This window comes from Streptomyces sp. A18 (assembly GCF_059026065.1).
The window spans coordinates 227559-284603 of the sequence record NZ_JBWLKL010000009.1; the positions used below are offsets into that span (position 1 = coordinate 227559).

Below are 57045 nucleotides of genomic sequence, written 5' to 3' on the forward strand. Positions count from 1 at the left end.
TCGGCGCGGTCGCCGTCGGCGGCCAGCGGGACGGCACGCGGCGGGTCGTAGGCGGTGCCCGCCATGACCGTGTGGACACCCCACCAGGAGAGCGTGACCGCCGCGCCGGTGGCCAGCGACCAAGCTATCGCGTGTATGAGTCCTCTGCGCATCGCGAGCCATACTGCACCACCGGAGCCGCCGGTGTCCCCCGTCTCCCGGGAGGACCGGGGTCACTCATATGGCGTACGGTGCCGCCCATGGCAAGTGTGCTCGTCGTCGAGGATGACCAGTTCGTACGCTCCGCACTCATCCGGCATCTGACCGAGGCATCGCACACCGTGCGCAGCGTCGGCACCGCCCTGGAGGCGCTGCGCGAGGTGGCCCATTTCCGTTTCGACGTGGTGATCCTCGACCTCGGTCTGCCCGATCTCGACGGTTCCGAGGCGCTGAAGATGCTGCGAGGGATCACCGACGTACCCGTGATCATCGCCACCGCGCGTGACGACGAGACCGAGATCGTCAGGCTCCTGAACGACGGCGCCGACGACTACCTGACCAAGCCCTTCTCCGTCGAGCACCTCTCGGCCCGGATGGCCGCGGTCCTGCGCCGCTCGCGCGTCACGGCGGGCGAGGCACCGCCGAGCAGGGAGATACGGGTCGGGGGGCTAGCCATCGATCCGCTGCGCCGCCAGGCGGAACTGGACGGGGCGCGGCTGGACCTGACCCGGCGCGAGTTCGACCTCCTTGCCTTCCTCGCCGGGCGCCCCGGCGTCGTCGTACCGCGCAAGGAACTGCTCGCCGAGGTGTGGCAGCAGAGCTATGGGGACGACCAGACCATCGACGTACATCTGTCGTGGCTGCGCAGGAAACTGGGCGAAACCGCCGCGAGCCCGCGCTATCTGCACACGCTGCGGGGTGTCGGCGTCAAGCTGGAGCCACCGCTGTGAGGTGGGCACTCGTCAAGGTGTGCCTGGCCGTCACGACGATGGTCGTGGTGGCCTTCGCGGTTCCGCTCGGGCTCGTCATCCAGGAGATGGCCCGGGACCGCGCCTTCTCGAACGCCGAGCGGCACGCCGCCGGCATGGGCCCCACGCTCTCCATCACCACCGACCGCGACCAGCTGACGCGGGCCGTCGCCACGTCCGAGGCGGGCGGCGAGGGCCGGATGGCCGTGTATGTGCCGCCCATCGACCGGGCACCCGCCCTGGAGATCGGCGACCGGCGGGCGGACGCGCACGCGGTGGAGACCACACGCAAGGAGGGCCGCGCGCGCACGGCGACGGTCGAGGGCGGCTTCGCGCTGCTCCAGCCGACGGCGCTGAGCTCCGGCCAGATCGCCGTGGTCGAGATCTTCGTGCCCGAGGGCGCGGTGAGCAACGGCGTGACCACGGCGTGGCTGGTGCTCGCCGGGGTCGGCGTCGCGCTGATCATCGGGTCCGTGGCGGTGGCGGACCGCCTGGGCGTCCGCATGGTCCAGCCCGCCAAGCGGCTCGTGGGCGCGGCGCGGTCCCTCGGGGAGGGAACGCTGGGCGCGCGGGTCCCGGAGGAGGGGCCGACCGAACTGCGCCTGGCGGCGGTGGCGTTCAACTCCATGGCGGACCAGGTGGTCCAACTCCTCGCGAACGAGCGGGAGCTGGCGGCGGACCTGTCGCACCGCCTGCGCACTCCGCTGACGGTCCTTCGGCTCAACGCGGCGTCCCTGGGGGACGGCCCGGCGGCCGAGCAGACCCGTATCGCGGTGGAGAAACTGGAGCGCGAGGTCGATACGATCATCCGCACCGCCCGCGACGCCAAGCCGCAGACCGTCAACGTCGGCCCCGGCGCGGGCTGCGACGCGTCCGAGGTGATCCAGGAGCGCATGGCGTTCTGGTCGGCGCTCGCGGAGGACGAGGGGCGTGAGGTGCGGGTCGCGGGAGTGGAACGGCCGGTGTGGATCCCGGTGGCGCGCCCCGAACTGGTCGCCTCCCTGGACGCGTTGCTCGGCAACGTCTTCCGGCACACGCGGGAGGGGGCGGCGTTCGCGGTGGACGTGCACAGCGGCGAGGACGCGGTGATTGTTCTGGTGTCGGACGCGGGAGCGGGGATCGCCGATCCTGAGGCCGCGTTGGCGCGGGGCGCGGGATCGGGGGCCGATGGGTCCACTGGCCTGGGGCTTGACATCGTGCGGCAGCTGGCGGAGTCCACCGGTGGCGATGTCCGTATCGGGCGGTCCGTGCTGGGCGGCACGGAGGTGCGGATCTGGATTCAGCTGGACGGGCGCCGGCCTGTCGCCGGGGGCCGTGGTCACGGGGGTTCTGTACGTCGGCGTAAGCGCACCCCGAGCGTGCGCTAGGCCTTGCGGCCGGGGGCGGTTCAGGCCTGTGCCGCCCGCTTCGCGGCGGATCTTTCCCACCCACCGACCCACCCGATCACCCGGCAGCTCCCCGGCGACCTTTAACCACCCCCGATCGCTCCCTTAAGCCCGCCCTAAGATCCAGTGCAGAGACCGAATTGCCCGCTGTGTCGCGTCGCCGCGGGGCTAGGTTGCTGACGCACCCCCACCCCCACCCCCGCACAGCTAAGGCAGGCACGCGATGAGCAGCACGCATCGGCGCACGGTGAGCACCAAGTCCAAGGTCATAGGCGGGCTCGTGGCCGCCGGCCTCATCGGCGGCGGCGCTTTCCTCTTCTCCGGGACGGCCCTCGCGACCAAGGCCCCCGCGGAGAAGACCCCCGCCAAGGCGGCCACCCCGGCCAAGTTCGCCCCGTTCGTGGACACTTCACTCGCCCCCGCGTACGACCTCGTCGACACCGCGGCCAAGACCGGCGTGAAGGAGTTCACGCTCGCCTTCATCACCTCCGGCGGCAGCTGCGAGCCCCTGTGGGGCGGCACCACCGGGCTCGACGACGACAAGGTCGCCTCGCAGATCGGCGACCTGCGGGCCAAGGGCGGCGACGTACGCGTGTCCTTCGGCGGCGCCGCGGGATCCGAGCTCGGCCTCAAGTGCAACAGCGCCGACGAGCTGGCCAAGGCGTACGGCAAGGTCATCGACAAGTACAAGCTGACCAAGGTCGACTTCGACATCGAGGGCGCCGCCCTGCCCGACACCGCTGCCAACACCCGCCGCGCACAGGCCATCGCGCAGCTGCAGAAGGACCACGAGGGCCTGGACGTCTCGTTCACGCTGCCCGTCATGCCCGAGGGTCTGACCCAGCCGGGCGTCGACCTCGTCGCCGACGCCAAGAAGAACGGCGTGAAGGTTTCCGCCGTCAACATCATGGCGATGGACTACGGGCCGTCCTACAGCGGTGACATGGGCCAGTACGCCATCGACGCCGCGACCGCCACGCAGAAGCAGATCAAGGGCGCCCTGGACCTGTCCGACGAGGCGGCCTGGAAGACCGTCGCCGTCACGCCGATGATCGGCGTGAACGACGTCACCACCGAGATCTTCAAGGTCGACGACGCCACCGAGCTGGTGAAGTTCGCCGAGGAGAAGGGCATCGGCTGGCTGGCGATGTGGTCGTCCACCCGCGACAAGGCCTGCGAGGGCGGCGCCAACAACGGTGCGCAGCCGACCTGTTCGTCCATCGAGCAGGAGCCGCTCGCCTTCACGAAGGCGTTCGCCGCCTACAAGTAGTCCCACGGCAACAGAGCCACCACCCCCCCACGGCGCCTCGACCGGCATCCCCCCACCCGGTCGGGGCGCCCACCTCTGCGGGGTCAGCCCACGGCGCCCTCCAGCGGCAGCTCACCGGCGGCCGCGACCGCCGCGTACCAGTGGGCGCTGGACTTCGGGACGCGGGCCTGCGTCTCGTAGTCGACGTATACCGCGCCGAAGCGCTTGCCGTAGCCGTACGACCACTCGAAGTTGTCCATGAGGGACCAGAGGTAGTAGCCGCGGACGTCGGCGCCGTCCGTGATGGCCCCGCGGACGGCGGCCAAGTGGCCGTGGAGGTAGGCGATGCGCTCCGGGTCGTGGACGCGGCCGTCCGCGTCGGGCTTGTCGTCGTAGGCCGCGCCGTTCTCGGTGACGTACAGCGGGAGGCCCGGTGCCTCCCGGCTGTAGCGCATGATCAGCTCGTGCAGGCCCGTCGGGTCGATGGTCCAGCCCATCTCGGTGCGGTCGCCCGGCGTCTGGTGGAAGGCCACGTCGTCGGAGCCGGGCCACGGGGAGTGGTCGCTCGCGCCGTGCCCGTCGTTGCGTGCGTTCGCGGGGTCGCCCTGAGCGGCCGAGACCAGCGCGGGCGTGTAGTAGTTCAGGCCGAGCGCGTCCAGCGGCTGGTGCGCGGCGGCCAGGTCGCCCTCGTGCACGAAGGACCAGTCGGTGATGCGTGCCGTGTCGGTGAGCAGGTCCGCCGGGTAGGCGCCGTGCAGCATCGGGCCGTGGAAGATGCCGTTGGCGAGGTTGTCGATGCGGCGGCGTGCGTCCAGGTCCGCGGGGCTGTCCGAAAACGCCCTGACCACGGACGAGTTGAGGCTCACCGCGACCCGGGCGCGGGCCGGCAGGGCGGCGCGCAGCGCCTGTGTGCCCAGGCCGTGCGCGAGGTTGAGGTGGTGCGCGGCCTGCAGCGCGGCGGCCGGGTCGGTGCGGCCGGGTGCGTGCACGCCGGAGCCGTAGCCCAGGAAGGCGCTGCACCACGGCTCGTTGAGGGTGATCCACGACTCGACGCGGTCACCGAGCGCCTCGGCGACGAAGCCCGCGTACTCCGCGAACCGGTACGCGGTCTCGCGCGCCGGCCAGCCGCCCGCGTCCTCCAACTCCTGCGGCAGGTCCCAGTGGTAGAGGGTCAGGGCGGGTTTGATGCCCTTGCCGAGCAGCTCGTCCACCAGCCGCCGGTAGAAGTCGAGGCCGCGCTGCACGGCGGGACCGCGGCCGGTGGGCTGGACCCGGGACCAGGAGACGGAGAAGCGGTAGGCGTTCAGGCCGAGGTCCGCCATGAGCGCCACGTCGTCGCGGTAGCGGTGGTAGTGCTCGACGGCCACGTCACCGGTGTCGCCGTCGGCCGTCCTGCCGGGCGTGTGGCTGAAGGTGTCCCAGATGGAGGGGGTGCGGCCGTCTTCGCGTACGGCGCCCTCGATCTGGTACGCGGACGTGGCCGCGCCCCAGAGGAAATCGGTCGGAAAGGTGAGGGATTCAGGCATGGAAGCGCTCCCATGGAAGGGGGGAAGGACAAGGAAGAGAAAGGGGAGAAGGGGAGATGTGGTGACCAGGGCCGAGGTGGCGGCGGCTCGGCCCTGGCTGGAGGGATACGGCGGCCGGGGCGGGGCCTCAGCCCTTGACGGCGCCCTGCATGATGCCGCTCACGATCTGCTTGCCGAAGAGGATGAATGCCAGGAGCAGCGGCAGTGTGCCGAGCAGTGCGCCCGCCATGATCACCGCACGGTCCGGGATGTAGCCCGTACCGAGGGAGTTGAGCGCCACCTGCACGGTGGGGTTCGACTGGTTCAGGGCGATGATCGGCCAGAGGAAGTCGTTCCAGGCCATGACGAACGTCAGCAGACCCAGGACCGCCATCGCGGGCCGCGCCGCCGGGAACACCACGTGCCAGATGATCCGCAGGCTGCTCGCCCCGTCCATCCGGGCCGCCTCGATGAGCTCGCTCGGCAGCGCCTGAAGGAGGTACTGCCGCATGAAGAACACCCCGAAGGCGCTCACGAACGTCGGCAGGATCACCGCCTGCAGCTGATTGGTCCACTGCAGGTCGGCGACCCACAGATAGAGCGGTACGACACTCAGCTGCGGCGGCACCATCATCGTGCCGATCGTCAGGAGGAGCAGCAGACCGCTGAACCTGAACTTCAGCTTGGCGAAGGCGAATCCGGCGATCGTGGAGAACAGGACGGTGCCGATCGTGATGCTGCCCGCCACGATCGTGGTGTTGAGCATCGCGTCGCCCAGGCTCGCCTCGGTCCAGGCCCGCTCCAGGTTCTTGAAGAGGTTCCCGCCGAACCACACGGGCGGCGGGGTCTGGGCGAGCCGCCCGCTGGTCCGCGACGCCGCGATCGCCGTCCAGATCAGCGGGGCCAGTGAGACGGCGGTGAACAGCGTGAGCACGATGTAGGTCACGGGCCCCGCGTGCATCGTGCGCCCGGCCTTGAGCCCGAGTGGGCGGCCCGACTTCCGGGCGGGGGCACGGTCCGTCTTCGGGCTCGTGACCACATCGGCCGGCGCGTCGTCCGTGGCGAGGTCGGTCGTCGGGCCCGTGGTGCGGGACTTCATTGGGCCTTCCTCAGACGTCGGGCGATCAGCAGATTGACCGCGGCGATGAGCAGCAGGATCACGAGCATCAGCCAGGCGACGGCCGAAGCGCGCCCCAGATGGCCGTTGATCCAGCCCTGGTCGTACAGATAGAGACCCAGCGTCTGGAACTGGTGGTCCGCGCCGCCCTTGGACCCGGCCGTACCACCGAACAGCAGTGGCTCGCCGAAGAGTTGGGTCGCACCGATGGTCGAGACGACCACCGTGAACAGGATCGTCGGGCGCAGCATCGGGATCGTCACGTGTCGGAACTGCTGCCAGCGCGACGCGCCGTCCAGCGAGGCCGACTCGTACAGGTCGTGCGGCACGGCCTGCATCGCCGCCAGGTAGATCAGCGCGTTGTAGCCGGTCCACCGCCAGATGACGATCGACGACACCGCGAACTGCGAACCCCACGACGATTCACGCCAGTTGATGGGATCGATGCCGATGGACCCGGCCAGCCAGTTGACCATGCCGCCGTCCCAGGCGAAGAGCAGCGTGAAGACCAGTGAGGCGCTCGCGACGGACGTGGCGTACGGAGCGAGCATCGCCACGCGCCACAGAGTGGAGCCGCGCAGCTTGTAGTTGAGCAGATGCGCGATACCGAGCGCGACGGCGAGCTGGGGGACGGTGGAGATGACACCGATGGTGAAGGTGTTGCCGAGAGCGTTCCAGAAGTAGTCGCTCTGCAGCAGGTTGGTGTAGTTCTCCAGGCCGATCCAGGTGCTGCCGTCGAGGTCGGTCAGCGACAGACGGTGCAGCGACGCCCAGCCCGTGTAGAGCAGCGGGAACAGCCCGAAGGCGCCGAAGAAGAGGAAGAACGGGGCGACGAAGACATACGGCGACGCCTTTATGTCCCAGCGGTACAGGCGGCTGCGCCACGAGGACGTGGGGGAGTCCTTGCGGATCCCGGACGCGGCCGGGGCCGCGTCCCCCTCGCCGGGGGACGCGGTCTCGGCGTACTCAGTGGTCTCGGACATGGGCGTCACTGTCCCAGAACATCCTTGATCTCTTCCTGAGCGGCCTTCCAGCCCTCCGCCGGGGACTTGCCCTGTTGCTCCACCTGGAGGACACCGATGTCCGTGATGGACTGGCCGATCTGGGCGTCCTTGATGCCGTAGACGGCCGCGGGGGTGTTCTCCGCGATGCCGGCGAAGGTCTCCGTGATGGGGGCGTCGTTGAAGTACGCCTTGGTCGCGGGCGACGGCTTCAGCGAGTCATAGACCGACGGGGTGGACGGGAAGCTGGCCTGCTTGGCGAAGACCTTCGCGAGCTGTTCGGGCTGGGTCAGCCAGACGGCGAGCTCGGTCGCCTCCTTCTTGTGCTTGCCCGCGCTCGGCACCCCGAGGAACGTTCCGCCCCAGTTGCCGTCCGTGGGCGCCTTGGCCATGTCCCACTGGCCCTTGCCCTCCGGGCCCGTCTTCTCCTGGATGTAACCGGCCATCCACGCGGGGCAGGCCACGGTGGCGAACTTGGCGTTGGCGAAGCCCTGGTCCCACGTCGGGTCGAACTGCTTGAGCTTGGAGGACATGCCGCCCTGCGCGACCTTCATCGCCGCGTCCCAGGCGTCCTTGCGGCCCTGGCTGTCCTGGTAGATCTCCTTGCCGCCCTTGTCGTAGTACCGCTCTTTCGCACCGGCGAAGACGGCGTTGTAGACACTGGAGGCGGAGTCGACGAACTTGGTGCCCTTGGGCGCCTTCTTCATGTACTTCTCGCCGAGCGCGACGTACTTGTCCCAGTCGCCGGCCCACGCCTTGGCGAGCTCCTCGCGGTCGGTGGGAAGGCCCGCCTTCTCGAAGAGGTCCTTGCGGTAACAGAGCGCCGTCGGGCCGATGTCGACGCCGAGGCCGATCGTCTTGCCGTCCTCGGTGGTGGCCTGCTTCCACTTCCAGTCGAGGTACGTGGCCTTGTCCACGCCCTCGGCCTTGCCCAGGTCCTCGAACTTGGCGCCCTGGGTCTGCACGACCTCGGTGATGTTGCTGACCTCTATGGCGGCGACGTCGTTCACGCCCGCGCCCGACTGGAGCTGGGTGAGCAGCTTCGGGTAGTAGGCGTCGTTGCGCTCGATGACGTTCTCTTTGATCTTGATGTTCGGGTGCGACTTCTCGTACTCGTCGTAGAGACCTGCCTGCTTCAGGCCCAGGACGCCGAACGTGCCCACATTGAGCGTGACCTTGCCGTCGCCGCCCTCCGAGCCGCTCTCGTCATCGCTGGAACAACCGGCCAGCAGACTGCCGGCCAGCGCGGTCACGGCCGCGAAGGCCACCAGCCGACCGGATCGGCGGGAACTCGTGCGCATTGCGTCCTCCTGTTGCCTGACGTGCCGACCCCCCGGCCAACTGCACTTCTTGCCCCGTTGTTTGAGTCTGCGGCGCGGGCGGGGAACGTGCGGGATGTGTACGTGTCAGGTAGTGTGGGAGCGCTCCCACAAGTGATGAGTTGAAGAGTCGTGGCTGGGAGCGGGGGTGTCAAGGGACCGGACAGCGAGATATGCCTTCAGTTATCGGGCTGTTACTCGGACCGTGCTCGGGTTGCACTCGGGCCGCTGCGAGGGAGCTCGCGCGTTCGGCCCATCCGCTCGGAGATGATCAGGCTGTTACATTCCTCTACATTCCTCGCCGGGGGAAGTGCGACGGGAGGCGGACAATGGCAGCTCACGGTGCGCGCGGCCGCAGTGGCGGGCGACCGACGCTGGAGGAGGTCGCCGCAAGGGCGGGAGTGGGCCGCGGGACGGTCTCCCGGGTGATCAACGGCTCGCCGCGGGTGAGCGAGGCGACCCGGACGGCGGTCGAGGCGGCCGTCGCGGAGCTCGGTTACGTCCCGAACACGGCGGCCCGCGCCCTCGCCGCCAACCGCACCGACGCCATCGCCCTGGTCGTGCCCGAGCCCGAGACCCGCTTCTTCGCCGAGCCGTACTTCTCCGACGTCCTGCGCGGTGTCGGGGCCGAGCTCGGCGAGACGGAGATGCAGCTGCTCCTGATCTTCGCCGGGAACGACCGCAGGCGCCAGCGCCTTGCCCAGTACCTCGCGGCCCACCGCGTCGACGGAGTCCTCCTGGTCTCGGTCCACGCCGACGACCCGCTGCCCGATCTGCTCGCCCAGCTGGAGATCCCCGCGGTGATCAGCGGCCGCCGCTCGGCCGACGAGGCGCTGCCCTCGGTCGACTCGGACAACTTCGCCGGAGCGCACTGCGCGGTGGAGCACCTCCTGACGCGGGGCCGCACGTCCATAGCCACCATCACCGGCCGCCTGGACGTCTACGGCGCCCAGCGCCGCCTGGACGGCTACCGCGCGGCGCTGTCGGACGCGGGCCGCCCGGTGGACGAGCGACTGATCGCGGCCGGCGACTTCACGGAGGAGGGCGGCCGCCGGGCGATGACGGAGCTGCTCGATGCGTGCCCCGGGATCGACGCGGTGTTCGCGGGCTCGGACGTGATGGCCGCGGGTGCCCGGCAGGTCCTCAGGGAGGCCGGGCGCCGGATACCCGACGACGTGGCGCTCGTCGGCTTCGACGACTCGGCGATCGCCCGCCACATGGACCCACCGCTGACGAGCGTGCGCCAGCCGATCGAGGAGATGGGCCGGGCGATGATCGATCTCCTGCTGGCCGAGATCGCGGACGACCGCCCGGCATCGGCCCGCCGCCTGGAGCAGCGCCAACTGGTGCTGCCGACGGAACTGGTGGAACGGGCCTCGTCCTGAGTGAGCGGCCGGCTCCGGCGGCATGAGGGACGGGCCGCCGACGCGGGAGGCAACCGACGGCCCGTACGCCCCGGGACCCCGTACCGTCACGGGCCACACGAAGCGCCACACGCACTCTGCACGGACCCCCTGCGACCGGGAAGGGTGTGCGAGGGGCGGCCATGAGGGCGGCATTCACGCCCCGTGTGAGGGCCCGCCCCGCCGAACCGCCGGCCCCGCGGGGCGCTCAGTCGCACCCGCGGTCCTACGGGCGCAGGATGGAGATAGTGGGGCTGGCGAGCGGGCTCGGCAGCCCTGAACGCCCCAACGCGCGAGCCGGAAGGGGGTGCGGCGCCATGTCCCAGTTCATGGACGTCCACCACGGGATGAAGGACATCACGGCCGACCAGCTGAAGGAGGCTCACCAGGCCGACCTCGCCATCGAGAAGGAAGAAGGCGTTCACTTCAAGAAGGCCTGGGCGGATCCGAAGTCCGGCACGGTCTACTGTCTCTCCGAGGCGCCATCGGCCGAGGCGGTCCAACGCATTCACGAACGTGCCGGCCACCGGGCCGACGAGGTCCACCCCGTCCCCCTGACCGTCTGAACCGCGCACGGACACGAAGAAGGCCCGGTCCGCTTCCGCGGACCGGGCCTTGATCATTCAGGGTGAGTGACGGGACTTGAACCCGCGGCCACCTGGACCACAACCAGGTGCTCTACCAACTGAGCTACACCCACCATGTCCGGTCGTTTTCGTTCTTCCGACCGGCCGAGAAAAAGTGTACAGGGTCCGAAGGGGTGCTCGCGCACGCGTTTTCCGGACCCCGTACAGAGGGTTCCGCGGAGGCTACTCCGCGGGCAGCACGTACTTCGCCGCGATGGTTTTCGCGGTGTCCGAGTCCGGGCCCGGCTGCGGCACGAAGACCGCCTCGCGGTAGTAGCGCAGCTCGGCGATGGACTCGCGGATGTCGGCCAGTGCCCGGTGGTTGCCGTTCTTGTCCGGGCTGTTGAAGTACGCCCGGGGGTACCACCGCCGGGCGAGTTCCTTGATCGAGGAGACGTCGACGATGCGGTAGTGGAGGAACTCCTCCAGCGTCTGCATGTCGCGCAGCAGGAAGCCACGGTCGGTGCCGACCGAGTTCCCGCAGAGCGGAGCCTTGCGGGGCTCCTTGACGTGTTCACGTACGTACGCCAGGACCTGCTCCTCGGCGGCGGCCAGCGTCGTGCCCGACGCCAGTTCGTCGAGGAGCCCCGAGGCGGTGTGCATTTTGCGCACCACCTCGGGCATGGTCTCCAGCGCCGCGTCCGGCGGGCGGATCACGATGTCCACACCTTCGCCGAGCACGTTCAGTTCCGAGTCGGTGACCAGTGCGGCCACCTCGATAAGTGCGTCGTCCGCCAGCGAGAGCCCGGTCATCTCACAGTCGATCCACACCATGCGATCGTTCATGCGTCTTACCCTACGGCGCGCTCCTCTGGCCGGGCAGTGGCGGACGTCCTGGTGCGTACATATCCGAGCTCGGCTTTCCCGGATCCGCGGACAGCGAGGCCGACGGGCCGAAGGCGCTCGCGGCCGCCGTACGCCGGGTCTGCGAGGGCACGGGCCCGCCCTCCGCGTTCACCGTCGCCGTGGCGGCGGGCGCGGATTCCAGCAGTGCGCGCTCACCCCCCTGCGGCCTGCGGGCGCGATAAGCGGCCCGGTAGGCGGCGGGCGACGAGCCCAGCTGGCGCCGGAAGTGACCGCGCAGGGCCACGGGCGAGCGGAAGCCGCAGCGGCCCGCGACCTCGTCGACGGAGTAGTCGGAGGTCTCGAGCAGCCGCTGTGCCTGCAGTACGCGCTGAGTGATCAGCCACTGCAGGGGAGCGCTCCCGGTGAGCGAGCGGAACCTGCGGTCGAAGGTCCGCCTGCTCATGTAGGCGCGCGCGGCCAGGGTCTCCACGTCGAACTGCTCGTGGAGATGCTCCAGGGCCCAGGCGACGACCTCGGCGAGCGGGTCGGCGCCGATCTCCTCCGGTAAAGACCTGTCGAGATAGCGCTCCTGGCCGCCGGCCCTGCGCGGAGGCACGACGAGCCTGCGGGCGAGCGCGCCCGCCGCCTCGTTGCCGTGGTCCGTGCGCACGATGTGCAGGCACAGGTCAATTCCGGCCGCGGTCCCCGCGCTCGTGAGCACGTCCCCGTCGTCGACGAAGAGCTCACGCGGGTCCACATGGACGGACGGATACCGCTTGGCCAGCGTCGGTGCGTACATCCAGTGCGTGGTCGCGGGCCGGCCGTCCAGCAGGCCGGCCGCCGCGAGCACGAAGGCTCCGGTGCACAGACCCACGATGCGGGCGCCCTCTTCGTGCGCCCGGCGCAGCGCGTCCAGTGCCTCCGGCGGCGGCGGCGATGTGATCGACCGCCAGGCAGGCACCACGACGGTGCCCGCGCGCCCGATCGCCTCCAGGCCATGTGGCGCGGTGAGTTCGAGCCCCCCGGTCGTACGCAGTGGCCCCTCTTCGCCGGCGCAGACCAGCAGCCGGTAACGGGGTACCCCGGCGTCCTGCCGGTCGATCCCGAACACGGAGAGCGGTATCGAACTCTCGAAGATGGGGCCACCGCTGAACAGCAGCACCGCGACAATCTCCCTGCGGCGGCGCCCGGAAAGCTTCCGCGACGCGGCTTCTTGCACGGCAGTGGAGTCGTGGCTCATGGCGCTAAGCCCCCCTCGGTCGTCGCGGCTCCCTGTTCTTGGCGTGCTCTGTGTTCTCTGTGTTTTCTGCGGTCTATGCGTTCTCGGTGTTCTCGGTGTTCTCTGTGTTCCCGGCGCTCTTGGCGTTCCTGTCGGACCTGTCGCTCCTGCACGTTTCCCCTCGGTCCTCCACCAGTCCCCCGCCGTAATACAGTCATGATCGAATCTACTGCGTCCCGTGCTGCCGGGGTGACCAGTTAAGGACCCGGCACTATGTCGACATGGCAACTTGGCGTGAAGCAGTCGATCACGAAGCGTTGCACTCACGGGCGTTGCTGGGAAGTGCGCCTCGGCCCGGTGGCCGGTCCCCGTAGGGTTCAGACGCCTTCCGCATGCCTTTCGGCCCTGGTGGGACCGGGGTTGAGTACCCCTTCGGCCAAGGAATGCATGGCCATAGGAAGTTGGCTGAAAAGATGCGGTGGAGTGCGCGCGAATCGGTCAGTCCTCCGGCGCGGACCCACCAGCATGCCGACCGCCCCGGTGCGCCCCCGCGCCCGTCCTTCCGTGCCGCCCGCGGCGCTCGCCGCCTCGCTCATCGGCCGCCCGCTCGGCCGCCCGCGCCGCTCCCCGCTCGGACTGCCGCAGAAGCAGCCGGCAGACCCCCGTCACGGCCACGAGCCCGAGGGCCGACCCGGCGGCCCCCGCCAGTGATGTCCCGTACCCCACGAGGACGACGGGAACCAGGACGCAGCTGAACGCCGCCCAGCGCACGACATCACTCGCGGAATCCTGTGGAGGCGCGGGCGGAGGCTCCTCGGCGCGCGGCGCGGGGACGCCGCCACGCGGACGCTCGTGCGCCCCCTCCGGCTGCGGTCGGCGGCTCTGCGTCGTGACATGTGAGGACGTCGTGCCCTGGGAGGACACGGGCGGCGGTCCAGGCACGGCGGGCTCCCTGTGGCGGTGGCGTACCGAGGTTCAACGCGTGGTCGCTCGGCCGGTCACTGGCGTGAACCTTGTGGCCGAAGGTCGCCCGCGTGGGTGCCGCGCGGGTGGGTGCGCAAACCGCCTGTACGAGGCAGCAACCATTGCCATACGGGCGCCTCTCATGCATGCTCCGGTGAACGCCGTGAGGCTCCCTGCAGGGCCGGTAGCAAGCTCTGGGCAGGAGAGGAGTGTCGCCGTACCCTTAGGGGTATGGGGTTGGGAAGATGATTCCCGGACACAGCTCCGGTCGTCGCCGCTCCTCCTCGACCCTGTCCGATCTTGTCCGTTCCGCTCCACAATGCGCCGTACGACCCGAACAGAACAGACCCTCCCACAGAGGACTCCTTCGCCGAGACACCCATGGCCGGTCACGAATTCTCCGAACCAGCGGACCGCAAGCGGCAGGTCGCCGACCCCACGGCGACCCCCCAGGCGGCGGAAGAACCACGTCATTCCTGCGATCCGGCCTTCCGGCACGGGGTCGTCGTCGGTTTCGACGGCTCGACCTCGAGTGAGCGCGCTCTCTCGTACGCGATCGGGATGGCCCATCGGTCCGGCTCCGGCCTGATCATCGTCCATGTCGCGAACAGGCTCCCCACCACGGTGTGGGCGGGCTGCGAGCCTCCGGTCTTCGTCGATGTGCCGGACCACCGCACGGAAGTACTCGGCCTCGAGCTGGCCTGTGCGGACTATCTGACCGAAGTGCCCTGGATCCTCGTCGAGCGCGGTGGCGACATCTGCCACGAACTCGAAGAGGTCGGCCGGGAGTACTCGGCGGACGCGATCGTCGTCGGATCGACGCACGGGATCGTGGGGCGCATCTTCGGCTCCGTCGCGGGCCGGCTCGCGCGCCGCGCGCAACGGCCCGTGGTGGTCATTCCGTAACGTCCCTTCGCCCCAGGTGGGGTGAGGGTGGCGAGCCGTCAACTTCCTTGCCGTGTAGATAAATCTACTCGTGCGTAGAGGTGGGTTGCGCCCTTGTGAAGGGTACGTACAGGGGGCACGACCACCTGCCGACCGGGGAGTGACGGCCACCGGATGAGGCAGGGCACGGGTCGGGGGAATGGGCGCCCCTGACCCCTGAAGAACGACCCCTCGCACGCTTGGTGGCACGCGCGAGGGGTCGTTCATGTCACGGGGCGGTCCGACCGGCTGAAACCATGTCACGGGGCGGTCCGACCGGCTGAAACCGCCCGGCTCGTGAGGACTACTCGACCGTGACCGACTTCGCCAGGTTGCGCGGCTTGTCGATGTCCCGGCCGAGCGCCAACGCCGTGTGGTAGGCGAGGAGTTGGAGCGGGATGCCCATCAGGATCGGGTCCAGCTCGTTCTCGTTCTTCGGGACCAGGATGGTCTGGTCGGCCTTCTCCTGCTCCTGGTGGGCGACCGCGAGGATCTTGCCGCTGCGGGCCTTGATCTCCTCCAGGGCGGCGCGGTTCTTCTCCAGGAGGTCGTCGTCCGGGACGATCGCGACCGTCGGGAGCGCGGGCTCGATGAGCGCGAGCGGGCCGTGCTTGAGCTCGGACGCGGGGTAGGCCTCGGCGTGGATGTACGAGACCTCCTTGAGCTTGAGCGAGGCCTCGCGGGCGACGGGGTAGCCCCGTACGCGCCCGATGAAGAGCATGGAGCGGGCCTCCGCGTACTCCTTTGCGATCTTCTTGATCTCGTCCTCCTGCTTGAGGATCTCCGAGATCTGGCCGGGCAGCTTGCGCAGGCCCTCGATGATCCGCTTGCCGTCGGAGACCGACAGGTCGCGGATGCGGCCCAGGTGCAGGGCGAGCAGGCCGAAGGCGACCGTGGTGTTCGTGAAGCACTTGGTCGAGACGACGCAGACCTCCGGGCCCGCGTGGACGTACACGCCCGCGTCGGCCTCACGGGCGATCGCGGAGCCGACGACGTTCACGACGCCCAGGACGCGGGCGCCCTTGCGCTTCAGCTCCTGGACGGCGGCGAGTACGTCGTACGTCTCGCCGGACTGCGAGACGGCGATGTAGAGGGTGTCGGGGTCCACGACCGCGTTGCGGTAGCGGAACTCGGACGCGGGCTCCGCGTCGGCGGGGATGCGGGCCAGCTCCTCGATCATCTGGGCGCCGATCATGCCCGCGTGGTACGAGGTGCCGCAGCCGAGGATCTTGACGCGGCGCACCTTGCGGGCGTCGTGCGCGTCCAGGTTCAGGCCGCCGAGGTGCACGGTGGAGAAGCGGTCGTCGATGCGGCCGCGCAGGACGCGGTCCACGGCGTCGGGCTGCTCGAAGATCTCCTTGTGCATGTACGTGTCGTGGCCGCCCATGTCGTACGACTCGGCCTCCCACTCCACGGTGGTCGGCGAGGCGGTCGTGCGCGAGCCCTCGGTCGTGTACGTGCGGTAGTCGTCGGCCTTGATGGTGGCCATCTCGCCGTCGTCGAGGGTGACGACCTGGCGGGTGTGCGAGACGAGCGCGGCGACGTCCGAGGCGACGAACATCTCCTTCTCGCCGATGCCGAGGACGACGGGGGAGCCGTTGCGGGCGACGACGATGCGGTCGTTGAAGTCGGCGTGCAGGACGGCGATGCCGTACGTGCCCTCGATGTGGCGCAGGGCCTCGCGGACCTTGTCCTCCAGCTTGTCCGCCTGGGCGCGGGCGATGAGGTGGGTGAGGACCTCGGTGTCCGTCTCGGAGAGGAACTCGACGCCGTCGGCGGTGAGCTTGGCGCGCAGCTCGGACGCGTTGTCGATGATGCCGTTGTGGACGACGGCGACCTTGTCGTCGCCCGACATGTGCGGGTGGGCGTTCTCGTCGGACGGGGCGCCGTGGGTGGCCCAGCGGGTGTGCGCGATGCCGGTGGTGCCCTTGAAGCGGGCGGGCACCTTGGCCTCCAGGTCGCGGACGCGGCCCTTCGCCTTGACCATCTTCAGGCCATTGGCCTTGGGGCTGGTGATGACCACGCCCGCGGAGTCGTAGCCGCGGTACTCCAGGCGCTGGAGGCCTTCGAGGAGGAGGGGGGCCACGTCACGCTTGCCGATATAACCGACGATTCCACACATAGAGGGTGTCCTAGCCGTAGAGGGTTTTCGGTACTTCTAGCCGTAGATGAGGCGGCGCAGCTGCCGGAGGGTGAGCTCGGGCGGCGCGACCGCGCGGTACTGGAGATCCGCCGAGATCTGTTCGAAGATCGCCGCGTTCAGCAGGCCCTGACCTTGCAGTTCGCGGTGGCGGCGACGGACGAATTCTTCGGTCGTCTCGTCGAAGTAGGCGAGCACGTCCTGGATGACCCGCAGAGCTTCGCCCCGCTGGAGCGGGGTGCTGCGGGTCAGGTGGTCCACCAGGTCGTCGTGCATTCGTTGATCCTGAAGGAAGAGGCCTCTACGTGCAACAATCCTGCCCGATTCCGGGCAGGATCGCGTCGAATATCGGCCCCGATGGGGGTGCGGGCGGGGCAATCGGGTGGGTGGGAGGGAAGGTCTTTTGGCTCACAGCCGCTTCAGGACCGCCTGTTTGGCCGCAGTGAACTCCTCGTCCGTGAGTATCCCGGACAGGTGAAGCTCCCCCAGCTCACGAAGCCTCCGCAGCAACGCGTCGTGATCGTCCTCCACGGGAGCAGGCGCGGGCGCGGCAGCCGCCGACAGAGCAGCCGGAACCTCCGGGGGCTCCGAGACACCCGCCCCCGCCGGATGTGGCAACCGCACCTGCACAGCGGCAGCGACCAGCGCCATCAGCGGGTCCTTCTTGAAGCCCCACAGCTCGACCGAGTTCGGGTCGTACTTCGGCGGGGCCTTCGTGGGGGAGTGCCGCACGGTGAAGCGGAGGTAGCCGTTCTCCAGCCCCACGGCGGGCTGCCACTCCACCGCGGCCACATCCGCGAGGGCCAGCGAGCGCGTACCGGCCGCCGACTTCGCCTCCTCCGTCTTCCAGTTCCACTCCAGACGGATGTGCTCGCCGTCGAAGCTCGCCGTGCCGTCCCCGGCCGACACCGAAAGCGGCACCGAAGGGCCCGTCAGGAGATAGCTGTCGCAGGGCGCGGCCGGCACCTGCTCGAGGAGCAGCGCGTTGCGGACCTCGTCCACGACGTACTCCGCGACCCCGTAGCGGTCCGACTCCACCGTCAGTTGGTACGGATCGGCGTCCCCGAGCTTGCCCCCCGCGGCCTGGAGCAGCGGGTCGGCGCCGTCCCGCAGCCGCAGCCTCAGCCGCCCCGACTTCTTGCCCTGCTCGAAGGCGATGCCCGCCAACGCGCCGAGCGGCACGGCGAGTTCGCCCAGTGACTTGCGCAGCAGGGACACGTTCTTGTCGCGTCCCGGCACAAGACGCAACGTCTCTCCGTCGAAGGTCCAGGTCCCGTCGCGCTGGATGATTTCCGCCATGGGGGCGATTCTTCCACCGGCGGGCCCCGGAAGTGGTCTACACCCTTGACCCGCCACGGGGCGCAGGGTACCCATGGTGACCGTTCGATTTTGATGCACCACAGTGATGGCCCGTCGAAGGGACCCGCTCGTGAGACAGCACCACAGATCGACCCGCCTGTTCGGATCGTTGCTGCTCGTGGCGGCAGCCGGATTCTCCTCCGTGGCCGCTGCGCCGGGCGGCGGCAGCGGAGCCAGGGAGGCAGCCACGGCCACCACCCCGACCCCGCTCGGCCAGGTCGTCCCGGCCCCCGCGTCCGCCGTCCCGGGCGGATCCCCGTACGAGATCGACTCCAAGACCCGCATCCGGGTCGACGACTCGCGTGACGCGAAGAGGATCGGCGGCTATCTGGCGGGCGTGCTGCGCCCCTCCACCGGATACTCCCTGAAGGTCACCGACGACGAGGGCCGCGACGGGATCCGGCTGCGGCTGAGCTCCAAGGACAAGTCCCTGGGGAACGAGGGCTACCGCCTCGAATCGAAGCGCGGTTCCGTCACCATCACGGCCCGCAAGGCCGCGGGGCTCTTCTACGGGGTCCAGACGCTGCGGCAGCAACTCCCGGCAGCCGCAGAGAAGAAGACCAAGCAGAAGGGCCCCTGGCTGGTCGCGGGCGGCACCATCAAGGACGCGCCCCGCTACGAGTACCGCAGCGCGATGCTCGACGTGTCGCGGCACTTCTTCTCGGTCGACAAGGTCAAGCGCTACATCGACCAGATGTCGCTCTACAAGGTCAACAAGCTGCACCTGCACCTGAGCGACGACCAGGGCTGGCGCATCGCCATCGACTCCTGGCCCAGGCTCGCGACGTACGGCGGATCCACGCAGGTCGGCGGCGGCGAGGGCGGCTACTACACCAAGGCCCAGTACAAGGACATCGTCCAGTACGCGGCGTCGCGGCAGCTCGAGGTGATCCCCGAGATCGACATGCCGGGCCACACGAACGCCGCGCTCGCCTCGTACGCCGAGCTGAACTGCGACGGCGTCGCGCCGCCGCTCTACACCGGTACCGAGGTCGGCTTCAGCTCGCTGTGCGTGAAGAAGGACATCACGTACGACTTCGTGGACGACGTCATCCGCGAGATCGCCGCCATGACACCCGGCAAGTACATCCACATCGGCGGCGACGAGGCGCACTCCACCAGCCACGAGGACTATGTGGAGTTCATGAACAAGGTGCAGCCCGTGGTCGCCAAGTACGGCAAGACCGCGATCGGCTGGCACCAGCTGACCGGCGCCACACCGGCGAAGGGCGCCCTCGCGCAGTACTGGGGCTACGACGCCACCAGCGCCGCCGAGCGCGAGCAGGTCGCGAACGCGGCGAAGAACGGCACCAAGCTGATCCTCTCGCCCGCCGACCGGTCCTACCTCGACATGAAGTACGACAAGGACACCCCGCTGGGTCTGTCCTGGGCCGGATACGTCTCGGTGCAGCGCAGTTACGACTGGGACCCGGGCACGTACCTGACGGGCGCGCCCGCGGAGTCGATCCAGGGTGTCGAGGCACCGCTGTGGTCGGAGACGCTCTCGACGTCCGCGCACATCGAGTACATGGCGTTCCCACGCCTGCCCGGCATCGCCGAGCTCGGCTGGTCGCCCGCGTCGACGCACGACTGGGACACGTACAAGGTGCGGCTCGCTGAACAGGGGCCGCGCTGGGACGCGTTGGGCATCGGCTACTACAAGGCGCCTGAGGTTCCCTGGCCCGGCGAGTAATCGCGCGGGCACATGAGAGTGGGCTCCCGGGGACCGTCCCGGGAGCCCACTCGGCTTATCAGGGTGTGGCTACGCGATCGGGTTCCTCAACGTCCCGATCAGCTGCAGCGCGCCCGCCGGATCGGCGAGGTCCACCATCTGCTCGTTGTCCCGCAGCTGGAGCCGGTTCAGGCAGGAGCGCGCGAACTCGGGGGCGAACATGTCGAACTGCTTGAACTTGTCCGCCAGTTGGGGCGTGGCCTCCTGGTAGGCGGTCACGCACTCGGCGACCGCGCCCCAGAACGTCTCCTCGTCCACCAGGCCCTCCGTGACGAGGTTCGCGGACAGGAAGCGGAAGAAGCAGTCGAAGACGTCCGTGAAGATGGACAGGAGCTTCTGGTCGTCGGGGACCTCGACCCGCAGCCGCTCCACCGTCGGCGGGAGCACCGCGTCCGGGTCCATGACCGCGATCTCCTCGGCGATGTCCTTGAAGATCGCTCGCTGTACGACGCCGTCCTTCAGGACCAGGATGACGTTCTCGCCGTGCGGCATGAAGACGAGGTCGTACATGTAGAAGCTGTGCAGCAGGGGCGTCAGATAGGCGTGCAGGTAGCCGCGCAGCCACTGGGCGGGGGTGAGCCCGGAGCGCTCGATGAGGGCGCCCGCGAAGGACGTCCCGTCGAGGTCGGTGTGCAACAGCGAGGCCATCGTGGCCAGTTGCTCACCCTCAGCGAGGGACGGGACGGGGCTCTCGCGCCACAGGGCCGCGAGCATTTTGCGGTACGGGGAGTAGCGGTCGGTGGCGGCCTCGTACTCCAGGTGGCGATAGCCGACGGCCGCGCGCTCGCGGATGATCGTCAGGCCGGTCGACTTCAGGGTCTCGTCGGTGTCGATGAGGTTCGCGAGCCAGTCGTTGATCGCCGGGGTCGCCTCCATGTACGCGGCCGAAAGTCCGCGCATGAAGCCCATGTTGATGACCGAGAGGGCCGTTTTGACGTAGTGCTTGGCCGGGTCGCTGGTGTTGAAGAAGGTACGGATCGACTGCTGGGCGAGGTACTCGTCGTCGCCCTCGCCCAGGCAGACCAGGTGCCGCTGGGCGACCTCCGCCGCGAAGGTCACGGAGAGCTTGTTCCACCACTGCCAGGGGTGTGCCGGGATCAGGAGGTAGTTGTCCGGCTCCAGGCCCTGGTCACGGAGTGTGCGGTCGAACCGGTCCAGGGTCTCCTGGCCCAACTCGTCCCGCAGGAACGACTCGTAGTCGATTCCGGCGCCCGCGGTGAAGGCGGCCCGGTCCTTGCGCGCCGCCAGCCAGACCAGCCGTACGGGGCTCGCGGTCTCGGGAGCGTACGAGAGGTACTCGTGCACGCCGAAGCCGAGCCTGCCGTTGTTGGCGACGAAGCAGGGGTGGCCTTCGGTCATGCCCGACTCGATCTCCTGGAAGCCGGAGCGGGAGAGCTCGGCGGCCGGGATCGCGGGCTTGGTCAGTTTGTAGCAGGTGCCGGAGAGCGTGGAGGAGATCTCCTCCAGGTAGACCGGCAGGATCTCGTCGCTCAGACCGAGTGCCGTCCGTAGCTCAATGAAGAAGTCGAGAGCGTTCAGGGGGAGTTCGGTGCCGTCGCGGTGCCGGGAGATCGAGTCGGCGTCGACCTGCCAGTGGTCGAGCCGCAGCCGCTGGGCGGTGAAGCGGTAGCGGGTCAGTGCGTCGTCGCTGCGGATGACGTATTTGTCGTCGCCCAGTGGCTCCGGGGTGAAGAGCCGCTCGTGGGCGAACTCGGCGATGGCTTTGCGGATGAGGAGACGGTTGGCCTGCTCCCAGCGCTCGGGGGAGAGGTGCGCCGTTGCGTCGGACAGGGTCATATCGCCGATTCCCTTTCGCGTACTGCTTGTTCGCTGTGACATTCGAAGAACTGCTCGCGGGTGCAGAAGCTCAGCAGAGCCTTCTTCTCCGGCTTCTGGATGACCTCGGACGCCCGGAAGCCGACGGCTTCGTTGAGGGCGTGCACGGCCGTGTTGTCGATGTCGGGCTCGACCACCACGCGCCGGGTCTCCGGGTCGGCGAAGAGCGTCGCCATGACCTTGGTGATCACGTCACGGGTGAAGCCGGGGATGCGGACGTCGGACGGCGCGGTGAGGAAGTGCATGCCCACGTCGCCGGGCTGCGGCTCGTAGAGCCCGACCAGCTCGACGTACCGGGGGTCGTAGCGCTCCATCAGGAAGGCGGGGACGCCTTTGTGGAGGCCGATGAACGCGTCGTGGTGCTCGTGGGCGGCGATCGCCATGTACTCGCGCTCGACGTCCGGCAGCGTCGCGTCCTGCATCATCCAGAACGATGCCTTGGGGTGGGTGACCCAGCCGTGCAGGAGCTCGGCGTCGTTCAGCGGGTCGAGGGGGCGGAGGGTCAGCTCCGCGGGGGTGGGGGTGGTCATACGGCGAACTCCTGGAAGGCGATGGACTTCTCGACGGGGTAGTACTCGGAGCCGAGCAGCTCACCGATGATGTACGCGTTGCGGTACGGGCCCATGCCCAGGTCGGGGCTGGTCAGGGAGTGGGCGTGCACGGCGCCGTTCTGCAGGAAGATGCCGCGCCCGGTGGTGTCTATGGAGTAGTTGCGGGCGACCTCGAAGCGCCCCCGGCCGTCCCAGCGGATCCGGCCGCGCACCGGCTCCAGGAAGTCGGGCGTGACGTACTGGTAGCCGGTGGCCAGGATCAGACCCTCGGATTCCAGCTCGAAGTCCTTGCCCTGCTCGTCCTGGCGCAGGCCCAGGGTGTAGGTGCCGTTCTCGTGACGGGCGCTCCGCAGCGAGGAGTTGGTGAGCAGCCGCGTCGGCACCGGGCCGCCGAGGTTCTTCTGGTAGAGAAGATCGAATATCTCGTTGATCAGGTCGCCGTCGATGCCCTTGAAGAGCGTCTTCTGCTGATCCTGTAGGCGGTAGCGGGTCGCTTCCGGCAGGGCGTGGAAGTAGTCGACGTACTCCGGAGACGTCATCTCCAGCGTCAGCTTCGTGTACTCGAGCGGGAAGAAGCGCGGGGAGCGCGTGACCCAGTTGAGCTTGTAGCCGTGGACGTCGATCTCGCTCAGGAGGTCCTGGTAGATCTCGGCGGCGGACTGGCCGCTGCCGACGAGCGTGATCGACTCCTTCTTCTGCAGCTCCCGCTTGGACTGCAGATAGCGGGAGTTGTGGATGAAGTCCCCGCCGAGGTCCGCGCACGACTCGGGGATGTGCGGCGGGGTGCCCGTCCCCAGGACGAGATGGCGGGCGCGGAAGGTGTCGCCGGTGGTGGTGTGGACGACGTACAGATCATCGGCGTACGTCACCTCCGTCACCGTCGTGCTGAAGCGGACCGAGGAGAGCTTCGCGGCGGCCCAGCGGCAGTAGTCGTTGTACTCCGTGCGCAGCGGATAGAAGTTCTCGCGGATGTAGAAGGAGTAGAGGCGACCCGATTCCTTCAGGTAGTTGAGGAAGGAGTAGGGGGACGTCGGGTCCGCGAGGGTGACGAGGTCGGACATGAACGGGGTCTGGAGGTGAGCGCCCTCCAGGAACATGCCCGAGTGCCACTCGAAGTCCGGCTTGGACTCCAGGAAGAGGCCGTTCAGCTCGTCGATGGGTTCGGTCAGGCAGGCGAGGCCGAGGTTGAAGGGGCCAAGACCGATACCGATGAAGTCCAGTGGTTCCATCGGTTCCAGTGGCTGTCGGTGATCAGGAAGCGCGGTCAAGGGTCTCTCCCAGGTACTGCTCGGCGTGGCCGGCGATCAGATCGAGTACGGCCGTGATGTCGGCGACCGTGGTCTCGGGATTGAGCAGGGTGAACTTGAGGTACTGACGCTCGCCGACCTTGGTGCCCGCGACGACGGCGTCACCGGAGGCGAACAGGGCCTTGCGGGCGTACAGGTTGGCGCGGTCGATGGCGGACGGGTCGCAGATCGACTCGGGGATGTAGCGGAAGACGAGCGTGGAGAGCTTGGGCTCCACGACGACGTCGTAGCGCGGGTCGGCGGCGAGCAGCTCCCAGCCCTCGCCCGCGAGGTCGCAGACGGAGTCGAAGAGCTCGCCGATGGCGTCGGCGCCCATCACGCGCAGGGTCATCCACAGCTTCAGGGCGTCGAAGCGCCGCGTCGTCTGGAGGGACTTGTCGACCTGGTTGGGGATGCGCTCCTGGACCATGCGGCGCGGGTTGAGGTACTCCGCGTGGTACGTCGCGTGGCTCAGCGTGGAGCGGTCCCGGACCAGCACGGCGGAGGAACTCACCGGCTGGAAGAAGGACTTGTGGTAGTCGACGGTCACGGAGTCGGCGCGCTCGATGCCGTCGATGAGGTGGCGGTTCTTGCGCGAGGCGAGCAGTCCGCAGCCGTAGGCGGCGTCGACGTGCATCCAGGTGCCGTACTGCTCGCAGAGCTCGGCGATCTCGGGGAGCGGGTCGATGGAGCCGAAGTCGGTGGTGCCGGCGGTGGCGACGACCGCCATGGGGGTGAGGTCGTTGTCACGGCAGCGCTCCAGCTCGCGGGCGAGTGCCACGGTCTGCATGCGCTTGTCGTGATCGGTGGGGATGACGATCACGGCGTCCTCGCCGAGGCCGAGCAGGGTCGCGGCCTTCTGGATGCTGAAGTGGCCGACCTCGGAGGCGAAGATGCGCAGGTGCGTGGCCGGCTTCCCTGCTTTGGCCGCTTCTTCGCGGGCGAGGAGCATGGCCTGGAGGTTGGACTGCGAGCCACCGCTCGTGAACACGCCGTCGGCGGCCGGGCCGAGTCCGATGCGTTCGGCGGTCCAGTCGATGAGACGGCGCTCGATCAGGGTGCCGCCCGCGGACTGATCCCAGGTGTCGAGGGAAGAGTTGATGGCGGACAGCACGGCCTCGCCGAGCACGGCCGGTATGACGACCGGGCAGTTGAGGTGCGCGAGGTAGCGGGGATGGTGGAAGTACACGGCGTCGCGCAGGTAGAGCTCGTCGAGCTCGTCCAGGGCGGCGATGGTGTCGTGCAGGGGCTCGTCCAGGTCGACGGCCTCGATGCGGGGCGCGAGATCGTCGACGGAGACGCCGGTAAAGGGGCGTGAGGTGGTGGCGATTCTGGCCGCCACCCGCTCGACTCCTTCGGTCACGGAGCTGCGGTAACGCTCCGCGGTGGTGTCGTTGAGCAGGTGCGAGCGCATGAACTTCCTCTGGGTGAGGGGACTTGGGGGAAGTGAGGTAAGCCTAACCTAACTACCCTCGTGGTTAAACCCAGGGGGTCCCTGTAGTCACAAAGAGGCAGGAAAACGGAACAGCCCTCTCCGGAATGCGGAGAGGGCTGTACTCGGGCGCAGGGGTCAACGGGCGTCAGTGAGGGACGGGAGGTGTCAGCTGACCTTCTTGGCCTTCTCGATCGCGTCGGCGAGGTCCTCGAGGATCGGGGCGCACTTGTCGTACGAGTAAATGGGCTCGGTGACACGGGGGATGACCTGGCCGGCCTTGACCGCGGGCAGCTTCGCCCACGTCGGCTTGGACTTGTCCAGGGCGTCGGGCTGCAGGGCGGAGGTGCGGTTGTCCATCATGATGATGTCCGCGCCGTGCTTGTTCACGTTCTCCCAGCTGAGGTTCTCGAACCAGCCGCCGCTCTCCTTCTTGGCGCCCTCGGAGGGCTCCACGAAGTTCACGCCGAGGGACTTGAAGTACTCCAGGTCGGCGGAGAGGTTCGTCCCGGATACGTAGAAGATGTCCTGGCTGGCCGAGCCGACCATGACCTTGATGTCCTTGTTCGCCTTGGCGACCTTGCGCAGCCGCTCGGCGGCGGCCTCGAAGCGCTTCTTCGCCTTGACGATCTTCTCGGCCTTCACGTCCGCGCCGAGCGACTCGGCGAGCGAGAGCAGGCGTTGGAGGGGCTGGGTCATCTGGCGGTCGTAGACGCTGATGCCGACGCTCGGGGCGAGCTTGAGGATCTTGTCCTTGCTCTCCTCCGGCACGTACCAGAGGGTGCCCGCGTCGTCGAACATCGTGGAGACGAGGAGGTCGGGGGCGAGGCCCGCGTACTTCTCGATGTTGAACTGACCCCATTCGTTGCCGATGACCGTCAGCTTGCTGACGTCCATGTCGCCGGCCTGGACGTCTGCCTTGCCGTCCTTGGTCTTCGTCGGGCCGAAGACGCCCTTGACCTCGACTCCGTAGTCGAAGAGCGCGGCGGCGACGCCGGTGAAGGCGACGATGTTCTTCGGCGTCCCCTTGGACTTGGCGGTCGTGCCGCGGTCGTCCTTGAAGCTCCAGGGGCCGGAGTTCCCGGAGTCCGCCGCGCCCGAGCCGTCCTTCTTCTCGTCGCCGCAGGCTGCCAGCAGGGCCGTGAGGCCGAGGGCGCCGCCGGCGGCGAGGATGCCGCGACGGGAGGGCTGAGGGAGACGGGCGTGGGACATGAGAGTCTCTGCTTTCGTGAGGACGGGGGCGGGGCCACTGGCCGGAACTAGCGCTTAGGTTAACCTAACCTAAGCTGATGTCCAGCGGCTCCCGCGGTCGCCTTCCCCGGTGCGGGCGTGGTTATCCCGGCTCTCCCGCCAATCCACGTATCCACGTATCCCGCGATTCCGGCTCTCCCGCGATTCCCGGCTGTCCTGCGTTCCGGCTCTCCCCGCGAAGCCCGGCTGTCTGCGTCCCGGCTAGCCCGCGAAGCCCAGCTCCCGGGCGATCAGCATGCGCTGCACCTCGCTGGTGCCCTCGCCGATCTCCAGGATCTTGGAGTCCCGCCACATCCGTGCCACCGGGTACTCGTTCATGAAGCCGTACCCGCCGTGGATCTGGGTGGCCTCGCGGGCGTTGTCCACGGCGACCGTGGAGGAGTAGAGCTTCGCGATCGCCGCCTGCTTCTTGAAGGGCTCCCCGCCGACGAGGCGCGATGCCGCGTCCCGCCAGCCGACCCGGGCCATGTGCGCCCGCGTCTCCATGTCGGCGATCTTGAACTGGATCGCCTGATTCGCGCCGATCGGCTTCCCGAAGGCGTGCCGCTCCTTGGCGTACTTCACGGACTCGTCCACGCAGCCCTGCGCGAGCCCCGTCGCGAGCGCGGAGATCGCGACGCGGCCCTCGTCGAGGATCCGGAGGAACTGGGCGTACCCGCGGCCCTCTTCGCCCAGGAGGTTCGCCACCGGAACCCGCACGTCCGAGAAGGCGAGCTCGCGGGTGTCCGAGGCGTTCCAGCCGACCTTCGAGTACGGTGCCGCGACCGTGAAGCCCGGTGTCCCGGACGGCACGATGATCGAGGAGATGAGCGGACGGCCGTCCTCCTTGCGGCCGGTGACGGCGGTGACCGTGACCAGGCCCGTGATGTCCGTGCCGGAGTTCGTGATGAAGCACTTGGAGCCGTTGATCACCCACTCGTCGCCGTCCCGCACCGCGGTCGTGCGGGTGCCGCCCGCGTCCGAGCCGCCGTCCGGCTCCGTCAGGCCGAAGGCGCCCAGGAGTTCACCGGAGCAGAGCCGGGGCAGCCACTCGCGCTTCTGCTCCTCGGTGCCGAAGAGGTGGATCGGCATGGCGCCAAGCGAGACGCCCGCCTCCAGGGTGATCGCCACCGAGGAGTCGACCCGCGCCAGCTCTTCGAGCGCGATGCCGAGGGCGAGATAGTCGCCGCCCATCCCGCCGTACTCCTCGGGGAAGGGCAGGCCGAACAGGCCCATGCGGCCCATCTCGCGCACGATCTCGTACGGGAACTCATGGCGTTCGTAGAGGTCGCCGATCTTCGGGGCTACCACGTCGTGCGCGAACTCCTCGACCGTGCGGCGGAGTTCCTCGTGCTCGGGGGACAGACGGTGGTCCATCGTTCTTCACTGCTCCTGGTGGGAGGTGCCGGTCAGGGCACGGACGGTGCGGGACGGGCTGGGGCGGCCCAGTTGTTCGGCCATCCACGCGCTGGTGGCGGTGAGCAGGCCGAGATCGACGCCGGTCTCGATGCCGAGGCCGTCGAGCATCCATACGAGGTCTTCGGTGGCGAGGTTGCCCGTGGCGCTCTTCGCGTACGGACAGCCGCCGAGGCCGCCCGCCGACGCGTCGACCGTGCGCACGCCGTGCTGGAGGGCGGCGAGGGTGTTCGAGAGCGCCTGGCCGTACGTGTCGTGGAAGTGCACGCCGATGCGGTCCGTGGGCACACCCTCTTCGTTCAACTCCGCCAGGAGGGACAGGACATGGCCCGGCGTGGCCACGCCGATCGTGTCGCCCAGGCTCAGCTCGTCGCAGCCCATGTCCAGGAGCGCCTTCGCGGTGCGGACGACCTGGGCGATGGGCACCGGGCCCTCCCACGGGTCGCCGAAGCACATGGAGAGATAGCCCCGCACGTGCACCTTCTGGTCGCGTGCGCGGGCCACGACCGGCTCCGACATCGCGAGGGCCTGAGCCATCGTGCGGTTCAGGTTGGCCTTGGCGAAGGACTCCGTGGCGCTGACGAAGACGGCGACGCTGCGGGCGCCGAGCGCCAGGGCGCGGTCAAGGCCCCGGTCGTTCGGCACCAGGACGGGGAGCTTCGTCCGGCCGTCCTGCGCCAGGTCCCGTACGAGCGGGAACAGTTGCTCGGAGTCGGCCAGTTGGGGCACCCACTTGGGGTGCACGAAGCTGGTCGCCTCCACGGTCGTGAGGCCCGCGGCGGCGAGGCGGCGGATGAACTCCGCCTTGATCTCCGTGGGGACGACCGCCTTCTCGTTCTGCAGGCCGTCCCGCGCGCCCACCTCATGGATGCGGACGCGGGGCGGCAGGTCCTGGGTGGGGACGACCATGGGGAGCGGGCTCGGGGGTGTCATTTCTCCTCCTCCGGGTCATCGGGGATCACCACGGCCAGGATCTGGTCCATGGCGACGGTCGCGCCCGGTGTGACGTCGAGTTCGCTGACGGTGCCCGCGTGCGGGGCGGAGATGACGTGCTCCATCTTCATGGCCTCGACCACGAGGAGGCTCTGCCCCTGGGCCACGCGGTCGCCGGTGGTGACCTTGACGACCGTGACCGTGCCGGGCATGGGGGCGGTCAGGGCGTCGGCGCCGCTGTGGGCGGAGCCGGTGAGGCTCGCCTCGACGGGGTCGAAGTCCTGGACGTGCCAGGCGTCGCCGTCCCTGCCGAGCCAGTCCGCGGCGCGGTGGAAGGTGTGGGTGAGGCCGTCCACGTGGATCGTGACGCGGCCGGGCTCCACGGTGCGCGGGCCCTCGCCCGCGATGTGCGCGACGGGCTCGTGTCCCGGTACGCGCAGGTGGTGCGTCAGCGGGGCGGGGGTGCCGCCCAGGCGCCAGCCCTTCGGCTCCGAGAACGGGTCCCGCCAGCCGTTACCGTCAACGGAGGGTTCCAGGGCGGCGTTGCGCAGGGCCGCCGCCGCTGCGTACACCTCGTCGGGTACCCCTTCGGGGACGAGGTCGTCCGCCTCGCGCTCCACGAGGCCCGTGTCCAACTCCCCGGATACCACCGCCGGGTGGGCCAGGAGCCGCCGCAGGAACCCTGCGTTGGTGGGCACGCCCAGGGTGACCGTCTCCGCCAGGGCGGCCCGCAGCTTGCGCAGGGCGGTCGGGCGGTCCGGGCCGTACGCGATGACCTTCGACAGCATCGGGTCGTACAGACTGCCGACCTCCGTGCCCTCGCTCAGGCCGGAGTCGGTCCGCACGCCGTCGCCCTGCGGCTCGCGCAGGGTGAGCACCGTCCCGCCGGACGGCAGGAAGCCGCGGGAAGGGTCTTCGGCGCAGACGCGGGCCTCGATCGCGTGGCCCGTGAGCGTGATGTCCCGCTGCCCGTACGGGAGTTCCTCGCCCGCGGCGACCCGCAGCTGCCACTCCACCAGGTCGATGCCGGTGATCAGCTCCGTCACCGGGTGCTCCACCTGGAGCCGGGTGTTCATCTCCATGAAGTAGTACGACGCTGGGTCCTTGCCCGGCACGATGAACTCCACCGTGCCCGCGCCCGCGTACCCGCAGGAGCGCGCCGCCTGGACCGCCGCCTCGCCCATCGACGCGCGCGTGGCCTCGTCGAGCAGGACGCTGGGAGCCTCCTCGATGATCTTCTGGTGGCGGCGCTGGAGCGAGCACTCGCGCTCGCCCAGGTGGATCACGTTCCCGTGGCCGTCCGCCAGGACCTGGATCTCGATGTGCCGGGGGCGGTCGATCCACCGCTCCACGAGCAGCGTGTCGTCACCGAAGGAGGACCGCGCCTCGCGCCGCGCGGCGGCGATCTCGTCCGCGAGCAGGGACGCGTCCCGCACGAGCCGCATACCCTTGCCGCCGCCGCCCGCCGACGGCTTGAGCAGCACCGGCATGCCGATCTCCCGGGCGGCATCGGCCAGTTGGGCGTCCGTCAGGCCGCTGCCCGATGAGCCGGGGACCACCGGGACCCCGGCCGCCTTGACCGTCTCCTTGGCGCGGATCTTGTCGCCCATCAGATCGATCGCCGAGGCGGGCGGCCCGATGAAGACCAGGCCGGCGTCCGCGCAGGCCTGCGCGAACTGTGCGTTCTCCGCGAGGAAGCCGTACCCCGGGTGGACCGCCTGGGCGCCGCTGCGGGCTGCCGCGTCGAGCAGCCGCTCGGCCGACAGATAGCTCTCGGCGGCCGGTGCGGGGCCCAGGCGCACGGCCGTGTCCGCCTCCCGCACGTGCCGTGCGTCCGCGTCCGCGTCGCTGAACACGGCGACCGAGCGCACGCCGAGCGCCCGCAGCGTCCGGATGACGCGGACTGCGATCTCGCCTCGGTTGGCGACCAGCACGGTGTCGAACATCGTCCCTCTCCCCGGTGTGGTCCCTTGTCGGAAGTCGCTCATCGTCCGCCCCTCACATCCGGAAGACGCCGAAGCCGGGCTCGCCCAGCGGGGCCTCGGCGCAGGCGGTCAGGGCGAGGCCGAGGACCTGCCGGGTCTCCATGGGGTCGATCACGCCGTCGTCCCACAGCCGGGCCGTGGCGTAATAGGCGTTGCCCTGCGCTTCGTACTGGGCGCGGACCGGGTCCTTGAAGGCCTGCTCGTCCGCCTCCGACCACTCTTCGCCCCGCGCCTCCAACTGGTCGCGCTTGACGGTCGCGAGGACCGATGCCGCCTGCTCGCCGCCCATCACGGAGATCTTGGCGTTCGGCCACATCCACAGGAAGCGGGGGGAGTAGGCACGGCCGCACATCGAGTAGTTCCCCGCGCCGTACGAACCGCCGATCACGATCGTCAGCTTCGGCACGCGGGTGCAGGCCACCGCCGTCACCATCTTGGCGCCGTGCTTGGCGATGCCACCCGCCTCATAGTCCCGGCCGACCATGAAGCCGGAGATGTTCTGCAGGAAGACCAGGGGGATGCCGCGCTGGTCGCACAGCTCGATGAAGTGGGCGCCCTTCTGGGCGGACTCGGAGAACAGGATGCCGTTGTTCGCGATGATGCCGACCGGGTGGCCGTGGACGTGGGCGAAGCCCGTGACCAGCGTCTGGCCGTACTCCGCCTTGAACTCGGCGAAGCGGGAGCCGTCCACCACGCGCGCGATGACCTCACGGACGTCATAGGGAGTGCGGGAGTCGGTCGGCACCGCCCCATAGAGCCCCAGGGGGTCGACCTTCGGCTCCTCCACCGGGCGGACGGACCAGGGGAGTTCGCCGCGCTCGGGCAGCGTGGAGACGATCGTCCGCACGATGCGCAGCGCGTGCGCGTCGTCCTCCGCGAGGTGGTCCGTCACCCCGGAGGTCCGCGAGTGGACCTCGCCGCCGCCCAGCTCCTCGGCCGTCACGACCTCGCCGGTCGCCGCCTTCACCAGGGGCGGGCCGCCGAGGAAGATCGTGCCCTGATTGCGGACGATCACGGCTTCGTCGCTCATCGCGGGGACATACGCCCCGCCGGCCGTGCAGGAGCCGAGCACGGCCGCGATCTGCGGGACGCCCGCTCCGGACATCCGCGCCTGGTTGTAGAAGATCCGCCCGAAGTGCTCGCGGTCCGGGAAGACGTCGTCCTGCATGGGCAGGAAGGCGCCGCCCGAGTCCACCAGATACAGGCAGGGGAGGCGGTTGTCCAGCGCGACCTCCTGGGCGCGCAGGTGCTTCTTCACCGTCATGGGGTAGTACGTCCCGCCCTTGACGGTGGCGTCATTGGCGACGATCACGCACGTGCGTCCGGAGACCCGGCCGATGCCCGCGATGACTCCTGCCGCCGGGGCGTCCCCGCCGTACAGGCCGTCGGCCGCGAGCGGTGCCAGCTCCAGGAAGGGCGAGCCGGGGTCGAGCACGGCGTCCACGCGGTCGCGGGGAAGCAGCTTTCCGCGTGCGACATGGCGGGCGCGGGCACGCTCGCCGCCCCCGAGCGCGGCCGCCGCGAGCTTGGCCCGCAGCTCGTCGACGAGGGCGGTGTGCGCCGCCTCGTTCGTCCGCCATGCTTCGGACGCGGGATCAGCCGCGCTCGTCAGCACCGGTGCCTGCAGCATCAGTCGAGCCCCCTTGCTCGGTTAATGAGCGTTAACGCGTTTCCACCAGGTTAACGACCGCTAACCGCCCTGTCTAGAATTGAGTCCATGGCCACCAGAACCGACGCCCCCACCCGTCGCGAGCAGATCCTCAGGGAAGCCGCCCGGCTCTTCGCCGAGCGCGGCTTCCACGGCGTCGGTGTGGACGAGATAGGAGCGGCCGTCGGCATCAGCGGTCCAGGGCTCTACCGCCACTTCGCGGGCAAGGACGCGATGCTCGCCGAGCTGCTCGTCGGCATCAGCGGGCAGCTCCTGACCGGCGGCAAGCGGTGCGTGGCCGACGCGGGCGGTTCCCCGGAGCAGGTGCTGGACGCGCTCATCGAGGGGCACATCGACTTCGCCCTGGACGACCGCTCGCTGATCACCCTGCACGACCGCGAGCTCGATCGCCTGCGGGACACCGACCGCAAGCTGGTCCGCCAGCTCCAGCGGCAGTACGTGGAGATCTGGGTCGACGTCGTGCGCAAGGTCTATCCGGACCTCGCCGAGAACGCGGCCAGGGTGTCCGTGCACGCGGTCTTCGGGCTGCTCAACTCCACGCCGCACCTGAGCCGGCGCGACGCGTTGCCCAGCCGCAGCGCGATGGCGCAGCTGCTGCACGGCCTCGCGCGGGGGGCGTTCGCGGCTGCCGTGGCGTGACGGGAGCGACAGGACTTCTCTCTGGACGGCCCGGTGACCGGCGGGTAACGTTGATCTGAGCAAGCGCTTAGTCGCCTTGCGTCCAGCCGAGCCAGGTGCCGTATCGAAGGAGCTCCCCGTGCGCCGTACCGTTTTCAATGAGGACCACGAGGCGTTCCGGGAGACCCTGCGCGCCTTCATCGAGGCCGAGGTCGTCCCGGTCTACGACGAGTGGTTCGCCGCGGGCCAGGCGCCCCGCGAGTTCTACTACAAGCTCGCCGAGCTCGGCCTCTTCGGCATCAACGTCCCCGAGGAGTTCGGTGGCGCGGGCATGGAGACGCACAAGTTCGAGGCCATCCAGTACGAGGAGACGGCCCGCGCGGGCGTCAACTTCGGCGGCTCCGGTGTGCACGTGCTGCTCGCCCTGCCGTACATCAAGGCGCTCGCCACCGACGAGCAGAAGAAGCGCTACCTCGAGAAGTTCGTCTCCGCCGAGGAGATGTGGGCCCTGGCGATGACCGAGCCGGGCACCGGCTCCGACCTCGCGGGCATGAAGACCACGGCCAAGCTCTCCGAGGACGGCACGCACTACGTCCTCAACGGCTCCAAGACCTTCATCACCGGTGGCGTGCACGCCGACCGTGTGATCGTCTGCGCCCGCACCGCCGCGCCGACCGCGGAGGACCGCCGCTTCGGCATCTCCCTCTTCGCCGTCGACACGAAGTCCGAGGGCTACTCCATCGGCCGCAAGCTCGACAAGTTGGGCCTGCGCACCTCCGACACCGCCGAGCTGGCGTTCGTCGACGTGAAGGTCCCCGTGGAGGACCTCCTCGGCGAGGAGAACAAGGGCTTCTACTACCTGGGCAGCAACCTCCCCTCCGAGCGCTGGGGCATCGCCTTCGGTGCGTACGCGCAGGCCAAGGCCGCCGTCCGGTTCGCCAAGGAGTACGTGCAGGACCGCACCGTCTTCGGCAAGACGGTCGCCTCCTTCCAGAACACCAAGTTCGAGCTCGCCGCCTGCCAGGCCGAGGTGGACGCCGCAGAGGCCGTCGCCGACCGCGCGCTGGAGGCCTTGGACGCGGGCGAGCTGACCGCCGCCGAGGCCGCGTCCGCGAAGCTGTTCACCACCGAGGTCGCGCACCGCGTCATCGACAAGTGCCTCCAGCTGCACGGCGGCTACGGCTTCATGAACGAGTACCCCATCGCCCGCCTGTACGCGGACAACCGCGTCAACCGCATCTACGGCGGCACCAGCGAGGTCATGAAGATGATCATCGCCAAGGACATGGGCCTGTAAAGATCGCCCTGTAGAACTGCATTCATGAACCAGGCACTTGAAGCCCTCCTCGATCTGCTCGACCTGGAGCAGATCGAGGAGGACATATTCCGGGGCGTGAGCCGTTCGGCGATCGTCCCGCGCGTCTTCGGCGGCCAGGTGGCCGCCCAGGCGCTGGTGGCGGCCGGACGCACGGTCCCCGCCGACCGTTCCCCAAGCTCTCGGCTCCGCTCGAGCAAGGGAGGCCCCGCGGCCCACTCCCTGCACGCGTACTTCCTGCGTGCGGGGGACCCGGGCGCGCCGATCGTCTACACCGTCGACCGGATCCGCGACGGCCGCTCCTTCACCACGCGCCGCGTCGTCGCCGTCCAGCACGGACAGCCGATATTCCACCTCTCCGCGTCCTTCCAGACGTACGAAGAGGGCCTGGAGCACCAGACGGGGATGCCGTCCGCGCCGGACCCGGAGACGCTGCCGACCGCCGCGGAGACGCTGCCGCGCGATCTCCCGCCGCACGTCGTCGAGCGCATGATCGAGGCCCGCGCGGCCGTCGACCTGCGCTACGTGGACGCACCGCCCTGGGCCACCGTCGGGCAGCCGCGCGAGCCGCGCTCCCAGGTGTGGTTCCGCACGAACGGCAAGCTCGACGACGGCGTTTCCGACCCCTTGCTGCACGTCTGCCTCGCCACGTACGTCTCGGACATGACGCTGCTCGACTCGGTGCTGCTCGCGCACGGCAGGGGCGGCTGGGCGGTCGGTGACGTCGTCGGCGCCTCGCTCGACCACGCGATGTGGTTCCACCGCCCCTTCAGGGCGGACGAATGGCTCCTGTACGACCAGGAGTCGCCGTCGGCGTCCGGCGGTCGTGGGCTCGGCCAGGCGCGGATCTGGACGCAGGACGGGCAGCTCGCGGTGACGGTCATTCAGGAGGGCGTCGTCCGCGTCCCACGCTGACCGACGTCTCGTGTCCGCCGGTGAACTGATGGACGTCTCACGTCCGCCGGTGAGCTGGTCGACGTTTCGCGTCCATCAGTGATCGGACATACCGTCCGATACATGAGCGAGCAGCCCGCAAGCAGCGAACCCGTGCCGCCCGAAGGCGGCGGCGAGAGCACCTTCACCGTCATCGTCGCCGCCGTCGCCAACCTCGGGATCGCCGTCGCCAAGGCCGTCGCCGGTGTCATCAGCGGGTCGAGCGCGATGCTCTCCGAAGCGGCCCACTCGGTGGCCGACACCGTCACCGAGCTGCTGCTCCTCACCGCCCTCAAGCGGAGCGAGAAGCCCGCCGACGAGGACCATCCGCTGGGCTACGGCCCCGAGCGCTACATCTGGGCGATGCTCGCCGCCGTCGCCACCTTCGTCGGCGGAGCAGTCTTCTCGATCTACGACGGCATCCACACACTGGTGGCAGGCGAGGAACTCGGCGACCCGCTCATCTCGTACATCGTGCTCGCCATCGCCTTCCTCCTGGAGAGCTATTCGCTGCGCACCGGCGTCAAACAGGCGCGTGGTGAGGCGGCCCGCTTCGGGGCGTCCTTCGGGCGCTATCTGCGCTACACGCCCGACACCGCCGTGAAGGCCGTCGTCCTGGAGGACGCCGCCGCCCTCGCCGGCCTCGTGCTCGCCGCCGGCGGGCTCCTCGGCGGGCAGCTCACCGGGTCGGGCGCGTGGGACGGAGTGGCCTCGCTCTGCATCGGCGCGCTTCTGCTGTACGTCGCCTGGGTGCTCGGCCGCAGCAACGCGCAGCTCCTCATCGGGCGACCGCTGCCGAAGCCGATGCGGGGGGAGATCCGCGCCGAACTCCTCGCCTCCGAGCACGTCGAGGCCGTCCTGGAACTGACGACGCTGCTCCAGGGGCCGCGCGAGGCGCTGGTCGCCGCCAAGGTCGACTTCCGCGACGCCTCCACGGCGGCGCAGATCGAGTGGGCCTGCGAACAGGCCGAGCGGCGGCTGCGCGAGCGCTTCCCCGGGGTGCGGCGGGTCTACCTGGACCCCACGCCGGGGTACGCCCAGCGGCGCGAGGAAGGGCTCAATCCGTGGCCGTGAGGCCCGCGGCGTCCAGCAGGTAGGCCGTCATCGGGTCGTAGTGGCGGGGGCTCGTGACGTGGTCGTCCAGCGGGACCGTCACCTGGAGGGTGCCCTCGGCCTCGCCGATGAACAGCGCCGGGTCGTTGCAGTCCGCGTACCCGATGGAGTCGATGCCGCGCTGGCCCGCCCGTCCGGCCCAGCCGTGGTCCGCGACGACCAGGTCCGGCAGCGGGCGGCCCTCGCGCTCCAGGCCGTCCAGGATCGCGTTCATCGGCTCGGGGGAGTGCGTGTGCCACAGGGTCGCGCCGCGCTCCAGCATCGCCACGTCCGCGAACTGGAAGACCATGCCCTCGTCGGCGGTGAGGCCCTCCGGGATGACGACGATCTCGCAGCCCGCGGTGCGCAGCGCGGCGGCCGTCGCGCGGTGCACGTCGAGCAGCCCTCCGGGGTGGCCGGTGGCGAAAAGGACCCTCTCCTTGCCGGCCGCCGCCTTGCGCAGGCGCGCCGCCATCCGCTCCAGGGCGTCGACCGTCAGCTCCGGATCGATGGTGTCCTGCCCGTACCGGAACTCGGCGTCGTCGATCACGCCGCACCGCTCGGCCATCACCGCGAGGACGTCCTGCTCGTCGGTCCAGCGGTCGCCGAGCTCCAGGCCGAGCCAGTAGTGGCGGTCGCCGTTCGCGAGCTTCCTGTAGTGGCTGAGGTTGTTCTCGCGTGGCGTGGCTACGTCGCCCGCGATGCGGGAGCGGACTAGGTGGTCGACGAGCGCGGGACGACTGGGTATCGGCATGGGCCCTATTGTGCCGTCGGTGACCGGCCTGTGGCGGGCTGTCCCGAAGCCTGGACCGTGTGATGTGTACCCCTCGGGGGTCATCCCCTGCCGAGCGCGAACCACAGTTCCATCCGTACGTCCGGGTCGTCCAGGTCCGCCCCCAGCAGCGTCGCGCACCGGGTGATCCGCTGCCGCACCGTGTTGCGGTGCACCCCCAGCCCCGTCGCCGTGCGGTCCCAACTGCCGTGCAGGGAGAGCCAGGTGCGCAGGGTCTCGGTGAGCGCCTCGTTGCCGCCGAGCGGGGCGAGCAGCACGCGCGCGTGGGCCGCGGCCTCGGCGGGCGCCACCAGAGCCGCGATGCCCGCCTCGCGGTGCCGGACGAGCGGGACGCGGGTGGCCTCGGCGCGGCGCAGGGCGCGGTCGGCCTGGACGTCGGCGGCGGGCAGGTCGCCGGGGGACGCGGGGGCCGAGGCGCCGATGGCCCAGCCGGGCTGCCCGGTGACCTCGCGGTCGGCGGGCAGCAGCAGCCGCACGAGGGCACGCCCCGCGTCCGCGTCGACCAGGCCGCTGCCCAGCGCGGCGGCCAGCGCCGAGGCGGCGACGGAGTGGGCCACCGGGTCGTTGCCGGCTTCCCCGCGCGCGTGCACCACGGTCCACTCGTCGGCCCCCAGGAGAGGCGTGACATCGCCCGCCGCCGAGCCCAGGAGCAGCCGTACGAGCGCCGCCGACCGCACGGAATCGGCGGCCCCCTGGTGCTTGCCCGTGAGGAGCGAGAGCAGGACCACGGCCACCCCGGTGATGGTGTGGTCCCCCGGTTCGCGCTGCTCGGCGGCGACCCCCAGGGCGAACCCCTGACCGCCCCCGAGCGCGTACGCGGCGAGGTGGGCGCCGCCCACGGAGTCGGTGGCGGAGGCGGGGGAGGGCCCTGGCCGTCCCGACGGGCGTACGACTTCGGAGAGGTCGCGCACCGCTTCGCGCGCCCCTGCCTCCGGAGCCGTCCCCGCCGTGTGGAGTACCGCGCCGTCCGGTGCGTAGAGCACCGCCCAGCCGCCGAGCCGCGCCGCCAGCTGGCGCAGGACCGCGGGCACCGGGTCCGGGCGTGCGGCGGCGGTGGCGAGACCCTGCTGGGCCTCCGTCACACGGCGCAGCTCCGCGTGCCTGGCCTCGGCCACCAGTTGCCACACGGCGCGGGCGACCCCGCTGAACGTCGTGCGCGGCGGCACCTCGAGCAGCGGCAGGCCGTAGCGGTCGCAGGCCGCCACCAGGGCGCGCGGCACCGTGTCGTGCACGGGAGCGACACCGAAGCCGAGGGCCGATCCGCCCGCCTCGACGATCCGTGCCACGTAGTCGTCAAGGTAGCCACCCGCGCCCACCGGGTCCGTGAGGTGCACGCCCGCGGTCAGGAGAAGTTCGCCGCCCAGGAGGTACGGATAGGGGTCCGCCATCTCCGAGGTGTGCACCCACTGGACGGCCGCCCCGCTCTCCCCGGCGTCGGGGCCCGCGATCTGGCGCAGGCCCAGATCCTCCCGGGCCAGGATCGCGGTGAGCGCGACCGGCGGGGTGGGGGGCGTCACGGGTGGGGCAGGTGCTGCGGCAGGATCCGGCACGGTGGACGTTCCATCCATTGTGGTCGTGAAGAGTGGATGAAACGTACACTTCAGCGTTGCTTTCCGGCCACCTAAGGTCGTGCCGACCCCAGGCCACGGGTACGGGCGGATGTCCCCGCGGCTGGTTGCCAGCCACCCCCCATTGGCACCACATCACCCCCATCTGCACGACACGCCACCGAGGTGCGCGAAGGAGGGCCCCCTATGGCCGTCGACTACACAGTGATCGTCGTCTATCTCGCCGGCATGCTCGCGATGGGCTGGTGGGGCATGCGCCGCGCCAAGTCCAAGAGCGAGTTCCTGGTCGCCGGACGCCGCCTCGGACCGTGGATGTACTCCGGGACGATGGCCGCCATCGTCCTCGGCGGCGCGTCCACCATCGGCGGCGTCGGCCTCGGCTACCAGTACGGGCTCTCCGGCGCCTGGATGGTCTTCACGATCGGCCTCGGGCTGCTCGCCCTGAGCGTCTTCTTCTCGGCGCGCATCGCACGCCTGAAGGTCTACACCGTCTCCGAGATGCTCGACCTCCGCTACGGCGGGCGCGCGGGCGTCATCTCCGGGGTCGTCATGTGGGCGTACACCCTGATGCTCGCGGTCACGTCGACCATCGCGTACGCCACGATCTTCGACGTCCTGTTCGACATGAACCGCACCCTCGCGATCATCCTCGGCGGCTCGATCGTCGTCGCCTACTCGACGCTCGGCGGCATGTGGTCCATCACGCTCACCGACATGGTGCAGTTCGTGGTGAAGACCATCGGCGTGCTGCTCCTGCTGCTGCCCATCGCGGTCGTCAAGGCCGGTGGCTTCAGCGAGATGAAGGCCAAGCTGCCCACCGAGTACTTCGACCCGCTGGGCATCGGCGGCGAGACGATCTTCACGTACGTCCTGATCTATACGTTCGGCATGCTCATCGGGCAGGACATCTGGCAGCGCGTCTTCACCGCGCGCAGCGACAAGGTCGCCCGGTACGGCGGCACCGTCGCCGGTACGTACTGCCTCGTCTACGCGATCGCGGGCGCCGTCATCGGCACCGCGGCCAAGGTCATGTACCCGAAGCTGCCGAGCGCGGACGCGGCCTTCGCGACCATCGTCAAGGACGAACTGCCCATGGGCGTACGAGGGTTGGTGCTCGCCGCGGCGCTCGCCGCCGTGATGTCCACGTCCTCCGGAGCGCTCATCGCCTGCGCGACCGTCGCCAACAACGACATCTGGTCGCGGCTGCGGGGCGCGGTCGCGCCGAAGGCGGAGGGCGAGGAGTACGACGAGGTGAAGGGCAACCGCCTCTTCATCCTCATCATGGGTATCGCGGTCGTCTGCATCGCCATCGCACTCAACGACGTCGTCCAGGCGCTCACCGTCGCCTACAACCTGCTCGTCGCCGGTCTTCTCGTGCCGATCCTCGGCGGACTGCTCTGGAAGCGCGGCACCGCGGAGGGCGCCCTCGCGGCCGTCGCCGCCGGTGGTCTCTCCGTCATCGGGCTCATGTGGGGCTACGGAATCCTCGCCAACGAGCCCATCTACTACGGCCTGCTGATCTCCCTGGCCGTGTATGTCGTCGTCTCCCTCGCCACGAAGCCGACCGACGCGAAGGTCCTCGCGGCCTGGCGCGAGCGGCTCGCGGGCCGGGGGTCCGAAGAGGCGGAACCGGAGACCCCGGTGACCGTCTAGCTCTTCGCGCGGCCCGCCGTCGGCGCCACTGTCGGTGGGCCGCGCGACACTTGTCCCAGCAGTAACGCAGCACTCGTACCAGCAGGAGGAAACCGACCATGAGCAGCGCCGAGACCCCGACCCCCCGCGGCCCGGTCGACTCCTCCCGCGTCCCCCGGTACGCGGGCCCGGCGACCTACGCCCGGCTGCCCCGCCTGGACGAGGTGGGCGGCAAGACGGACATCGCCGTGGTCGGCGTGCCCTTCGACACGGGTGTCTCGTACCGCCCCGGCGCCCGCTTCGGCGGCAACGCGATCCGTGAGGCCTCGCGCCTCCTGCGTCCGTACAACCCCGCGCAGGACGCCTCTCCCTTCGCGCTCGCGCAGGTCGCCGACGCGGGCGACATAGCCGCCAACCCCTTCAACATCAACGAAGCGGTGGAGACGATCGAGGCCGCCGCCGACGACCTCCTCGGCTCCGGCGCCCGCATGATGACGCTCGGCGGCGACCACACCATCGCCCTGCCGCTCCTTCGCTCGGTCGCCAAGAAGCACGGCCCGGTCGCCCTGCTGCACTTCGACGCGCACCTGGACACCTGGGACACCTACTTCGGCGCCGAGTACACCCACGGCACGCCGTTCCGCCGGGCCGTCGAGGAGGGCATCCTCGACACCGAGGCGCTCTCCCACGTCGGCACGCGCGGCCCGCTCTACGGCAAGCAGGACCTCACGGACGACGAGAAGATGGGCTTCGGCATCGTCACCTCGGCGGACATCTACCGCCGCGGCGCCGACGAGGTCGCCGACCAGCTGCGCCAGCGCATCGGCGACCGCCCGCTGTACATCTCCATCGACATCGACTGCCTGGACCCCGCCCACGCGCCCGGCACGGGCACCCCGGAGGCGGGCGGCATGACGTCGCGCGAGCTCCTGGAGATCCTGCGGGGGCTCTCCTCCTGCAACCTCGTATCGGCGGACGTCGTCGAGGTCGCCCCCGCCTACGACCACGCGGAGATCACGGCCGTCGCCGCCTCGCACACCGCGTACGAGCTGACGACGATCATGTCCCGCCAGATCGCGGAGGCCCGCCGGACCACCGAGGGGAGCGCGGCCAAATGACGCACGACCACGACGTAGTACTGCGCCCCACGGACGCGCAGCAGGAGGCGGCCCTGAACCCGCCCGCCGGGCGCAACGGCGGTGACCTCGTCGTCGAGACCCTCCAGGGCCTCGGCGCGACGACGGTCTTCGGCCTCCCCGGCCAGCACGCGCTCGGCATGTTCGACGCCCTGCGGCGCTCCTCCCTGTCGTACGTCGGCCTGCGCGTGGAGAACAACACGGGCTTCGCCGCGGACGCGTACGGCCGGATCACGGGCGAGGTCGCCCCGCTGCTCCTGTCCACCGGGCCCGGCGCCCTGACCTCGCTCGCCGCGCTCCAGGAGGCGGCGGCCGGGTCCTCGCCCGTGCTCGCGATCGGCAGCCAGATCCCGGTGGCGGGGCTCGGCGGCGGCCGGCACGGCTACCTCCACGAGCTGCGCGACCAGCAGGCCTCCTTCCGCGACATCGTGAAGTCCGTCCACCCGGTCCGCACGGCCTCGCAGATCCCCTCCGCGATCGCGGCGGCCTGGGAGTCGGCGCTCACCGCCCCGCACGGCCCGGTCTGGGTGGAGATCCCGCAGGACGTGCTGCTCGCCGAGACGACGCTGCCCGTGGTCACGGCCATGGACGCGACCCCGGACGACGTCGTCCCGCGCCCCGAGCTGACCGCGGTGGCGGCCGACCTGCTGTCCCGTGCCGAGCGCCCGGCGATCATCGCGGGCGGCGGAGTCGTACGCTCCGACGCGAGCGGCAAGCTGCTCGCGCTCGCCGAGCTGGTGAACGCGCCCGTCGTCACGACCTTCGGCGGCAAGGGCGCCTTCCCCTGGGAGCACCCGCTGTCGCTCCAGTCCTGGCTGGAGGACCGGTACACCACGGACTTCCTGGAGGACGCGGACGTCCTCCTGGTGGTCGGCTCCGGCCTCGGCGAGCTCTCCTCGAACTACCACACGTTCAAGCCGCGCGGCCGGGTCATCCAGATCGAGGCCGACGCCGGGAAGCTGGAGTCCAACCATCCGGCACTCGGCATCCACGCGGACGCGCGCCTCGCGCTCTCCGCGCTCCTGGAGACGATCGACGCTCCGAGGGAGGACCCTGAAGCCCCCGAGCGGGTGCGGACGGTCCTCACCAAGGTCAAGGACCGCATCGCCGCCCAGGAACTCACCCTGGAGCAGCAGGTCCTCGCCTCGGTGCGCGAGGCGCTGCCGGACGCGTCGCCGTCCTTCTGGGACATGACGATCCTGGCGTACTGGGCCTGGTCCGCCTTCGACGCCCGGCGCCCGAACACGATGCACTCCGCCCAGGGCGCGGGCGGCCTCGGGTACGGCTTCCCGGCGGCGCTCGGAGCGGCGGCCGCCGACCCGACGAAGCCGGTCCTCGCCGTCTCGGGCGACGGCGGCGCGATGTACTCCCTCGCGGAACTGGCGTCGGCCAAGCAGCACGACCTGCCGGTCACCTGGCTGATCGTGGACGACGGGGGCTACGGAATCCTCCGCGAGTACATGTCCGAGGCGTTCGGCGAACCGACGGCGACGGAGCTCTCACGCCCCGACTTCGTCGCCCTCGCGGAGTCCTTCGGGGTGCCGGGCGTCCGGACGACCCCGGAGAACCTGAAGGAGGACCTCGCGAAGGCGCTCGCGGAGCCCGGCCCCTCGGTCGTCGTGCTCCCGGCAGTCCTGCGGATGTTCGAGCCGACGCACATCTGATCCCCGCGGGATCCCCAGTACGGCCGGAGGTCCTAGGACCTCCGGCCGTACTTTGTTGCGGCGGGATGAAATCAGCACCCACCCCGGTTGTGCCTCTCGGCAGGTCAGGTCGACGGGAGGCAGCACGTGACGGAGCAACGGGGCGGAGTCCAGCAGGAGACATCCGGCTGGGCGAAACGTTTGACGGGGTACGCATGGCGCTACCCCAAGGACGTCGTGCTCGCCCTCGGGTCCTCGCTCGCAGGCATGGCCGTCATGGCGCTCGTCCCGCTCATTACCAAGGTGATCATCGACGACGTCATCGGGGACAAGACCCGGTCCATGGGGCCCTGGGTCGGCGCGCTCATCGGCGCCGCCGTCCTCGTCTACGTCTTCACCTACATCCGCCGCTACTACGGCGGCCGTCTCGCCCTCGACGTCCAGCACGACCTGCGGACCGAGATGTACGGGACGATCACCAAGCTGGACGGGCGGCGGCAGGACGAGCTCTCCACCGGGCAGGTCGTCGGACGCGCCACCAGCGACCTCCAGCTCATCCAGGGCCTGCTCTTCATGCTGCCGATGACCATCGGCAACATCCTCCTCTTCCTGATGTCCCTCGTGATCATGGCGTGGCTCTCCATCCCGCTCACGCTCGTCGCGCTCGCCGTCGCCCCCGCCCTCTGGTTCATCGCCAAGCGCAGCCGGGGCCGCCTGCACCCCTCCACCTGGTACGCGCAGGCCCAGGCCGCCGCCGTCGCCGGAGTCGTGGACGGCTCCGTCTCCGGCGTACGCGTCGTGAAGGGGTTCGGCCAGGAGGAACAGGAGACCGGGAAGCTCAGGGAGGTCAGCCGCAAGCTCTTCGCGGGGCGGCTTCGGACCATCCGGCTCAACTCCAAGTACACCCCCGCGCTGCAGGCCGTGCCCGCGCTCGGGCAGGTCGCGATGCTCGCGCTCGGCGGCTGGCTCGCGGTGCGCGGGCAGATCACGCTCGGCACCTTCGTCGCCTTCTCCAGCTACCTCGCCCAGCTCGTCGGGCCCGTCCGCATGCTCGCCATGGTCCTCACCGTCGGCCAGCAGGCCCGCGCGGGCGCCGAGCGCGTCCTGGAGCTCATCGACACCGAGCCGACGCTGCGGGACGGCACCAAGGAACTGCCTGCCGACGCCCCGGCCACCGTCGAGTTCGACGACGTCTCCTTCGCGTACGAGGACAGCCGCCCCGTCCTGGACGGCCTTTCCTTGGAGATCAGGCCCGGCGAGACCCTCGCCGTCGTCGGCACGTCCGGCAGCGGCAAGTCCACCGTCTCGCTGCTGCTGCCCCGCTTCTACGACGTGACGCATGGCGCCGTCCTGATCGGCGGGCACGACGTGCGCGAGCTGACCACCGAATCGCTGCGGGCCGCGATAGGCCTCGTGCCCGAGGACTCCTTCCTCTTCTCCGACACCGTCCGCGCCAACATCGCGTACGGAAAGCCGGACGCCACCCAGGAGGAGATCGAGACCGCCGCCCGCGCCGCCCAGGCCGACCGCTTCATCTCCGAGCTGCCCGACGGGTACGACACCACCGTCGGCGAGCACGGCCTCACCCTCTCCGGCGGCCAGCGCCAGCGCGTCGCGCTCGCCCGCGCCATCCTCACCGACCCGCGCCTCCTCGTCCTCGACGACGCGACGTCGGCCGTGGACGCGCGCGTGGAGCACGAGATCCATGAGGCCCTGCGCGGTGTCATGGCCGGGCGCACGACCCTCCTCATCGCCCACCGCCGCTCCACCCTGAACCTCGCCGACCGCATCGCCGTACTCGACGGCGGACGCCTCGCCGCCATCGGCACCCACGAGGAGCTGACGGAGAACTCCGCCCTCTACCGGCGCCTGTTGACCGACCCGGACGAGCTCGGCGGCGTCTCACCCGGCCACGCGGTCCCGGTCGAGCTCCCCGAGGACACCTCCCTGCGCGACGAGCTCGACGCCGAGTTCGACGCCGAGCGCGGCATCACCCCGCCGCTTTGGGTCGGTGACCGCGAGACCAAGGCCGCCAAAGACCCAGCGATGTCCGGGATGCCCGCGACACCCGAACTCCTCGCGCAGGTCGACGCGTTGCCCCCGGCCACCGACACCCCCGGCATCGACGAGGCGCGCGCGGTCACCCCGGAGGACTCGTACGGCCTGCGCCGCCTGCTCGCCGGATTCGGCAAGCCCCTGCTGCTCGCCCTGCTCCTCGTGGCCATCGACGCGGGCATGGGGCTGCTGCTCCCCGTACTGATCCGGCACGGCATCGACGACGGCGTCTCGCAGCTCGCGCTCGGCGCCGTGTGGGTGGCGTCCGGGCTCGCGCTGCTCACCGTGCTCGTCCAGTGGACGGCGCAGATCGGCGAGACGCGGATGACGGGACGGACGGGCGAGCGAGTGCTCTACTCCCTCCGTCTGAAGATCTTCTCCCAGCTCCAGCGGCTCGGACTCGACTACTACGAGCGGGAGTTGACCGGGCGCATCATGACCCGCATGACGACGGACGTGGACGCCCTGTCCACCTTCCTCCAGACGGGCCTCGTCACCGCCTTCGTCTCCGTCGTCACCTTCTTCGGCATCATGGTCGCGCTCCTCGTCATCGACGTGGAACTCGCGCTCGTCGTCTTCGCGACGCTGCCGCCGCTGATCATCGGTACGTTCTTCTTCCGCCGGTCCAGCGTCAAGGCGTACGAACTCGCCCGTGAGCGCGTCTCGGTGGTCAACGCCGACCTCCAGGAGTCCGTCGCCGGGCTGCGCATCGTGCAGGCCTTCCGGCGCGAGCGCTCCGGGGGCAGGAAGTTCGCGCAGGCCAGCGCCGACTACCGCAGCGCCCGCATCCGCGGGCAGTGGCTGATCTCCATCTACTTCCCGTTCGTGCAGCTGCTCTCGGCGGTCGCCGCGGCGGCGGTCCTGATGGTCGGCGCGGGACGCGTGGAGGCGGGCACGCTGACCACCGGCGCGCTGGTCGCCTACCTCCTCTACATCGACCTGTTCTTCGCGCCCGTCCAGCAGCTCTCCCAGGTCTTCGACGGCTACCAGCAGGCCACTGTCTCGCTCGGCCGCATCCAGGAGCTGCTCCGGGAGCCGACCTCGACCAAGGCCGCGGACGAGCCGCTGGACGTCCTGTCCCTGCGCGGCGAGATCGCCTTCGAGGACGTGGACTTCGCGTACGGCTCCGCGGACGAACCCGAGGAGGCCCTCAGCGACGTGAGCCTGCGCATCCCCGCGGGCCAGACCGTCGCCTTCGTCGGCGAGACCGGCGCGGGCAAGTCCACGCTGGTCAAGCTCGTCGCCCGGTTCTACGACCCGACCGGCGGCCGGGTCACCGTCGACGGCACCGACCTGCGCTCCCTGGACCTGGCCTCGTACCGCCACCGCCTCGGTGTCGTCCCGCAGGAGGCCTACCTCTTCGCGGGCACGGTGCGCGACGCGATCGCCTACGGGCGGCCCGACGCCACCGACGCCCAGGTGGAGGCCGCGGCCCGCGCGGTCGGCGCGCACGACATGATCGCCACCCTGGACGGCGGCTACCTCCACGAGGTCTCCGAGCGGGGCCGCAACCTCTCCGCGGGACAGCGCCAGCTGATCGCCCTGGCCCGCGCGGAGCTCGTCGACCCGGACATCCTGCTCCTCGACGAGGCGACCGCGGCCCTCGACCTCGCCACGGAGGCGCAGGTCAACCAGGCCACCGACCGCATCGCGGGCAAGCGCACCACGCTGGTCGTCGCCCACCGCCTCACCACCGCCGCCCGTGCGGACCGCGTGATCCTCATGGACCACGGCCGGGTCGCGGAGGACGGCACGCACGAGGAGCTGCTCGCGCTCGACGGGCGGTACGCGACGCTGTGGCGGACGTTCGTCGGGGAGGCCGAGCCGTCGGCCGCGTAGCCCACGGGCCGAAGCCCGCCGAAGAATCGGGGCGGTCGCGCAACCGGGGACCCTTCGGCCGGCGTCCGTACATCAGTACGCTGATGCGGATGTGTCGGGAGGGGAACTGGTGAGCAGTGGTCGAATACGGCGGAGCCTTGCGCTCGGTGCCCTCGTCCTTGCGGCTGCCGTCCTGCTCGGTGTCGCGGGCGCCGGTGCGGCGCAGGCCCAGGCGTCGGCGGGGCGCTGCGCCGGACACAAAGTGCGCACCCTCTCCTTCAGTACGGGCAAGGTCGTCGTCTACAAGAAGCGCAACTTCGTCTGCGCGGTCACCGTCGCCAAGCGCCCCGGCGCCCGCAAGACGATGTCCGTCAGCGTCCAGGCCCGCGGCAACCGCCCGGCCAGGGACAAGGGCCGCTACACGCATCACGCGGGACCGGTGACGGTGCACGCGGGGCATCGGTGCGTGTGGGTGAAGGGCCAGGTCGGCGCCGGAAAGGTCAGCTCGGGCTGGATCCTGTGCTGAGGGCGGTCGTGTGTTGAGAGCGGCCCTGCGCTGAGAGTGTTGCCCCCTTTGTGACGTACTGCGTCCGGTTGTGACGCAAGAGCCCCTAGTGGTGAGCGAGTTGCTCCGATAAGTTCCGGCGGACGCAATCGCGAACTTAGGGGAGAGTGCATGCGCAAGGCGCTCAGATGGCTGCTGTCGCTCGTGGTGCTGATAGGCACCGCGGGCACACTGAGCGCGGCAGGGACGGCCACCGCCGCCGAGCCGCGAGCCATCGACACACAGGCCACGGACACACAGGCCACGGACATCAAGGACCGGCTCCTCGCGATACCGGGCATGAGCCTGATCGAGGAGAAGCCGTACACCGGCTACCGCTACTTCGTCCTCAACTACACCCAGCCGATTGACCACCGGCACCCCTCCAAGGGCACCTTCAAGCAGCGCCTGACGGTCCTGCACAAGGACACCGCCCGCCCCACGGCCTTCTTCACCAGCGGCTACGGAGTCTCGACGACCCCCAGCCGCAGTGAGCCGACGCGGATCATCGACGGCAACCAAGTCTCCATGGAGTACCGCTACTTCACGCCGTCCCGCCCCCAGCCGGCCGACTGGTCCAAGCTCGACATCTGGCAGGCCGCGAGCGACCAGCACCGCATCTTCAAGGCGCTGAAGCCCATCTACGACAAGAAGTGGGTGGCGACCGGCGGCTCGAAGGGCGGCATGACGGCCACGTACTACGAGCGCTTCTACCCGCGTGACATGGACGGCGTCGTCGCGTACGTCGCCCCGAACGACGTGGTGAACAAGGAGGACTCGCGCTACGACGAGTTCTTCGAGACGGTCGGCACCAAGGAGTGCCGCGCCAAGCTGGAGGCCGTGCAGCGCGAGGCGCTGGTGCGCCGCGAGCCGCTGGAGAAGAAGTACGCGGCCTTCGCCGAGGCGGGCAACTACACCTTCAAGACGGTCGGCAACCTGGACAAGGCGTTCGAGGCCGTCGTCCTCGACCTGGTGTGGGGCTTCTGGCAGTACCAGCCCGAGTCGGCGTGCGCGGACGTCCCCGACGCGTCGACCGCTTCGGACCAGGCGATCTTCGACTACGTCGACGAGGTGGGCGGCTGGACGTCCTACACGGACCAGGGCCTGACCCCGTACACGCCGTACTACTACCAGGCCGGTACGCAGCTGGGCTCGCCCGACATCTCCCAGCCCTGGCTCGGCGACCTGAGCCGTTACGGCTACCAGCCGCCGCGGAACTTCGTGCCGCGCGAGATCCCGATGAAGTTCCAGTCGGGCGCCATGAAGGACGTGGACCGCTGGGTGCGGCACAACTCGCAGCGGATGATGTACGTCTACGGCGAGAACGACCCGTGGGGCGCCGAGCCGTTCCGCCCCGCCAAGGGCGCGAAGCACGACTCCCACGTCTTCACCGCGCCGGGCGCGAACCACGGCGCGAATGTGGCGGGCCTCGTCCCCGCGGACAAGACGAAGGCGACGGAACGGATCCAGGCCTGGGCCGGGGTCGCCACATCGGCTGCGCCGAAGCCGCTGGCTCCGTATGACGCGAAGCTTGACCGCAAGGACGCGGACCGGGAGCTGACTCTGCGGCCGTAGACCTGGCTGCCGGACGGGCTGATTCTCAGCCCGTCCGGCGTTTGAGGACGAACTCGGCGGAGCCGGTGATGACGGCAAGCAGGGCCCCCGCGCAGCGGGTTTTCGAGAAGGGGCGGGGGTTGGGGAAAAGGGGACCCCGCTCACACCCGCACCGCACACCCCACCGGCTTCCCACCCTCCAGCGACACGTACAGCTCCGTCGCAGCAGTGCACTCCGCACGCGATGCCACCGCCACCGTCACCCGGTACTCCGGGGTCTTCGGCCCCGACCCGTCGCACGCCGTCTCCCGCACCTCCCCCCGCCCCGCGCTGTACACGCAGTCCCCCACCACAGTCCGAGGCCCACCCCCGCCCCCGGGATCCCCGGGATGCGGCTCCTCCAGGTTCCGCATGCAGGCGTACCCCCGCGGCACCTCCCCGTTCCCGTCCTCGTCCACCGCGGGACGGTTCTCGCTGATGTGGAGCACGAAGTCCGTGCGGGCGGGGCACGAAGGGCCCTCCGAGACCTTGCCGTCGTAGCGGGCGACCACCCGCGCCGCCGCCCGCTCACTCGTGCAGGACACCTCCGTGAACGTCTCGCGCCCCCGCGAACTGCACTCGTCCACGGCGAGGAAGACGGCTCCGTGCCCGGACGACACCGACGAGGACGGTTCTCGGTCCTCGAGGTGCGACGAACCGGACCCGGGATCCGAGGACTTCTGGCAGCCGGTGACGGCGGCGGACACCACCAGCAGCAGCACCCCCGCAGACCTCCGGCCAAGCAAGGCAAGCATGGCAAACCCCCCGATATGTGCACCCAGCGTGACCCGCGAGGCGGGTGCACGCCAGGTGCGTGGGGTGCTTTGGGTCAGGTGGAGGTGGTGCGCCGGTGGCCCGACGTACGGATCAGTACGTCAGGCCGTGTACGGATGTGTACGGATCAGTACGTCAGGCCGTACCCGACCGGGTACAGCACCTGCGCCGGATCATCCGCCCGCTGCACCGGCACGGGCAGCTTCCCGCTCGGCTCGACGAGCCCCGCGATCACCCGTACCGCAGCGCGCAATTCGACGTCCGTCCAGCAGTACGCGGCGAGGGACGCGCCCACACCCTGAAGCCGGGCCACGTCGTACGGATTGCGGATCGCGAGGGCGACGACCGGAACCCCCGTCGCCACCAGCGCCTGCACCAGGGCGATCTGCGCGCTCCCTGCCCCCACGTTGTACGTGCCCACGAGCACCGCGTCCTTGCCCGCTGCCGCCGCCACCGCCTCGGCGATCTTCGCGGCGGAGGGAGCCGTGCCCGTCGGAAGGACCGTCGGCGAGAAGCCGAGGGCCGTCAGCTCGCGGCCGAGTACCGTCGTCGGCGGCCCCGTCGTCCCGGACGGCGACGCCGGATCCGCGCCCACGACGAGCACGTCCCGCTGCGTGCGCCGCGACAGCGGAAGCAGCCCGCCCTCGTTGACGAGCAGCGTCGTCGTCTCCTCGGCGATCCGGTCCGCGGCGGCGAGATGCGCGCGCGTGCCGACCGCGCGGTCGACGCCGCGCGGGGTGACGTACGGGTCGGAGAACAGGTCCAGCTTCGCCTTGAGGCGCAGGATCCGCAGGAGCGACTCGTCGAGGCGGTCCTCCGTCAACTCGCCGTCCCGCACCGCCTGGAGCACCGCGTTATAGGCGATCGCGGGCTTCGGCGGGTTCAGGAGCTGGTCGACGCCCGCCTTCAGGGCGAGTACCGGCACGCGGTCGTCGCCGTACTTCGTGCGGACGCCCTGCATGCCGAGCGAGTCCGTCACCACGACGCCGTCGTAGCCGAGTTCCTCGCGCAGGATGCCGGTCAGGATGGGGCGGGAGAGCGTCGCCGGGTCCTCGGCCGGGTCGAGGGCAGGCACCACGATGTGCGCGGTCATGATCGAGTCGATGCCCGCTTCCACCGCGGCACGGAACGGCGGGGCGTCCAGGGTCTCCCACTGCTCACGGGTGTGGTGGATGTACGGCAGGTGCGAGTGGCTGTCGTCCTTGGTGTCGCCGTGCCCGGGGAAGTGCTTGGAGGTCGAGGCGATGTCCGCGCCCTGGTAGCCCTTGACCTGGGCGGCGACCAGACCTGCGACCGCTTCGGGGTCCGAGCCGAAGGAGCGTACGGCGATTACGGGGTTGGCGGGGTTGACGTTCACGTCGGCGACCGGGGCGTAGTTCTGCCGGATGCCGAGGGCGCGCAGCTCGGTGCCGCCGATGCGGGCCGCCTTGCGCGCGAGGGAGCGCGAGCCCGCGGCGCCCAGGGCCATCGCGCCGGGCAGGAGCGTGGCGGGGAGGCCGACGCGGGCCACGGCGCCGTGTTCCTGGTCGGTGGAGATGAGCAGCGGGATGCGGGCGGTGGGTGATTCATCGGGTTCGAGGGCCGCGCGCTGGATGCCGTTCGAGAGGTCGGCGATCTGGTGCGGGGCGCGGGTGTTGTGGGCCCAGGCGAAGTAGATGATGCCGCCGAGGTGGTACTTGGCGACGGCTTCGGCCGCGGTGCGGACGCCGAGCTGCTCCAGGTTGGCGTCGATGTCCGCCTGGTCGGGCTCGGTGGCGGAGTGGCCGTACACATGCATCACGAAGAGCTGGCCGACCTTCTCCTCGAGGCTCATGCGGGAGATCAGCTCCCGCAGCTTCCTGTCGCGACCTCGGTCGCCGCTGCCGGCCGCGTGCGCGGCGGAGGGCGCGGCAAGGGCCGTCGCCGCGACGGCCGTGGCGGTGAGCAAGGTGCGTCTGGAGGCGTTGCGGTGGGACATGTGCGCTCCTTCGGGGACGTCCTTCGGGGACGGATGCCGGACCGGTAGCCGGGCTGGGGAAACCGGCTGAAGGAAACTTTCCGAGAGTCACGGATATCCCGAAGATTTCTGCCGGTCAAGAGAATCGGCAGCCACTGTGCGCTCGCCGTGGAGCGGAGGGGCCGTCACCGGCGCTGTTGGAGGGGGCGCACCGGTGACGGCATGCTGCCGGCCGCGGGCGGCGGAGAGGGTGGTCAGCGTTCGCAGCCAGCAGCGATGCCGACACCGCCTCGCGGAGACTCACCCGGCAGGCATGCCGGTTGGACGGTGCGGACTGCGCGGGGGTTCCCGGCAGGGGGCGATTTCCGGAAAGTGGTACGCGTGAGAGCAATGAGGTTCAGCGGGCAGTCATTCCTGCGGCCTCGGGCGCCACGTCGAGCCACTGGCCCTGCAGCGTCCGTACCGTCTCCGCGATCGCGGGCCGTCGCGACGCCCCCGCCCGCCACAGTGCGTACAACCGCCGCACCGGCAGCGGATCGAGCCGCACGGTGACCGCGCCGTCCGGGATCGGGCCGCGGCCGAGGCGGGGGATGAGCGCGATGCCGAGCCCCGCGGCGACCAGTGCGACCAGGGTGGGGTTCTCCTCCGCCGTGTGGGCGATGTCCGGCTCGCAGCCCGCCTCGCGCAGGGTGCGGACCAGCCACTCGTGGCAGACGAGCCCCGGCGGCTGGGCGATCCACCGCTCGCCCTTCAGCTCCTCGCGCCGCACGGATGCGCGCCCCGCGAGCCGGTGCCCGGCGGGCACGACGAGATCGCAGTAGTCGTCCCCGATGACGGCCTGTTCGACGCCCGGAGATTGGGGTCTCCCCTGCTCGAGCGAAGTCGAGAGCTTGGGGACCGGCAGCGGCGCGATGTCCCAGTCGTGCACGACCGCCATGTCCACCGCGCCCTTGGTCACCAGGTCCACGGAGAGATGCGGGTCGATCTCCGACATCCGGGTGTCAAGGGCGGGATGGAGCCGGGCGAGATCCGCGAGTACGCCGGGCAGCAGACCGCGCGCCGCCGAGGCGAACGCCGCGATCGTCAGCCGCCCTGCCGGCAGCCCGCGCCGCTCCTCCAGCTCGGTCTCCGCGCGCTCCACGATCGCCATCAACTCCTGTGCCGTGGCGGCGAGATGGTGCGCCTCCTCGGTCAGCGCGACGCCCCTGCCCTGCCGTTCGAGGAGGGTCGTACGGGTCTCGCGCTCCAGCTTGGCTATCTGCTGGGAGACGGCGGACGGCGTGTAGCCGAGCGCGGTGGCGGCGGCGCCGACGCTGCCGTGCACGGAGACGGCGTGCAGGGCGCGGAGCCGAGCGAGATCGAGCACGGGATGCCCTCCCCATACGTCGGCGACGCACGGGAGCGTCGCCTGATTCGTAAGCGTTGCTTCATCCCATCATGCGGAGATCCGCGCTGGTCCTACAGGGTCGCGCCGGGTGATCCTCGGCGCATGCGACCCGGCGGTTCGGGCGCCGACGTCAGGCGTGGTGGTTCAGGAGCCGCGACAGGAAGTCCCGTCCCGGACCCAGGAGTTCGGGCAGTGGCGCGGCATCCTCGTACCACCGCTTCTCGTACTCCCAGCACAGCCAGCCGTCCCGGTGCTCCCCGCCGAGCAGCGCGTCCACGCACTCGGCGAGCGGCAGGACGCCCTCGCCGAGGCCGAGCGGCGTCGTGTCCTCGGCCGACGCGATGTCCTTCACCTGTACGTAGCCGAGGTACGGGGAGAGCGCCGCGTGGCTCTCCGCGGGGGACTCGCCGCCCAGCCAGGTGTGCATCACGTCCCACAGGGCGCCCGCGTGACGGTGGCCGACCGCGCCGAGCACGCGCGTCGCCGCGGCGCCGGTGCGGTGCGAGTCGTGGGTCTCCAGGAGGATGCGTACGCCGAAGTCCGCGGCGTACTCGGCCGCGGTGCCGAGCCGTCGGGCCGCCGTAGCGTCGGCCTCCTCCGCGCTCTGCTCGGTGCCGCCGCCGGGGAAGACGCGGATGAAGGGGGCGCCCAGGTCGCGGGCGAGGGTGAGCAGGGAACGTATGTCGTCGAGCACGGGCTCGTCGTCGCCGGGTTCGGCCACGCGCGCGTACCCGGAGATTCCGAGGATCTCGATGCCCGCGGCCTTGAACTGCGCGGCTACATCGGCCCGTTCGGTGAGGTCGATCCCCGGGTGGACCGGCTCTTCGGGGTGCGCGCGCAGCTCGATGCCGTGATAGCCGTGGGTGGTGGCCAGGTTCAGCACGTCGGCGAGGGGGAGTCCGGGCACGCCGAGGGTGGAGAAGGCGAGTTTCATGACGCAGACCCTAGGTGCAGTTGCCAGTTCTGCCCCAGCAGGTCGACGCCGAACGAGCGGTGCGGCTTCTCGTCGACGAGGAAGAATCCGTGCCGCTGGTAGATGGCGCGGGCGGCGCCGAGGATGTCGTTGGTCCACAGGACCATCTCGCGGTAGCCGACGCCGCGCGCGAACTCCACGCATGCTCCGACGAGTTGATCGCCGAGGCCATGCCCGCGCGCGTCCGGCTCGACGAGCAGGAGCCGCAGCCGCGCGGTCCCCGGCGCCTCGTCGCGCACGCACATCACGCACCCCACGGGCCGCCCTTCGAGCTCGGCGATCCACACGCGCTCCAGGTGCGGATCGTGGTCCTCGGCGAAGTCGGCGACGATGCGGGCGACCAGACCTTCGTAGTCGGCGTTGAACCCGAACTCGGCCGCGTACAGGGCGGCGTTGCGCTGCACGATCCACCCGAGATCGCCGGGACCGGGCTCACGGAGCAGCGGCCGCGAGGCCGCGGCGCCCTCCTCGCTGCCGCTCAGGATCTCCCGCACGGTACGCAGGGCGGCGGCGAGCCGGGGCCGCTGACCGGCAGGGACGGTCGAGAGCAGCGACCCGACGGCCTCATTGGACCGCTCGTCCAGCAGCCCGGCGGTCTCCCGCCCCCGCGAGGTGAGCGTGATGCGCTGACGCCGCGGATCACGCTCGGACGGCGCACGCTCGACGATCCCGGCCTTCTCGAACTTGCCGAGCAGACGGCTCAAGTACCCCGCGTCGAGAGACAGTTCGGCCCGAAGATCGGCAGCGTCGAGATGGGAGGCATGCGCGAGCTCGTACAGAACGCGGGCCTCGGTGAGGGTGTACGGGACGTAGAGCTGGCGGCTGTAGTCGAGGGCGCCGATGAGGTTCGTGTAGAAGCGGTTGAAGGCGCGGATCTCGTGGATGGGCGTATCGGAGGCGTGCGGCATCGGGGATCACTCACTTCGACGGGCATCGGAACGGTCCGATCTACCGTTGACTGAGTCAAGGGTACGCCGCACTGTCCATGACCGCTATGCCTCGCCCGGAGTGGTCTCCTTGTGGACGGCTTCGATGTTGTTGCCATCGGGGTCACTGACGAAGGCGCAGTACGCGCGGTACTCGGTCCAGTGCCGGGGAGTGTGCCGCGAGGCGCCACCGGCGGCGACGGCCGCGGCGTGAAACGCGTCGACGGCACTCCGGTCAGCGGCACCGAAGGCGACATGGACTCCGCCGGTGGGCGCGTCCATGGCCCGCTCCAGGGAGAGGGAGGGCGTGTCCTGCCCCGGCAGCCAGTACTCGGCGACCCCATCGGCCAGGTAACCGATCCCGATGCCCAGCGCACCGAGGGCGGCGCTGTAGAAGCGCTCACTGGCCTCGAAGTCGGAGGCGAAGACGCCGAGGTGGTGGATGAAGGGAGGTGGCGCTGTCACGGAGGATCAGTCCAGGTCCCCGGCCTTCGGAAAGCCGTCCGTCGCGATGGTGATGTCGCGCCCCTGAAGGGGCAGGACCAGATCCTGACCGAAGGGAATCTTCGCCTCGTCCTCGTAGCTCCCGGTCCTGGTCGGGCCGCGGTGGACGGTGCAGAGGCCGTCCTCGGGGTCGATGACCACGGAGAGGGGGATGCCGCATTCCGCGTAGAGGTGGAACTTCTTGGCGAAGGCGTTGTCCCTGCTGCTCCGCGAGACGACCTCGATGACCGCTTCCAGGCTGTGCCACTCGAAGCGGCCACGGCTGTTGCGCTCGGCTCCGGGGGCGACGATCGCCAGATCGGGCGCGTAGCCGTACTGGCTGGACGGGAAGTCGATCATGACGTCCGAGAGGATGTCGCCATGCGCGGCGAGCTGCTGCTCGATCTGGGGGGCGGCCTTCAGGATGACCTTCCACTGGTACTCACCTTGAGGCGTCATGATGATCTTCCCCTCCGTGATCTCGACGCGGTAGCCGCGGGGAAGGTTGACGCCGTCCAGTACGTCCCAGGCGCTGGGTGCATCCATGACCATGACTGCCATATGAGCCTCCTTTTCCCGGTGATGTCAACGACATCGAGGCTCAGCGACACGGCGGCGCCGTGGACCCCCGCACCATCAGCTCCGCCCCGATCGTCGCCACGCCCCCGGGAGGTGCCTCCTCCGCGCCCGTGGCGAGGCGGCCCGCGCGGGCGCCCGCCTCGTGCAGCGGCAGTCGTACGGTCGTCAGGGCGGGGACGGCGTCCACCGAGAAGGGCAGGTCGTCGAAGCCCGCCACGGAGATGTCCTCGGGGATGCGCAGGCCGCGCTCGCGCAGGGCGGCGGACGCGCCCAGGGCGACCGTGTCGTTGGCGGCCACGATGGCGGTCAAGTCGGGGGCGCGGCGCAGGAGTTCGAGCGTGGCCTCGTAGCCCGACCGGCGGGTGTAGGGGCCGTGGACCGTCAGCTCGTCCTGGTCGCCGTTGCCCGCGTTCCCCGCGCCCGACGCCGCGAGTGCGTCGCGGTGGCCCTCGAGCCGGTGCCGCGTCGTCGTCCGCTCCACCGGCCCGGCCACGTAGCCGATCCTGCGGTGCCCCAGTGTCAGCAGATGCTCCGTGAGCCGCCGCCCGCCGTTGCGGTTGTCGAAGGTGAGCGTGGCCACCGCGGCGTCCGAGTCCTCCAGCGGGGGCCGCCCGCAGAGCACGATCCGGGTGCCCGCGTCCGCCAGGCGCGCCAGCTTCGCGGACATGGCGGCGGCGTGGGCGGGGTCCTCCAGGGCGCCGCCGGTCAGGACGACCGCGGCGGCGCGCTGACGCTGGAGCAGGGTCAGGTAGGTGAGCTCGCGCTCCGGGGAACCGCCGGTGTTGCAGACCACGGCCATCCGCTCGCCACCGGCGCGCCCGCCGGGCCCGCCGATCTCGGACTGGACGGCGCCCGCCATGATCCCGAAGAAGGGGTCGGCGATGTCGTTCACCAGGATGCCGACCAGGTCGGACGTGGCCGCGGCGAGCGAACTCGCGGGTCCGTTCAGGACGTAGTCGAGGTCGTCCACGGCCCGCAGGACCCGCTCCCGGGTGGCCGCGGCGACGGGGTAGTTGCCGTTCAGTACGCGGGAGACGGTCGCGGGGGAGACCTGGGCGCGGGCCGCCACGTCGGCCAGGGTCACGGTCATCTCGTCGTCCTCCGGTCACGGCTCTGGTCCGAAGCCCTTGTCCGAACCTTGTGCGGCAGGCTAGCTTCTTCTCGTATAGAAAGCGCTTGCTATACGCTTACCTGCGTACGGAGGGACTTCTGTGACTCGCAAGACGGTGCGCAT

The 57045-nt window shown here is 70.1% G+C and carries 47 protein-coding genes, 1 tRNA gene and 1 pseudogene (2 of these 49 running past the window's edge); 18 read left to right on the plus strand and 31 right to left on the minus strand.

Annotated features, from left to right (window positions below; genetic code table 11):
• Positions 1-152, minus strand: partial view of a hypothetical protein gene (locus AC5P1C_RS17675; protein WP_493866784.1) — the 5' end (the start) only. The gene continues 379 nt to the left of window position 1, outside the view; only the first 152 of its 531 coding nucleotides appear in the window; it begins with the start codon at positions 150-152; its stop codon lies beyond the left edge, outside the window.
• A gap of 87 nt (positions 153-239) precedes the next feature.
• Between AC5P1C_RS17675 and AC5P1C_RS17680 the strand changes: the two genes are divergently transcribed.
• The 3 genes and pseudogenes from AC5P1C_RS17680 to AC5P1C_RS17690 all read left to right on the plus strand — a co-directional run.
• Entirely contained in the window at positions 240-929 is a 690-nt protein-coding gene (locus AC5P1C_RS17680; protein ID WP_493866785.1) for a response regulator transcription factor, read from the plus strand.
• Positions 926-2314, plus strand: coding sequence for a sensor histidine kinase (locus AC5P1C_RS17685; protein WP_493866786.1), 1389 nt, complete (start codon positions 926-928; stop codon positions 2312-2314). Before AC5P1C_RS17680 ends, AC5P1C_RS17685 begins: the two co-directional genes overlap by 4 nt.
• A gap of 343 nt (positions 2315-2657) precedes the next feature.
• A pseudogene (locus AC5P1C_RS17690) lies at positions 2658-3602 on the plus strand (chitinase); the annotation flags it as partial.
• An 83-nt stretch (positions 3603-3685) separates the two neighbouring features.
• On the opposite strand, the gene AC5P1C_RS17695 reads toward AC5P1C_RS17690, so the two are convergent.
• From AC5P1C_RS17695 to AC5P1C_RS17710, 4 genes are all read right to left on the minus strand, one after another.
• A complete protein-coding gene (locus tag AC5P1C_RS17695) occupies positions 3686-5107 on the minus strand; it encodes a GH1 family beta-glucosidase (RefSeq protein ID WP_493866787.1) in 1422 nt (473 codons plus the stop codon).
• A gap of 127 nt (positions 5108-5234) precedes the next feature.
• Positions 5235-6185 carry a carbohydrate ABC transporter permease gene (locus AC5P1C_RS17700; protein WP_493866788.1) on the minus strand — a complete coding sequence of 317 codons (951 nt, stop codon included), beginning with the start codon at positions 6183-6185 and terminating at the stop codon, positions 5235-5237.
• The gene (locus AC5P1C_RS17705; RefSeq protein ID WP_493866789.1) at positions 6182-7186 is read right to left on the minus strand and encodes a carbohydrate ABC transporter permease; all 1005 of its coding nucleotides are present in this window, start codon (positions 7184-7186) and stop codon (positions 6182-6184) included. Before AC5P1C_RS17705 ends, AC5P1C_RS17700 begins: the two co-directional genes overlap by 4 nt.
• Before the next feature lie 5 nt (positions 7187-7191).
• A complete protein-coding gene (locus tag AC5P1C_RS17710) occupies positions 7192-8505 on the minus strand; it encodes an ABC transporter substrate-binding protein (protein WP_493866790.1) in 1314 nt (437 codons plus the stop codon).
• Between the two features lie 347 nt (positions 8506-8852).
• On the opposite strand from AC5P1C_RS17710, the gene AC5P1C_RS17715 reads away from it, so the two are divergent.
• Both AC5P1C_RS17715 and AC5P1C_RS17720 read left to right on the plus strand, forming a co-directional pair.
• On the plus strand, positions 8853-9908 hold the full coding sequence (locus AC5P1C_RS17715; RefSeq protein ID WP_493866791.1) for a LacI family DNA-binding transcriptional regulator: 1056 nt from the start codon (positions 8853-8855) through the stop codon (positions 9906-9908).
• Positions 9909-10243: 335 nt separating this feature from the next.
• Entirely contained in the window at positions 10244-10492 is a 249-nt protein-coding gene (locus AC5P1C_RS17720; protein ID WP_493866792.1) for an SCO4226 family nickel-binding protein, read from the plus strand.
• Between the two features lie 61 nt (positions 10493-10553).
• Here AC5P1C_RS17720 and AC5P1C_RS17725 read toward each other — a convergent pair.
• From AC5P1C_RS17725 to AC5P1C_RS17740, 4 genes are all read right to left on the minus strand, one after another.
• Positions 10554-10626 (minus strand) — tRNA-His (locus AC5P1C_RS17725).
• Between the two features lie 109 nt (positions 10627-10735).
• Complete coding sequence (orn, locus tag AC5P1C_RS17730) at positions 10736-11338, minus strand: oligoribonuclease (RefSeq protein ID WP_493866793.1); 603 nt, start codon at positions 11336-11338, stop codon at positions 10736-10738.
• Between the two features lie 10 nt (positions 11339-11348).
• Positions 11349-12578 (minus strand): GlxA family transcriptional regulator, encoded by a 1230-nt coding sequence (locus tag AC5P1C_RS17735; protein ID WP_493866794.1) that lies wholly within the window; start codon positions 12576-12578, stop codon positions 11349-11351.
• Positions 12579-13055: 477 nt separating this feature from the next.
• Positions 13056-13328, minus strand: a complete 273-nt coding sequence (locus AC5P1C_RS17740) for a hypothetical protein (protein ID WP_493866849.1) — start codon at positions 13326-13328, stop codon at positions 13056-13058.
• A gap of 573 nt (positions 13329-13901) precedes the next feature.
• On the opposite strand from AC5P1C_RS17740, the gene AC5P1C_RS17745 reads away from it, so the two are divergent.
• Positions 13902-14426, plus strand: coding sequence for a universal stress protein (locus AC5P1C_RS17745; protein ID WP_493866795.1), 525 nt, complete (start codon positions 13902-13904; stop codon positions 14424-14426).
• Positions 14427-14748: 322 nt separating this feature from the next.
• Here the strand turns inward: AC5P1C_RS17745 and glmS are convergent, their stop codons facing one another.
• The 3 genes from glmS to AC5P1C_RS17760 all read right to left on the minus strand — a co-directional run bounded on the left by glmS (position 14749) and on the right by AC5P1C_RS17760 (position 17883).
• On the minus strand, positions 14749-16566 hold the full coding sequence (gene glmS, locus AC5P1C_RS17750; RefSeq protein ID WP_493866796.1) for a glutamine--fructose-6-phosphate transaminase (isomerizing): 1818 nt from the start codon (positions 16564-16566) through the stop codon (positions 14749-14751).
• A gap of 36 nt (positions 16567-16602) precedes the next feature.
• Entirely contained in the window at positions 16603-16860 is a 258-nt protein-coding gene (locus AC5P1C_RS17755; RefSeq protein ID WP_160505170.1) for a hypothetical protein, read from the minus strand.
• A 132-nt stretch (positions 16861-16992) separates the two neighbouring features.
• The gene (locus tag AC5P1C_RS17760) at positions 16993-17883 is read right to left on the minus strand and encodes a DUF4429 domain-containing protein (protein WP_493866797.1); all 891 of its coding nucleotides are present in this window, start codon (positions 17881-17883) and stop codon (positions 16993-16995) included.
• A gap of 130 nt (positions 17884-18013) precedes the next feature.
• Between AC5P1C_RS17760 and AC5P1C_RS17765 the strand changes: the two genes are divergently transcribed.
• Complete coding sequence (locus tag AC5P1C_RS17765) at positions 18014-19636, plus strand: beta-N-acetylhexosaminidase (RefSeq protein WP_493866798.1); 1623 nt, start codon at positions 18014-18016, stop codon at positions 19634-19636.
• Between the two features lie 69 nt (positions 19637-19705).
• Here AC5P1C_RS17765 and AC5P1C_RS17770 read toward each other — a convergent pair whose 3' ends face one another.
• From AC5P1C_RS17770 to AC5P1C_RS17810, 9 genes are all read right to left on the minus strand, one after another.
• Positions 19706-21472, minus strand: coding sequence for an IucA/IucC family protein (locus AC5P1C_RS17770; protein WP_493866799.1), 1767 nt, complete (start codon positions 21470-21472; stop codon positions 19706-19708).
• Positions 21469-22041, minus strand: a complete 573-nt coding sequence (locus AC5P1C_RS17775) for a GNAT family N-acetyltransferase (protein ID WP_493866800.1) — start codon at positions 22039-22041, stop codon at positions 21469-21471. Before AC5P1C_RS17775 ends, AC5P1C_RS17770 begins: the two co-directional genes overlap by 4 nt.
• Complete coding sequence (locus AC5P1C_RS17780) at positions 22038-23291, minus strand: lysine N(6)-hydroxylase/L-ornithine N(5)-oxygenase family protein (protein WP_493866801.1); 1254 nt, start codon at positions 23289-23291, stop codon at positions 22038-22040. Before AC5P1C_RS17780 ends, AC5P1C_RS17775 begins: the two co-directional genes overlap by 4 nt.
• A gap of 22 nt (positions 23292-23313) precedes the next feature.
• Complete coding sequence (locus AC5P1C_RS17785; RefSeq protein WP_493866802.1) at positions 23314-24762, minus strand: pyridoxal phosphate-dependent decarboxylase family protein; 1449 nt, start codon at positions 24760-24762, stop codon at positions 23314-23316.
• A 186-nt stretch (positions 24763-24948) separates the two neighbouring features.
• Entirely contained in the window at positions 24949-25992 is a 1044-nt protein-coding gene (locus AC5P1C_RS17790; RefSeq protein WP_493866803.1) for an ABC transporter substrate-binding protein, read from the minus strand.
• A gap of 240 nt (positions 25993-26232) precedes the next feature.
• Complete coding sequence (locus AC5P1C_RS17795; RefSeq protein ID WP_493866804.1) at positions 26233-27387, minus strand: acyl-CoA dehydrogenase family protein; 1155 nt, start codon at positions 27385-27387, stop codon at positions 26233-26235.
• A gap of 6 nt (positions 27388-27393) precedes the next feature.
• Positions 27394-28359, minus strand: coding sequence for a hydroxymethylglutaryl-CoA lyase (locus AC5P1C_RS17800; RefSeq protein ID WP_493866805.1), 966 nt, complete (start codon positions 28357-28359; stop codon positions 27394-27396).
• Complete coding sequence (locus tag AC5P1C_RS17805; protein ID WP_493866806.1) at positions 28356-30305, minus strand: acetyl/propionyl/methylcrotonyl-CoA carboxylase subunit alpha; 1950 nt, start codon at positions 30303-30305, stop codon at positions 28356-28358. The genes AC5P1C_RS17800 and AC5P1C_RS17805 overlap by 4 nt, the downstream gene beginning before the upstream one ends.
• A 52-nt stretch (positions 30306-30357) precedes the next feature.
• The gene (locus AC5P1C_RS17810; RefSeq protein WP_493866807.1) at positions 30358-31974 is read right to left on the minus strand and encodes a carboxyl transferase domain-containing protein; all 1617 of its coding nucleotides are present in this window, start codon (positions 31972-31974) and stop codon (positions 30358-30360) included.
• Between the two features lie 87 nt (positions 31975-32061).
• Here AC5P1C_RS17810 and AC5P1C_RS17815 point away from each other — a divergent pair, with 87 nt between their 5' ends.
• The 4 genes from AC5P1C_RS17815 (at position 32062) to AC5P1C_RS17830 (ending at position 35953) form a co-directional block, all read left to right on the plus strand.
• On the plus strand, positions 32062-32652 hold the full coding sequence (locus AC5P1C_RS17815) for an SACE_7040 family transcriptional regulator (protein ID WP_493866808.1): 591 nt from the start codon (positions 32062-32064) through the stop codon (positions 32650-32652).
• A 118-nt stretch (positions 32653-32770) separates the two neighbouring features.
• On the plus strand, positions 32771-33928 hold the full coding sequence (locus AC5P1C_RS17820; RefSeq protein ID WP_493866809.1) for an acyl-CoA dehydrogenase family protein: 1158 nt from the start codon (positions 32771-32773) through the stop codon (positions 33926-33928).
• Positions 33929-33952: 24 nt separating this feature from the next.
• On the plus strand, positions 33953-34861 hold the full coding sequence (locus AC5P1C_RS17825; protein WP_493866810.1) for an acyl-CoA thioesterase: 909 nt from the start codon (positions 33953-33955) through the stop codon (positions 34859-34861).
• Between the two features lie 102 nt (positions 34862-34963).
• A complete protein-coding gene (locus AC5P1C_RS17830) occupies positions 34964-35953 on the plus strand; it encodes a cation diffusion facilitator family transporter (RefSeq protein WP_493866811.1) in 990 nt (329 codons plus the stop codon).
• On the opposite strand, the gene AC5P1C_RS17835 is transcribed toward AC5P1C_RS17830, so the two are convergent.
• Positions 35937-36725 carry a phosphatase gene (locus AC5P1C_RS17835; RefSeq protein ID WP_493866812.1) on the minus strand — a complete coding sequence of 263 codons (789 nt, stop codon included), beginning with the start codon at positions 36723-36725 and terminating at the stop codon, positions 35937-35939. The genes AC5P1C_RS17830 and AC5P1C_RS17835 overlap by 17 nt on opposite strands.
• An 80-nt stretch (positions 36726-36805) precedes the next feature.
• Entirely contained in the window at positions 36806-38332 is a 1527-nt protein-coding gene (locus AC5P1C_RS17840) for a PucR family transcriptional regulator ligand-binding domain-containing protein (RefSeq protein ID WP_493866813.1), read from the minus strand.
• A 186-nt stretch (positions 38333-38518) separates the two neighbouring features.
• Between AC5P1C_RS17840 and AC5P1C_RS17845 the strand changes: the two genes are divergently transcribed.
• The 6 genes from AC5P1C_RS17845 (at position 38519) to AC5P1C_RS17870 (ending at position 48735) form a co-directional block, all read left to right on the plus strand.
• Entirely contained in the window at positions 38519-39985 is a 1467-nt protein-coding gene (locus AC5P1C_RS17845; RefSeq protein WP_493866814.1) for a sodium:solute symporter family protein, read from the plus strand.
• Between the two features lie 98 nt (positions 39986-40083).
• Positions 40084-41082, plus strand: coding sequence for an agmatinase (speB, locus tag AC5P1C_RS17850; RefSeq protein ID WP_249589806.1), 999 nt, complete (start codon positions 40084-40086; stop codon positions 41080-41082).
• Positions 41079-42764: a thiamine pyrophosphate-binding protein gene (locus AC5P1C_RS17855; RefSeq protein ID WP_493866815.1), complete on the plus strand. Its 1686-nt coding sequence runs from the start codon at positions 41079-41081 to the stop codon at positions 42762-42764. The genes speB and AC5P1C_RS17855 overlap by 4 nt, the downstream gene beginning before the upstream one ends.
• Positions 42765-42890: 126 nt before the next feature.
• The gene (locus AC5P1C_RS17860; protein WP_493866816.1) at positions 42891-46637 is read left to right on the plus strand and encodes an ABC transporter ATP-binding protein; all 3747 of its coding nucleotides are present in this window, start codon (positions 42891-42893) and stop codon (positions 46635-46637) included.
• Between the two features lie 109 nt (positions 46638-46746).
• A complete protein-coding gene (locus AC5P1C_RS17865; protein ID WP_493866817.1) occupies positions 46747-47142 on the plus strand; it encodes a hypothetical protein in 396 nt (131 codons plus the stop codon).
• Between the two features lie 150 nt (positions 47143-47292).
• The gene (locus AC5P1C_RS17870; RefSeq protein WP_493866818.1) at positions 47293-48735 is read left to right on the plus strand and encodes a S28 family serine protease; all 1443 of its coding nucleotides are present in this window, start codon (positions 47293-47295) and stop codon (positions 48733-48735) included.
• 140 nt (positions 48736-48875) lie between these two features.
• Here the strand turns inward: AC5P1C_RS17870 and AC5P1C_RS17875 are convergent, their stop codons facing one another.
• The 8 genes from AC5P1C_RS17875 to AC5P1C_RS17910 form a co-directional block, all read right to left on the minus strand.
• Complete coding sequence (locus AC5P1C_RS17875; protein ID WP_493866819.1) at positions 48876-49508, minus strand: hypothetical protein; 633 nt, start codon at positions 49506-49508, stop codon at positions 48876-48878.
• 146 nt (positions 49509-49654) lie between these two features.
• Positions 49655-51484, minus strand: coding sequence for a glycoside hydrolase family 3 protein (locus AC5P1C_RS17880; RefSeq protein ID WP_493866820.1), 1830 nt, complete (start codon positions 51482-51484; stop codon positions 49655-49657).
• Positions 51485-51860: 376 nt separating this feature from the next.
• Positions 51861-52829 (minus strand): LysR family transcriptional regulator, encoded by a 969-nt coding sequence (locus AC5P1C_RS17885; RefSeq protein ID WP_493866821.1) that lies wholly within the window; start codon positions 52827-52829, stop codon positions 51861-51863.
• 151 nt (positions 52830-52980) lie between these two features.
• Entirely contained in the window at positions 52981-53784 is an 804-nt protein-coding gene (locus AC5P1C_RS17890) for a sugar phosphate isomerase/epimerase family protein (RefSeq protein ID WP_493866822.1), read from the minus strand.
• Positions 53781-54731 carry a bifunctional helix-turn-helix transcriptional regulator/GNAT family N-acetyltransferase gene (locus tag AC5P1C_RS17895; RefSeq protein ID WP_493866823.1) on the minus strand — a complete coding sequence of 317 codons (951 nt, stop codon included), beginning with the start codon at positions 54729-54731 and terminating at the stop codon, positions 53781-53783. The genes AC5P1C_RS17890 and AC5P1C_RS17895 overlap by 4 nt, the downstream gene beginning before the upstream one ends.
• 84 nt (positions 54732-54815) lie before the next feature.
• The gene (locus AC5P1C_RS17900; protein WP_493866824.1) at positions 54816-55214 is read right to left on the minus strand and encodes a VOC family protein; all 399 of its coding nucleotides are present in this window, start codon (positions 55212-55214) and stop codon (positions 54816-54818) included.
• Positions 55215-55220: 6 nt separating this feature from the next.
• Positions 55221-55793, minus strand: a complete 573-nt coding sequence (locus tag AC5P1C_RS17905) for a Uma2 family endonuclease (RefSeq protein ID WP_493866825.1) — start codon at positions 55791-55793, stop codon at positions 55221-55223.
• Between the two features lie 40 nt (positions 55794-55833).
• Complete coding sequence (locus AC5P1C_RS17910; RefSeq protein WP_493866826.1) at positions 55834-56901, minus strand: LacI family DNA-binding transcriptional regulator; 1068 nt, start codon at positions 56899-56901, stop codon at positions 55834-55836.
• Between the two features lie 121 nt (positions 56902-57022).
• Here AC5P1C_RS17910 and AC5P1C_RS17915 point away from each other — a divergent pair, with 121 nt between their 5' ends.
• Positions 57023-57045 carry the 5' portion of a Gfo/Idh/MocA family protein gene (locus AC5P1C_RS17915; protein WP_493866827.1) on the plus strand. The gene runs 1144 nt beyond the window's last position, so only the first 23 of its 1167 coding nucleotides appear in the window; it begins with the start codon at positions 57023-57025; its stop codon lies off the right edge, out of view.

Coding starts and splice junctions, on each gene's coding strand:
- AC5P1C_RS17770 (WP_493866799.1), bottom strand. CDS start 21,472: ATGACCCTGTCCGACGCAACGGCGCACCTCTCCCCCGAGCGCTGGGAG.
- AC5P1C_RS17680 (WP_493866785.1), top strand. CDS start 240: ATGGCAAGTGTGCTCGTCGTCGAGGATGACCAGTTCGTACGCTCCGCA.
- AC5P1C_RS17710 (WP_493866790.1), bottom strand. CDS start 8,505: ATGCGCACGAGTTCCCGCCGATCCGGTCGGCTGGTGGCCTTCGCGGCC.
- AC5P1C_RS17875 (WP_493866819.1), bottom strand. CDS start 49,508: ATGCTTGCCTTGCTTGGCCGGAGGTCTGCGGGGGTGCTGCTGCTGGTG.
- AC5P1C_RS17780 (WP_493866801.1), bottom strand. CDS start 23,291: ATGGAACCACTGGACTTCATCGGTATCGGTCTTGGCCCCTTCAACCTC.
- AC5P1C_RS17825 (WP_493866810.1), top strand. CDS start 33,953: ATGAACCAGGCACTTGAAGCCCTCCTCGATCTGCTCGACCTGGAGCAG.
- AC5P1C_RS17870 (WP_493866818.1), top strand. CDS start 47,293: ATGCGCAAGGCGCTCAGATGGCTGCTGTCGCTCGTGGTGCTGATAGGC.
- AC5P1C_RS17800 (WP_493866805.1), bottom strand. CDS start 28,359: ATGACACCCCCGAGCCCGCTCCCCATGGTCGTCCCCACCCAGGACCTG.
- AC5P1C_RS17835 (WP_493866812.1), bottom strand. CDS start 36,725: ATGCCGATACCCAGTCGTCCCGCGCTCGTCGACCACCTAGTCCGCTCC.
- AC5P1C_RS17895 (WP_493866823.1), bottom strand. CDS start 54,731: ATGCCGCACGCCTCCGATACGCCCATCCACGAGATCCGCGCCTTCAAC.
- AC5P1C_RS17795 (WP_493866804.1), bottom strand. CDS start 27,387: ATGGACCACCGTCTGTCCCCCGAGCACGAGGAACTCCGCCGCACGGTC.
- AC5P1C_RS17840 (WP_493866813.1), bottom strand. CDS start 38,332: ATGGATGGAACGTCCACCGTGCCGGATCCTGCCGCAGCACCTGCCCCA.
- AC5P1C_RS17910 (WP_493866826.1), bottom strand. CDS start 56,901: ATGACCGTGACCCTGGCCGACGTGGCGGCCCGCGCCCAGGTCTCCCCC.
- AC5P1C_RS17805 (WP_493866806.1), bottom strand. CDS start 30,305: ATGTTCGACACCGTGCTGGTCGCCAACCGAGGCGAGATCGCAGTCCGC.
- AC5P1C_RS17785 (WP_493866802.1), bottom strand. CDS start 24,762: ATGCGCTCGCACCTGCTCAACGACACCACCGCGGAGCGTTACCGCAGC.
- AC5P1C_RS17880 (WP_493866820.1), bottom strand. CDS start 51,484: ATGTCCCACCGCAACGCCTCCAGACGCACCTTGCTCACCGCCACGGCC.
- AC5P1C_RS17715 (WP_493866791.1), top strand. CDS start 8,853: ATGGCAGCTCACGGTGCGCGCGGCCGCAGTGGCGGGCGACCGACGCTG.
- AC5P1C_RS17775 (WP_493866800.1), bottom strand. CDS start 22,041: ATGACCACCCCCACCCCCGCGGAGCTGACCCTCCGCCCCCTCGACCCG.
- AC5P1C_RS17815 (WP_493866808.1), top strand. CDS start 32,062: ATGGCCACCAGAACCGACGCCCCCACCCGTCGCGAGCAGATCCTCAGG.
- AC5P1C_RS17720 (WP_493866792.1), top strand. CDS start 10,244: ATGTCCCAGTTCATGGACGTCCACCACGGGATGAAGGACATCACGGCC.
- AC5P1C_RS17790 (WP_493866803.1), bottom strand. CDS start 25,992: ATGTCCCACGCCCGTCTCCCTCAGCCCTCCCGTCGCGGCATCCTCGCC.
- AC5P1C_RS17695 (WP_493866787.1), bottom strand. CDS start 5,107: ATGCCTGAATCCCTCACCTTTCCGACCGATTTCCTCTGGGGCGCGGCC.
- AC5P1C_RS17760 (WP_493866797.1), bottom strand. CDS start 17,883: ATGGCGGAAATCATCCAGCGCGACGGGACCTGGACCTTCGACGGAGAG.
- AC5P1C_RS17700 (WP_493866788.1), bottom strand. CDS start 6,185: ATGAAGTCCCGCACCACGGGCCCGACGACCGACCTCGCCACGGACGAC.
- AC5P1C_RS17735 (WP_493866794.1), bottom strand. CDS start 12,578: ATGAGCCACGACTCCACTGCCGTGCAAGAAGCCGCGTCGCGGAAGCTT.
- AC5P1C_RS17810 (WP_493866807.1), bottom strand. CDS start 31,974: ATGCTGCAGGCACCGGTGCTGACGAGCGCGGCTGATCCCGCGTCCGAA.
- orn (WP_493866793.1), bottom strand. CDS start 11,338: ATGAACGATCGCATGGTGTGGATCGACTGTGAGATGACCGGGCTCTCG.
- AC5P1C_RS17905 (WP_493866825.1), bottom strand. CDS start 55,793: ATGGCAGTCATGGTCATGGATGCACCCAGCGCCTGGGACGTACTGGAC.
- AC5P1C_RS17890 (WP_493866822.1), bottom strand. CDS start 53,784: ATGAAACTCGCCTTCTCCACCCTCGGCGTGCCCGGACTCCCCCTCGCC.
- glmS (WP_493866796.1), bottom strand. CDS start 16,566: ATGTGTGGAATCGTCGGTTATATCGGCAAGCGTGACGTGGCCCCCCTC.
- AC5P1C_RS17755 (WP_160505170.1), bottom strand. CDS start 16,860: ATGCACGACGACCTGGTGGACCACCTGACCCGCAGCACCCCGCTCCAG.
- speB (WP_249589806.1), top strand. CDS start 40,084: ATGAGCAGCGCCGAGACCCCGACCCCCCGCGGCCCGGTCGACTCCTCC.
- AC5P1C_RS17745 (WP_493866795.1), top strand. CDS start 13,902: ATGGCCGGTCACGAATTCTCCGAACCAGCGGACCGCAAGCGGCAGGTC.
- AC5P1C_RS17845 (WP_493866814.1), top strand. CDS start 38,519: ATGGCCGTCGACTACACAGTGATCGTCGTCTATCTCGCCGGCATGCTC.
- AC5P1C_RS17855 (WP_493866815.1), top strand. CDS start 41,079: ATGACGCACGACCACGACGTAGTACTGCGCCCCACGGACGCGCAGCAG.
- AC5P1C_RS17705 (WP_493866789.1), bottom strand. CDS start 7,186: ATGTCCGAGACCACTGAGTACGCCGAGACCGCGTCCCCCGGCGAGGGG.
- AC5P1C_RS17830 (WP_493866811.1), top strand. CDS start 34,964: ATGAGCGAGCAGCCCGCAAGCAGCGAACCCGTGCCGCCCGAAGGCGGC.